Below are 57,671 nucleotides of genomic sequence, written 5' to 3'. Positions count from 1 at the left end.
CTCTGCGCGGGTGGTGATCGTGTCCGGGTCGAGCAGCGTCACACCGGCCTTCGTAAGCCGAGCGACGCTGTCCGCGTACACAGGATGCCGACGAAGAACGGGCTTGACACACGGGGCCGCGACGATGGGGGCTTCATCGCCGAGTATCTCGTTAAGCACCCCCAACGCGAACGTATCGCTGATACCCGCTGCCCATTTGTTCATCGAGTTAAAGGTCAGTGGCGCGACCAGAACAGCGTCGGCCGGCGGAAGTGACTTCTCCTTCTGGCGGGGCGGCCGCGAGTGTACCCGTGTCACGCATCCCGTGGCTGCCGAGCCGCAGCACTGGCGGCGCAGCCGAGGTCACCAGGTAAAGACAACGCGGTTCTGGGCTCACACCGCGACTCCGGCTCGCAATGCGAGACCACGCAAGGCTGGCCCCTGTTGGCGGCGCTCGCGGGCCAGTAAATCCGCGATCAGCGATCGTGCGTTTGGGTTGCTTCGGACCAGCTCGGGAGCCACACGCTCGGTCTCTAGCAGGTGGATCACTGCCTGTGAGTCCTCTGCGAGCTGCGTATGCGCCCACGCGCTGTCCAAATGGAACTGAGCCTGGCGGCCGTTCAGACCAGCCGATAGTGCACTGATGTCCAGTTGCTCTGCCGTCGCGAGCGTGCCACGGGGGTCGTTCAGAGTGACCGCCACCGACGTGCGATGGATCAGCACGTTCGACGGACCGAACGCAGTCCACCCGATATTTCCGTCAACGCCGAGCCACTGCGCGAGTTCATCAGCGTGGTCGAGCCGTTCACTCGCTTCGGCATCGTCAGCGCGGCGCGCGGCAATGACTGAAGCAATCAGGGTCAAGGCGCCCCGCCACGTCACGCTCTGCGGGTCCTGACCTCGCAGGGCGGTGGCGGCGGAGACCGCTACCTCTTCGGCGTCCTTAGTCTGCGCGGAATCCTTCTCGCTGCTCGTGCGCAGCAGAGCGCAAGCCCGTTGATACGCCGCCGCGGCGAGACCGAAGGTGTCCTCAGCTTTCTCTGCCGCTACGCGCGCCAGCTCAGCTGCGGCAAAGCCATGGTCCATTTGATACCGCAGCGGTTCCTCACTACGGGTGTCTAGGACATGGCCGACGGCGATCCCGCCGGTAGCAAGGGCTGCGTCCACCATGACCTCGCGCCGCGTCGCCGAGGGTGGCCTGGCGACAGGCTTTGCCTCTGCTGGGTTCAGGAGGACATCAAGTTCGACGAGAGTTACCTGAAGCAACTCAGCTATGCGAGGACGTCTCCAGGGGTGCGGCGTCAGTGTTCCGCGCTCCCAGCGCCCGACCGTTGAGAGTTCTACCTTGAGCGGCCGGGCGAAGGTTTCCTGGGTGAAGCCGAGGGCCTCGCGCCGAGCCGCAAAGGCTGTTCGCTGGATACCCATGTTCGTCACCTTGCCTTATCGGTCGCCTGCAACGATAACCGGCTGCGAGTCAAGGCCGATCACCCGCTCGACAAGCTACATCCATTCGGACCACCACCTTCGAGAAGAATCCGCGCAGGTCAAGGGGCGGCGTCGCATCGCCGCCGCGTATACGCACCAGTTCCACCGCACCGTATGTCGTGGCGGGAGCGCAGTGGCCGGCTGTTCCCGCAGCTACTGCTGACCGATTTCACCCACCGGACCGTATTTCGCGCCCGACCCGGTGAACCCCGTGCCTTCGGCTGGCCCCATGGCGCCACGCCCATTCCCTGGTCAGGGCGGACGACGCCTCATGTACGCCCCATTAACGACGTACTCACGCTCTGGATCACGCTGATCACCCGGCGTTGACTGAGCCGTGGTGTGCGGCGGAAGGCATCTCCTGCCCCTCGACCTTCTGCCGCAGACCACACCTATTGCCCCTCTGGAGAGACGCGCGCGGCCCGCGTTCGCGGTGAAAGGACTTTGGCACTCGCGATGTACGACACGGAGATAGGCGGACAGACCACCAGCCACTCGGCGAACCGCACGATGGCCGATTCCGCGCCGGCAAGTCACCAGATCTGTATCGAGCACACCTTCGAAACCGCGCACCGGCTACCGCATTTGCAAGGCAAGTGCACCAGCTTGCATGGGCATTCCTGGCGGGTCACGGTGTCCGTGGTCGCTCCCGCCTTGAGTACCGACGGGACCGTTGTGGAGTTCGGCGTCCTCAAAACCGGAGTCCGGCGGTGGATCGACGCCCACCTCGATCATGGCACCATGCTCGGCGTCCGGGATCCGCTCGCTGTGCACCTTTACACCGCGGGGTCCAAAGTCTTCCGCTTCGGCGCACATAGCTGTGAGACGGTCGACGATGCGGAACTGCTGGCCACTGATTTGCCTTGGCCGACCGTCGAAGCGGTCGCGGTGTTGCTGCGACGAGTGAGCCAGTCCGTGCTCATCGCGCTGCCGTGCGCTCCCGAAGCCCGTGTCGGCCGGGTGTTCGTCCGTGAAACGCACCTCAACACCGCGACCTACGGCCCGGCGGCCGCGTCGTGAAGCCACCCACTGTGTCCGATGTAGACCGCGATCTCGTGGTCAACGAAACGTTCGGCCCGACCTTTCAAGGCGAGGGCCCCAGCACAGGCCGGTACGCACACTTCATCCGCCTGTTCGGCTGTCACCTGTCCTGTACCTGGTGCGATACGCCGCAAACCCATGACCCAGCCCGGTATGACCTCGCCGCCGAGCAGCGAATTCTCTCGACCGACGACATCCTGTCCTGGCTTGCCTCTACTCCGGCCGATCTGCTGGTGATCACGGGCGGCGAACCGTTGCTGCAACTGTGTGCCCTGGAGCGGCTGCTGTGCGCGATCCGAGAGCGCGAGCTCGTCACCAATGTCGAGATCGAGACTTCCGGCACTATCGCGCCTACGGACGTGCTCACCTCGGCGGTGACACGGTTTAACGTCTCGCCGAAGCTGGCCCATTCGGGGCTGCGTCGCCATCAACGCATCCGTCCCGCGGTGCTGCGCGACCTCGCCGGCTCGGGGAAGGCCGTGTGGAAGTTCGTCGTCCAGCAGGTCGACGACTTGGACGAGGTCCAGGAACTGGTCGGCACCTACGACCTTCATCCGGTCTGGATCATGCCGGAGGGCACGGACAGCTCCACTGTCCTGGAGCGGATGCGGCTGCTGGCCGATCCGGTGCTGGCGCGCCGGTGGAACCTATCTACCCGGCTGCACACTCTGTTGTGGGAGAACAGTCGTGGCCGCTGATCTCACCACCTCCGGGCTCACTGATCCGGACTTCGCGCACGACACCGCGCATCACCCCCTGCCATCGTTCCAACGACAGGGGGCTCCGGTGAGCCAACCCAGCAGCCTGTCTGTCGGCCCGCAGCGACCTGGCCATACGTCCGCACTCGCCGCGGCCCACGCCGCGATGGATCTCGCAGTGGAGCATGTCCTTCGTCATCCTCCACGCCAGATCCGCTACAAGGGCGACCGCGACCCTGTGTCCGAGGTCGACGACACCGTCGAACAACTCATACGTCAGTGCTTGACCAGCGGAGACGGTACCGAGATCGGGTTTCTCGGCGAGGAGACAGGTGCGATCGGAAACCGTGACACTTACTGGGTCCTCGATCCCATCGACGGCACGATTAACCACCAGCACGGCAACCCGCTCTGCGCGATCGCTCTCGGCCTCGTCCACCACGAGCAACCAGTGCTCGGGGTCACCGCTTTACCGTTCCTCGGGCACCGATACTCGGCAACCGAAGGCCATGGAGCATTCCGTGACGACGAACCGATCACCGCCTCGAGCACCGACCGGCTCGACACAGCCCTGATCGGGTTCAATGACTACGGCAGCGGCGATGACGCGGGCTTGCGTGACGTCCTGTGCGCGTCCCTGGACCACGCCATTACCGCACGTGCACAGGGACTTCGCCGGTTTGGTTCCTCCGCGCTCGACTTGGTATGGGTGGCCGACGGAACCCTCGACGCCTGCGTCCTGCTCGGCAACCGCACCTGGGACACCGCAGCCGGAGCCGTGCTCGCCCGTGAGGCCGGAGCCCTCGTTCTCGACTCCGACACCAGCCCACATTCCGTGCGTTCCCGTTGCGCCATCGCCACCAGCCCAGGACTACGCGATGACCTCATGCCCCTCCTGCAACCTCTATGGGGCACCCGGTTCTGGCCCGGCCGCGACCAGACCAGCCGCGACAGTGTCCCGGACGCGCCACCGGACGGCACCGGCTCCACCTCCAGGGGCGACGCGCCAAATTCCAGCCCTGCCATCACGTAGAGACGCCCACCGCGGAACACAACACGCGGCGGTGGCCCTCCCGGCCCGTTGTCAAGAACACTGAGGTAATCCTTTGTTGCAAGCCACGTCACTACCCTCCGCGCTACTCGCAGAGTTACGCATCTTCCGGCGGCACAGTCCGAGCATGCTGGACGACGACCTGCCGGGCCTTCGGCTTCGCCGACTGGCCGGAGGCCGCCAGAATCGGACCTTTGCCTGGGACGGCCCGGACGGTGAGATCTGCCTCAAGCTGTACTCCTCCGGCAACCGTGAGCGAGCCATCCGCGAGTATCGGGCTCTGCTCCATCTCGCTGACTCAGGAATCACGGCGGCACCACAACCGCTGTGGCATGACCCCAACCCGGAACTCCCGGCGGTCGCCACGACCATGCTGCCCGGTCAGAAGATGCCCGAACTCGACGAACCGGTCAGCGCACTGCGCGCAGTGGTCGGTGTTCTCGCCGAACTGCGCAGACTCCCGGTGGGGCCGTTCACAGACACCCCACGAGTTGGTGCTGCGAAGGACATCGTGCATCAGCTCATGGGCACGTGGTCCGGCCAACTCGACGATCACGCCGACGACCCGCACACCTACGACATGCGCCTGCTGCTGGACGCGTGGAGTGAGTGCGGTGCCGCCGCGACACTCCTCGACCCGGCACCAAGAACCTTCTCCCGAGGCGACCCCAACCTGTGGAATTGGCTCTGGGACGGAACCAGAGCCCGAGTAGCCGACTGGGAGTTCGCCGGCTACAGCGAAGCCGCCTACGACGCCGCGGACATCATCGAGCATCCCAGCGCCCGTGCCATCGATGACGCCCGGTGGATCTCCTTGCTGCCAGACCTCCGCGTCCATGACGAGGACAGCCGCCGACGGTTTCTTGCCGCCCAGCGCACCGTCGCACTCCGCTGGCTCAGCGTGCTGTGGCAGCGCCGCATCGCCCGACCCGACAAGTTCCAGGCCCAACGCGCACGGGTGCGGAACCTTCTGAACCACGACTTCCTGTGAGGAAGAACGTTGCCTCAAATCCCTTGTCTCGTATTGGAAGCCCACGTGGGCAACGCCGCGAAGACCGGGTGCACCGCCCAGCACTGTGGCCCTGGCACCTCTCAGACCGCCCCAGGACGAGACCTCGAACATCACGGACCCGACAAACGGACGAGCGCCTGATGGCCCACAGCAGCCGACCCGGCGATGAACCCGACCTTGCTCGTCGGCCTCGGCGCTGTCCTGCTGTTGACTGGCACAGTGCTCGTCGTGCGAGCCCGCGCTCACCGGCGACGTCGGCGTTGGCGAGCCCGCCCGGACTCGGTAGCGAGTATCACCGCCCGCGTGGCCACCGAGCGCCAGCAACCCCGCCCGGCCTGGCCCGTGCACGACCGCGACGGCCAACCCGCTACCACAAATCGCGACCAGCCGACGCTGCGACTGCCCCGCGTTCTCACGCCGCATGCGCGACAAAGGCCAAGCCCTCGGTCTCGACCGTATATACACCGCGCTGCTGATCCTGACGCGTCGAACGACGCGAATACCACTGCCATCGATTCAGGCCCGCACGCACAGCGGTAGGCGACCAGACCCCGGACCTGTCGCCGCCGACCTCGGGTCCCCTCCGGGGAAAGGACCTCAACGACATGTTCCAGTTCCGTGCCACTGCCCGCAGTCGCATCCGACGCATCGTCGGGAACGGCCGACATGAACAACCGGAGTCCGACGACGGGACTATGGATCCGTTGCTTTCCTTCTTCCGTCGGCGCGGCTGGACGATCCTCGACCGCGGCTCGGACACCAGCGCCAACCTCTTCTACCCCGCGAGTTTCCAAGGCGCGCTCGACACCGACAACCGTCGTCTCACCCCGCTGGATGCCAACCTGATCGAGCTCGAATGCGAGCTCGCCCACGACGGCACCTACTGGATCGCCACGTTCCACTCGTGTGGCACGGTGATCGGCTGCGGCCAGCATCGCAGTGCGCAGGTCGTGATCGGTGTGCACAGCGGCGTCTTTCCCGCTGTGCTTGATCAGCTGGAGCACCAGGCACGCGTCCTCGACCCGGAGGAGATTGCCACCTGTGTGGTCTTCGGGTCGTGCGGCAGCGATAGCAATCCCGACGTCCCGTGCCGACTGGCCCGCTGGCGCCGGCCACGCCTTCCACGCTGCGTGTTGTCTCCGCGCGGCAGGCGGCCAGCTAGGTGAGCCTTCCGCCGAGGCACGTCGCCCACCCCGGACGCGGGCCGCCCGTGCTCCGTTGTTGGTGGCTCCTTGTAGACAGTTCAGCCCACTTTTCTCAGACGGGAAAGACAACTTCGTGAACAGAAAGACCTTGTCGTTCACAGCAGCGGTAGTGGTAAGCATCGCCGCCGCACTGACCGCCCCCACGGCGACAGCCGTAGGGGCCACACCACCGCCGCCGGTCGAACCGATGATCATCGGCGGTCACCCGGCCCCGACCACACCGCCGGGGATCACCTCACTGCAGTACGACGCGCCCGAGCACGGCGAGCAGTACATCGACTACCACACCTGCGGCGCGGCGCTGGTGTTCCGAGGCTGGGTGGTCACCGCCGCGCACTGCGTCACTGACCCACCCGCGAGTTCGGCCAGGTCGTCGCTGATCGGGCGATTCAACGCTGACCCCGCGCCGATCCCGACCGCGGACAAGCAGTTCCACATCCGAACCGGCAGCCTCGACCGGCTCTTCGGCGGAGAGACCGCGACCGTGAACAAGGTCGTGGTCCACCCCGGCTGGAAATGGGGAGACGGCGCGCCGAAGAGCAAGGTGTACGACGCCGCCATGCTCAAGCTCGACCACCTGCTCCAGCAGCCGACCGTGCAGCTCGCGCGCACCACCGCCCGCCGAGGCGACAGCGTCACCGTGTACGGCTGGGGCGTGACCGAGCCCGACAGCACGCGCTCCGGCCTGCCGAGGCGTCTGCAGCAGCTCGAGACCCGGATCGCCTCGCCGTCGCGGTGCGCCGACGCCGGGCTGTCCGCCGGTGAGGTCTGCGCCGGCAACCCGTCGGGGACCGACGGCAGCTGCTACGGCGACTCCGGCACAGCCGCCCTGGCCACCATCGACGGCGTGCCCCAGCTCATCGGCAACGCCAGCCGCTCCGCCGACCCCCAGTTCTGCGGGACCACGCCCGACGTCTACACCAGCTCACCGGATCTCCGGGACTGGATCTACCACGTCGCCCGCACCGGCAACGCCACCTAACCCCAAGCCTGGAGGCGCCGCGCCCTTCCACCCGTGGGCGCGGTACCCCCAGGGCCCGGCGCGACATTCACCTTCCGGGACACCAAAACCCATGAACGACGCCACCAGAACACCACCAGCCACCGGCCTACGGTGGCCGATACGGGACTTCCCTCACATCGAGGTACCCAGCGCGGCTCAGAGGCTCGTCCGGCGCAGCTGGGCAACGGGCTCCGACGCTGTCCCGGGCCGCCCGCACGATCCCTTCGTTCATGTCGCCGCCGCGCGCGTCCCTACCGCCCACGATCGGTAATGGGCAGCCGGACCGCCACCACACGACCACCGCGCAGGCGGCTTCCCCCGCCAGGGCTGACCGTCCGCTACCAGGCGGGCGCCTCCCTGCAAGGCCTCGCGGGCAGCTATCGCCTGTCCGTCCGGACTGTCCGTGCCCTCTTGGTCGCCGATGGAGTGCAGATCCGTCCCCCCGGGCGCAGAAAGCAAACAGGGTCCGGCACCACAGTGGCCGCGAGCCGCCATCCGGCGCGAGCCGGAACACCCCGGCTGGCGACCGTGCACCCGCTGCGCCCACCGCCTTCCAGGCCACGTGAATCCGTTCTTGATGTGGCTCCGGCGTTCTGTCCACCGTTAGACCAAGACCTGCCACCCGTACCAGGCGGCATGCCACATCTAGCGGAAGCCGTACCAGGCCAGCCGTGCGCCGGCCTCACGTCGCCGCATCTCGTGCACAAAATCGATGAGAAGCCCCTGCCGACCTGGTCCGGCGAGTACACCGCCGTCATGACCCGATGCGTACGCGTCGGCCTCGTCGACGCACCCATCCCGCCGCACGCTCAGCTCTGCCCCGAATGCCATCACCATGACTAGACCTCCACCAGAGACCTGACCGCGAGGCCGACGCCCCGACCACGGCCAAGGACGGGTCGACACTCCGCACCACGCCAAAACCTGCCGCGTCCCGCAGAAACTCACCTCATCCGAGTACTTGAACCCGCTACCCCTGAGAGCTCCCATGTCGAAACCTCTTCCCTACGGCCCGACCGATGACAAAGCCGCCCTGAGCTACATCCGCGAAGCGTTAAGCCTGTCCCAACGAGGCAATTGGGAAGCCCTGCTGGCCGACGATCGCGTCTTGCAGACCTATCGCGCGCTCAAGGCCTTCGACGCCAAGGCGGGCGAGAGGTCCGTCCGGGAACGCGACGCGATCAAGCTCGCTGAACACCAGCGCTACGCCGGGCTCATCACCGCTGCCGAGTACGCCGATCACTATCGCCAGTTCACGACCTGGCGTAAACGCGCGAGCCGGTTCAACACCGTCTTGCACCAATACCTTGACCTGAGACCGCCGACCGCCTCCGCCAAGTCCACCACGACAGCGTCGCGGACTCGTTGCGGTCCGCGCTGCTGGCCCTGGCGATCGCCGTCGACGACCACCGCCAGGCTCACACCGGAGAGGAATCCCTGGCCGACACCGCCCTCTGGGCTCGCCTGAGGCTGCTCCCCTGGCCCACCGCGGACGACGCCGGCTACCGGCTCGTAGACGCGGTGGCCGCCGAACGAGGCCGCCGAACAGCCGCCCGGCACCTCAAGAACAGCTTCATCCAGTACCAAGGCTCACACGTCACCGGCGAAAACGTCGACGTCGCCGACCTGCGACCGCAGCCAGCTCGTCGAACTGTGGAACCCACGAACCCCGGACCTGCTGAAATCAGCCGCCGCGAAGGCCGCAGCGAGCAGGCAGAAGGGCTCCTACGCCACCTATCGACTCCGCAGATCACTCACCTTCATGGAATCACAAGGGATGATCGACCGGAATCCGGAAAGCGGCAACACCGAAGTCACGGTGATCAACCGGAGCGCCCTGCTCTCACTACGCCGACAATGGGACCAAATCCAATTCCCACTCGACGACGCCGAGCTGTGAAGCGGTCTCGTTCACCCCGAGTCGAACGAACCCGTTTGACACCGTGACGGCGCGGGGCCCCTTCTGGCTGAGGGTGTGGCCGACACGGGCCGTGCTCGTGGAGGCGTTCACGCCGACGCAGATCGCCGGTCCGCCACAAGCCCACGTAAACCGGAGGGACCAGGGAAGTCTTCAATGGCCCGACAGCGAAAGGGAGAGGCTGCCGGGGCACTACCTAGATCGCAGCACGCTCGACCGGCGCTACCAGAGTCTCGCGCGCCGTCCGCGCCTCGCTGAGCCCCACACTCACCGCGGGGTAGTGCCAGCGTCTGACTCCACGCCTACGGACCTGCTCGTCCCAACGGCGCAGATCCCAGACGAGGTGGGCCTGTCCACGGTGCGGGTCCGTAGAGCGAAGTGGGAGATGTCCGGGAGCGTGCCCATGTTCTGATCGCGAAGGTCGGTGATCAGGTCGCGAGCGGCGGCGCGGGTGAGGACTTGCCCGGGTGCGCGGCAGTGGACTTCGCGGAGGGTGGCGTAGGCGGATTCGGGGTTGCCGAGTGCGTGGTGGGCAAGGGCGACGCCGAGAGGAACCGTCACTGGCGCTCGGCGTCCGGGAACGCGGCAGGCGAAACAGTAGGAGGCGGGTGATGTCGAGGCTCGGCTCGGTCGGCAACCACAGCGCGGCCGCCGATTCGGCTCCCTGCGCCAGGCCGGTGTGGTCGGTGCTGTGGTGCGGCTCGGCCGGGTGCGTCGCGCCGTGCGCGGCTCGCGCGATCGCGGCCAGGTCGTCGCGTTCGGCGGCGGTGGCCACGACCCACGTCCCCGGGACCAGCGGGATCGGTGGCTGCCTGGACGCGGCGGCGAGCTCGTCCAGCCACGCCGGATACCGTGCGAAGGCCTTCAGCCGCTGGCCGACTTCCAACTCAACCCGCGCCTCGGGCTGGCTCGCGTCGACTTCGGAGAACGGAGACAACATCGCTCCCGCCGGCGCACTCCCCTGCCCCGCCGCCCCGGCAGGGCGCGGACCGAGCACGGTGACCGTGAGACCACGGGCGAGCAGGGCGTGCGCGGCTGCCAGCCCGACGACCCCGGTACCGATCACCGCGACGTCGGCCACGTCCCGCCCGGTCACGCCGCGCTCCGCGAGCGCAGTACCTGCTGAACCGGGGCGGCCGCGTCGAACCGCGCCATGCCCTGGGACCACCACCGCGCTGATGGCACGGCGCCGTCCTGGCCGCCGGTGCGGTGCGGGAGTGCGCGACCCGGCGCTGATCGGCGATCAGCAGGTCCCCGCGCCGCACACTCACCCGCCGCGCGGTGAGCCCCAGCAGCGAGGCGAAGCGTTCGAGTGCCGGGCGGTGCCCCGCGTTGCGGTCGTCGGCAACGTCCCGCTCCACCGGATCCAGGACATCCCGGGCGGGCCGTCCTCGAGGACAGGGAACGGCAACATCGGGCCGCCGACCCCGCGAACGTGTCCGGAGCGGTCCTTGCCGAACACCGGACGGCGCAGGACGTCGCGATCCTCGTTGGCGAGCAGGACCGCGGCCGACCGCAGATCAGCGACGACCACCTGCCCGCCACCCGCTGGGCCGGGGCCGAGCCGCAGCAGACTGGCGTAGTCCGGCGGCGCCGTCACGTCCGGCAACTCGATACCCAGATCGCGCGTCGGTCCGTCGTCGAGACCGGTCTGTCCGGTGCCGTCGAGCCACAGCGCGCGCCCGCCACCGATCGGGCAGAACGGCGTCCCGGCAGCGGCCACGACTCCGGCGGCCGCGCGGTGCAGCAGGTCGTCGGACAGTTCCGACGGAAGCGCCGCGACGACGCAGCCATCGAGCGCGAGCCGGTCGGCGAGCCGGTGCACCAGCGCGGCGCCGGCCGCACGGAGGACCTTCCGGACACGGGTCACCTCGGGTTCGGCCCAGGTGTGACCGTCCATGACGAGGTCGTACTCGGCCAGGGTGCTGGCCAGGCTCGGAGCGACGGGAACACGGAATGTCGACGGGAACATCGCGGCAGGCCTCCTCGATACGGATCACCAAGTCCCCTTCACCCAATCGCTGTCGTGCCGCGACCAGCAGAGAATGTTCCGCTCCCGCACCCGGTGTGCAGAGTCTGCACATTCGGTTGACGGCCCCGAAAATTGGTTACGGTGGGACGGCTGAGCCGGACACATCCCGGGGGGGCCGATGGCTTCGACCGCGCGCCGCGAGGTCGTCGTAGCTCTGATGGCCCAGCACCACACCCCCGGCGAGATCGTGCGGATCGCCCGGACCGCCGCCGGGTGGGATCAGGCCGAACTCGCCCGGCGCTGCGGCTGCTCCCGCAGCCAGATCTCCCGCTGGGAAACCGGCAGCACCACGCTGCGCGACGTCGACACCCTGCACACCCTGGCCCAGGAACTGTTCCTTCCCCCGGAAGTGTTCGGGCTGACTCCCGTTCACCGCGCCGGGGTGTCCGCCCGGCCCGCGAGCCCGCCACGCCCTAGGGTGAGCGGCGACCCGATCCCGGTGCGGGAGGAGTACGACCCGATGCGTCGCCGCACCCTACTCGCCGGGATGAGCGCCCTCGCGGGCAGCGCGATCCTCGGCACCCCGCGAACCCGGCCGCCGCCGCGACAGCCGACCCGATCTCCGCGTTGGAACGCACGCTGCTGTCCCCGCCGCTGACCACAGGCACTCCTGTCGAGGTGGCGCGGCTCCGGCAGGCGGTGGCCGTCGCCCGGGGTGTGTTCGCCCGCGGCCGGTACGCCGAAGTCGCCACCGCGCTCCCCGCCCTGATCTCCGCCGCGTCCGCGACGCGCATCGACCCCCGCCCCGGCGACGACGCCACCGCCGCCCAGGCTCAGCTCGCCGAGCTCTACACCCTGACCACCGATCTCGCGATCAAAACAGGACGCGACCGGCTCGCCTGGACCGTCGCCGACCGCGCCACCCAGGCCGCCGACGCCAGCGGTGACCTGCTCACCCAAGCCACCGCACGCCGGGTCTGGGCGATCGTGCTGCGCCGCGCCGGGTACACCGACACCGCCCGGCACATGGTGATCGACACCGCCCGCGCCCTCCAGCCCATGCTGCGCACCCCCGACCAGCTGTCGGTGTACGGCTCGCTGATGGAGACCGCCGCCTACACCGCCGCGGTCGACGGCGACCGCGACACCGCCCACACCTACATCGCCGAAGCCGTCGACGCCGCCACCCGCCTCGGTACCGACGGGAACCACCGCTACACCAGCTTCGGGCCGACCGGCGTCGGGCTCTACCAACTCAGCATCGCCCGCGTCATGGGCGACGCCGGCGCAGCGATCGACCACGCCCGCCGCATCAACCCCACCGGCAACCCCAGCGCCGAACGCCGCGCCCGCTACTGGGTCGACGTCGCCCGCACCTTTCACCAACTGGGCAAACCCGAACAGTGCTACCGCGCGCTGCTCGCCGCCGAACACGCCTCCTCCGACGAAGTCCGCTACCGCAAACCGACCGCCGCGATGACGTCCACCCTGCTGCGGCACCCCAGCGCGAACCGGCTCGACGGCCTCCACGAGTTCGCCCGGCGAACCAGCCCAGGGGTTGAACTCCACCATGGATGACATGCGTTCGGACCACGACGAAACTCCGGCGGGCACAGTGCCCATCGCCTGCATCCACGCGCAGACAGCACACCAGCGCGCACGGGAATTGCTGGACGCCAGCGGCGCCGAACAGTTTTGGGTGGAGTCCGCGCTGTCGCTGGTGCGCTGCTATCTCATGGCCGCCGCCATTCGCGGCGCGGAGGTGGCAATCGCGGTTTCCTCAAGCACCGTCCCAGACCACGCAGAGCCCCTGCGGTCACGTCCGGACGTGGTCCCGGACGGGTGGCTCACCAGCTGACCGGCCCGGTCGAGTACCCGATCGACGACATGAACCGGCCGCGGTGTGACAAGGCTGCCGCGCTGCGGATCACGCCGACCGCTGTCGAGATGGACGGCCTGTTCGCCCGGTGGCCACGCCTCAGCCGATCACCAAGGTGCTTCACAGTGACCGATGTAAGCGCAACCGCGCACGCACGCTGGCTGGCACGAACTAGGTCAGCCCCGGGCGAATCTTCACCGAGATAATAAACCCGGCGGCGTACTACCACATCGAACATCGAGAGGGAGCACCTTTCATTCGCAGTTGCCCATTGCCCAGATGCACATCGGAAATGTTGCGCGGCAAGGTTCTGGTTGATCGTCACAGTCCGGCTACAGATGTCCACTCGCGACGGTCACGATTGACGTCTCACGTCTTCCTTCTTATGGACGCAATGTTTACGGTACACGGGCTAGCGAACACGAGTGACTCGAACACGCACAACAAAGTGAACGTCCGTCTGCCGCACAGCGACCAGCGTGCCACGCAGTGCGACACCTCGACATGGTTTCCGGCCGTGGCCCGCGTCCGATCGACTGGTGCACCTGCCCTGTCCGACTCGAGCGTGATTAAGCCGCGCAGCCGTTCAATGCCTCGCATCCGGTACGCGCTTAATGAACACAAGGAGCAGAGTCATGAATCAATCCCGTCCGTCCCGGCCTCGTCACGCACGTACCGCGCGGGTCGGTTCCGTATCCGCAGCCCTATTAATGAGCACGGCCGTTGTGGTCGTCTCTGCCCCCGCGGCCACGGCGGCGACCGCCAGCACTTGCACGATCGCACCCCTGTCCGCCCCGACCCAGACCACCTCGGTCACCAGTACCAGGATCACGGGCACTGACGGCCCAGACATCATCCTGTGCCCGCTGGGCGTCTACAAAGGCACCACCGTCGAGGGCCTGGGCGGTAACGACACCATCACCGTCACCAGCAACCCCCTCAGCAGGTTTTCCGATCTGCCAGCCGCCAACGCAGGAACACTCGACGGAGGACCTGGCGACGACATCATCACCGCCGAAGATGTCAGAATTGTCAGCGGTGCCACGGGCAACGGCGATCAATCCACCATGTTGGGAGGGCCCGGCAACGACACAATCACCGCCGCCGCCCATACCGCCTCCGGCATCGGCAACAACGGAACGATGGTCGGTGACGACGGCAACGACATCCTCGCAGCCATCGGCGGCGATACCGGCACTCTCACCCGCATGGATGGAGGAGCGGGCAACGACAGCATCACCGCCGACGGCGGTGACCTCGGCACCCAGGGGATCATCACGGCCGGGCCAGGCAACGACCTGGTGCTCGCCGTGAGTGCCACGGGTAGAGCCGTCAACCTCGTGGACATCGACGGCGGAGACGGCGACGACATCATCACCGCCGACGGTTTCACCTCCGGCGTTTTCGCCGGCAAACTCATCGGCCAAGGCGGCAACGACAGTCTCTCCGCCATCGCACACGGCCCCGGTAGTTACGGCAACAACGGTGGTCAACTGCTCGGCGGCACTGGCAACGACTTCCTCAACGCCGTAGGCGTCCCCTACGGCAGTGGCCGTGGAGGCATCCTCGACGGCGGAGCCGACACCGACACTTGCACCGTCCTTGTCATCAACCGCGGCACCGTGCGCAGCTGCGAACTGCCCTGACGGACACGAACGGACCCGACAGTCCGTCACCGCACCGCGCTGACCATTTACATAGAACCAGCGGATCGTGGGATGCCCACACTTCTACACGCGGGCATCCCACGACCAAAACCGTCCCTCGCCTGGTACCCCGCCTGCGTCATCCGTGACGCTGCCCCGGCCGGAACTCGGTGTCGACGGGCGCATCGGCGTCACTAGGAGTCTGCTGGCGTTCATGTACCGCAGTTACTTCGCGGCGAAGGTGTTCAACGCCGATCTCGACTCGGGTAACATTCTTTGTCTGCAGGCCAAAGAGTCCGCCTCAGCCAGTGGGGCACAGTCGGCCATATCGATTGCAGCACCAGCCTCGGTGTCCTGCGAGTCCTCGCCAACGTCGCCCGCGCCTGGATGGCCAGGGGCGCACCGCCACAGCTTTCCCTTACCCCGGCCGTGTAACCGCTTCGACGCGAGATCGACGTTGATGTACTGACGTTGCTACCAAATGCCAGACTCGCTCAACCCGTTCAGAAGGTGGCTTCGACAACGTTCCGAGGGAGCCCGCATCCCAGGTTTCGCGAACACTGCCTCACGATCGAGTGGTCCACGCTGTCGATGTGACACTTTGTATAGCTCCTTGGTCGTACGTATGGGTGTGCTCGCGCGGCAATCGAGTGCGATCCTCCGGAATGGCTGAATATCCTTGTCGGCAGAGCTTAAATTCGGCCGCCGACGGTTCCCCCTTAAGGAGATAGACATGTGGCGAAGACGTCGTAATTCGCGACCAGCTGCGATTGCCGCGTCACTCGTTCTCTTCACGATACCGCTTGGCACAGGGCCCGCCGCAGCCGCAGACAGCGACTGCCTCATGGGACAAGTCTGCGTGTGGAACCAGTATGATTTCACAGGCCAGAAGCATATCGTTCCCGGTCAGATCGGAATATGCCAACAAATGTCATTTCCGGTGTACTCGATGAAACACAACTCCACGGTACTCCCCCGGCCGGTCATCCTCGCGTCTGCAGTCGATGCCTGTGGCCAGCTACTTCCCACCGTCGTTCTGCCCGGTTCTCAACTCCCGCACATCGACCCACCCATCAGGTCGCTGATCGGAACCTAAAACACCGGCCAGATGGGTAACCACGCGATCATCGGACCAGGACACATCCGCGCCGGAGAGCCCACGACCGTTCGGACAGCGGCACCGATCACCTAAGGCCACCCCCCTTTACGACGTCCACCGACGGCAGCGGCGGGACGGTGGCACCTAATACTGCAACGGCAGTCAGGCGAGCGGGTAGCCGCGTCATGGCAGTGGACGCGACTGCAACACCCAACGGCATGTTCTGCAAGGGCGACGACACCGAGCTGGTCGTCGTCCAGTACGCCGACGACTTCAGCCACACTATGCCCGTGGACATTCCAGTCATAGTGGACGGCCATGCGGTCGTCGACGAGCTTGTCACCATCGCAGCGGGCGCCACCGCCGTGGCCGGGCCGTACGGACCCGAGTATCGGCAGGACGACGGCACTGTCAGCCATACCTTCGACTCCGCCAGATCCATGACTGTAGGCGTTCTCGCGACCTGAGTAATGCCCCGATCGCAGTCTCGACGCCATGTCTGACGGAGCACCTTCCCCACCGCCCGCACCGACCGATATCCGGAGGGCAGCCAACCTCCGGCGACCCAACCGGCGGCCAAGGGCAGGTCCCGGCCGAGAGGACGTTCACACAGGCGGACATAGACTGCACCGTCACCGACCGACTCGCCCGTGCCCAACAGTCCTGGGACAAGGAGTTCGGCGAGCAGAGCGCGAAGCGCATGGTGCTGTTCGGCGGCGATCCGGACGAGGTGGACCCGGTCAAGGCGTTGGAGGTATCGAAGAATGAGACCGCCGCGCCCCAGCAGAAACGCCGAGACCCGGAATTAGCTAGACAGTGTGTGGCACGTCGGAAATGTTGTGCCACAGAGTTTTGGCTGATCGTCACAGTCTGGATACAGATGTCCACTCGCGACGGTCACGATTGACATCTCATATCTTCCTTCTTTCGGACGCATATGTCTACGGTGAACGGGCTAGCGAACGAGAGTGACTCAGTACACGTACCACAAGATGAAGTCTCCGACTAGTCCTTCGTCTGCCATCGCACGGTGTCCAGCGTGCCGCGCAGTGCAACATTTCGACACGGCCTCCCGCCGTCGCCGGAGCCCGATCGACCGATGCGCTTGGCTCCATCCGAACCCGAACGGTGATAAGGCCGGGCAGGCGTCACGCCCTACATCCGGCATGCGCCCGGCGAGCACAAGGAGCAGATCTATGAATGATCCCCATCCGTCCTGGCTCCGTCACGCACGTACCGTGTGGACCGGTTCCGCATCCGCAGCCCTGTTGGTAAGCGCGTTCGCGATGATCGTCGCTGCCCCCGCAGCCGGCGCCGCGACCGCCAGCACTTGCACGATCGCACCCCTGTCCGCCCCGACCCAGACCACCTCGGTCACCAGTACCAGGATCACGGGCACTGACGGCCCAGACATCATCCTGTGCCCGCTGGGCGTCTACGAAGGCACCACCGTCGAGGGCCTGGGCGGTAACGACACCATCACCGTCACCAGCAACATCCTCAGCAGATACCGCGACCTGGCAGCCGCCAACTCAGGAACCATCGACGGAGGGCCCGGCGACGACCTTGTCACCGCTGAGGACGTCAGAATCACAAGCGGTGCCACGGGCAACGGCGATCAATCCACCATGTTGGGAGGGCCCGGCAACGACACAATCACCGCCTCCGCCCATACCGCCTCTGGCATCGGCAACAAGGGGACGATGGCCGGTGACGATGGCAACGACACTCTCACCGCCATCGGCGGCAATACCGGCAACAGGGCCCGCATGCACGGAGGAGCGGGCCACGACAGCATCACCGCCGACGGCACACGCATCGGCACCAAGGGGACCATCACGGGCGGACCAGGCAACGACCACGTACTCGCTGTGAGCGCGGCGGGCAAAGGCGTTGAGGGCCTCAACAGTGGCGGAATCGACGGCGGAGACGGCGACGACATCATCACCGCCGACGGTTTCACCGCGGGCAGCGACGGCGCCGTGCTTGACGGCGAAGCCGGCAACGACAACGTCTCCGCCTCCGCGCACGGCCCGGGTGGTGTTGGCATCTCCGTCGGTCGACTCGACGGCGGCGATGGCAACGATGTCCTCACCGCCGTGGGCGTGCCTGACGGCACCAGCGCTTCAGGCACGCTCGACGGTGACACCGGCACCGACACTTGCACCGTCCTTATAGACAACAGCGGCACCGTGCGCAACTGCGAACTGCCCTGACGGACACGAACGAACCCGGCCGTCCGTCACCGCACCGCTCTGACCATCTACATGAAACCAGCGACGGTCACGGATCGCTCGCACGGTCCAGGCGCGACTCGGGCCGCGTGCGCCAGAACCGGTCGCTAATGCACTGCTCCAGCAAGGTCACGAGAATCATTCGGCTGGCAATCGTCTCCCGATGCGGGCGGCGATCACCGCGGACCCTGACACACCCCATAGTTATGATCAGTCGAAAGGATAACGTCATGATTAGTTCCACACTCCGCCGAATCGCAGTCGTCGTTGCCGGAGCTCTTCTGGGTCTCGGAGCGGCTACAATGACCGCGTTCGCCGAGTCTCCTACTGCGCCAGATACGGAGGCCGCCACCTCCAATTCTCCAGTCAGCACGATGATCAAGTTGGGCGGAGTGGTGGTCCGAGAAGGCAGCGAGGAAGTCGGTGAGGCGGCTCGAGAGATCGCAAAACGCGTCTCCCAGTCTGTCAATCAGCTTCTTCGCTGACTTCTCCTGGACACATCGACCAGTTCTGATAGGATTGGCCCGACTCGACAGACAAGACGATATGTAGCCAGGCTACCGTGCGATAGGCACCGGATTGGTAGTTGATTCGTAGGGCTTCGGCTCGATAGGCGTGGAGTGCCAGGTGCGCGCGATGCGGGAGTTCGTCCGCTGCGTCTGCTCGTCGGCTTCCCAACCCGAGCCGCCATCGGCCTCTCAAGCTTCGCCGGTCTGACGCGGACCGGCGACCCGCACGCGCCGTCGTGGCCGAATGCCCTATGGGCGGCGTCACACGGCGCGTGCCCACCGTCGACACCCGCCTGAGGTCGTCGACGACGTCGCTCATATACGGCACGATTCCACTGCGGCCTCCGGACCTAGCACTCATCGCTGTCTCCTCCGCTGTTCCGCCGTGGTCTCGTTTATCTCATCGGCGAGCCGCGTGGCCTCTTCGATCAGCGTCCCCACGATCTGGTGCTCGGGGAGCGTCTCGATGACCTTGCCCGTGACGAAGATCTGGCTTTGTCGTTGCCCGACGCGACACCCAGGTCCGCTTCGCCCGGCCCGTTCGCCACGCAGCACATCACGGCGACCCGTAGGGGCATCTCCATGCCCTCCAGGTCTGCCGTGGCCTGCTCCGCTGGAGCACTGTTTCACTGGTGGCGCGCACGGAGCGACGACGTGACCGGCACGTCACGTGCATATGTCGACACCGTACCAAACAAGTACATCTTCGGACCGAACGGACATGCTCATTGCGCAACACAAGGTCACAATTTAAGCTCTTGATGTTAGTCACGATGTGAAGTGCTCGGCCTGGACCACCGCACGACGCCTGACAGGTACGACGCGGCCAAGTGCCACGACGACGATTTTACCTGCCTGACCGATGGTTCGACCAGGGTAGCCTGCCATAAACAAACACGTTCATCGACATGGTTGCGATCAACCATATCTCTCGAGAGAACTCCAGGTATTTTCTCGGGTCGTACCCTGTGCAAGGAATGAATTATGCAAAAGACAAAGCTATCTGCCATCATGGTCGCACTTCTCGGCTTCATGGTAGTCTCATTTAACGCCGTTCCCGCAGCAGCGGCGACTGTCGCTTCTGTGACGGGAACGGCCAGCGTGCGCGAGAGCTACGCCAATGCTCCCACCACGCAGGTCACAGTCAACGCGGTCGGCGTGGACAGCATCACGCAAGCAGCAACTGGCACCATGACGATCCTAAGGCGGGGACAGACAGAGATTGTGGCCGTGCAGTGCCTGAACGTGTTCTCTGCGAACATTATCTCAGGTTCCGGACACGCTGTTATCGGCGGTACAGTAATTCTGAGCACATCGGGCAGGCAGGGCAAGACGGTCTACTATAGAATTGAGCAAGATGGTGACGGCGTGCTCGTGCGAGCCGACCTGCGGTACACCTCCTTCACGGTGTCCTGCGAACTAGCGGGTGGCCCCACCGGCGCGGAGCAAAACAACCGTGGAAACTACGTTATTATCGGCGCAGCCGTTTGAGATACAATCGATCAACGCATCTACAATGGACTTTTCAGTCCATTGTAGATGCGTGATATGAACGGCATATGAGTGGCGGTTGCAGTTATCGGTCGCTGGCGGGTCGCGGTGCCGATACGTCCTTTGACACGTCGCTGGTGAAGTGGAACTGCACGTGCTGGTTTTGGCGGGTTTTGCGCCGTTCAGACAACACGGGAGGCGGTCCCACAGTAGAGCCGCTTTCCGGGGCGGTGTCAGAACCGACTTGTCAAGCAGAATGAAAACCTATTTCACTACAGTGATGGGTTGTCAAATGATCGACCAGCGTGTTTCGTAGGTTCACTTTTGGGACTTTTTCCTGGATTCATCGGGGCATACCAGCGTGTCAAGATGGTGATCGTGGGCCGTGACAGATTGCGGATTCGTGTAGCGCCCCGCAAATCGCTTGGCTGTGCCCGGCGCCGGATGAGTAGAGAGCGCAGGTATCTGCCCATCGATGCAGGCCTCCTCGCTGACGTTCGGTGAGCTCGAGTTCTTGTGCCAAGGTCGGCAACAGCGTGGTGAGGGTGACGAACTCGTCCGCCAATTTGGTGATGTGACCCTTGACCAGCTTAATACTTTGCTGCAAAGTGTTCCCATCCGCTTCCCACGCCAGCAGGATGTTGTCGTCGCATCCTGAGGCGATCTCGTGGTCCAGCGAGCACATATCGTTCTGGTAGAAAGTCATGTCGACAACGATCTGGCGCATGCGTTGGATCTCGTCCATGGCATAGAGGGCGAGTGGCAGCTCGAACCCGCAAGCTACTTCAAGCAGGTCGCTTAGCCCGTCCATACCAACGGTCTTGCGACGGATACGGCGACGTTGTTCAACGGCTGCGGTGTCGGGTCGGGTGCGATGAATGATCGCCTGGGCCACTCCCATCCACCACAACGTGATGTGATGACGGTGGCGTCGCATCCAGACCGGTGACATGACAGCAGCGAGGTCGCTCAGCAAGTCCACCATAGCCACTTCGAACGGATGCAGTCGGTCTGAGACTGACCGCGGTTCCTCGATCGCGGCGTTCATGTGGTTGAGGACCGCAGCGGCCGGACCGGGTTTGCGTCCCAGCGGTGCGCTATCGAACTGGTCGTCCAACAGGATGCCCAAGGAGATCCACTTATCAGCCAGGATCAACCGCTCTAGCGGGGCGTCTGGGGAAGCACCACTCCGCGAAGGTGGATAGATCCGCCTTCGCCAGTCATTGAATGGCGTACTCGGTAGCAGCTACGCCAGTGGAGACCAACCACTCGGTGGTCACCCTGCGACATTCGACTGCCTGCGGGTGGGCACGCAGCGGAAACGGTAGCACGACTTCGTGCAGAGTGTGCGACACGATTGTTGTGTCATCTTGGAGCATAGTATCCTCCTGGCTTTGGTTGATATGCCGGATGGGTTGGAGATCCCGTCAGATCTTGTGCGGCCGCACGGCAACGACCGCTCCCACGACCCGATCCGATTGAACGGCCTCCCGCAACATCGGATCCGGCACGCCCCGCAACCGCCGCATGGTCGGCACAGAACTCTGTGAAACAGTGGACACCACAAGAACCTTTCACGTCACGGACATGGTCACGCGCCGGACAGAGACATCCGTCGCCCCGTGCGAGGAGGCATGGATGGAAGATCTTCTTCTCCATTTCGAGGACGGAACCGAACGTACCTTTTTGGCCGTACTTCGGTCGCATCGTCGCGGCTCGCTCATTTTCTACCCCGGGGCGACATTGTTGCGCTCCAGATGTGTGTGTGCGCGCATGAGTTCGCCGGGGTTGGTTTGAGCGGCGAGAAGTGAGAGTTCACCGCAGAGGACGGTCGCTGCCGCGATCACGGCGAGTCGGCGCGCGTTGTGGCCGGGTTCGCGGTCGGCTTGGCAGCCCAGTCGAGCCAGGTTGTTCTCGACGAAATCGAGGTTCTTGCCGTTGCCGACTGTTCCCACGATCAGGTTAGGCAGGGTGCAGGAAAAGTAGAGGTCGCCGTCGCGGTCGTCGGCCACGGTAACGCCTTGTGAACCTTCGACGATGTTGGCCGCATCTTGACCGGTTGCCAGATAAAAGGCGAGCAGCATGTTCGCGTAATGGGCGTTCGCGGAGCGGATACCGCCGGCCAGCAGCGTCCCGATCATATTCTTGCGGATGTTGAGTTGAGCTATTCGGGCGGCGGTGGTGTGTAGCACGTTGTCAACGACCGCGCGCGGGACGAGCAACTCGGTGACGACGTTCTTCCCGCGGCCGAGGATGCCGTTGATCGCGGTTGCTTTTTTGTCGGTGCAGTAGTTTCCCGAGATCGAACTGTAGGAGAGGCCGGGAATGGACCGCAGAATGTGGGTGAGCAACGCGTCGGCGGCCAGGGTGACCATGTTGTGCCCGGCGGCGTCGCCGGTGGTGAATTCGAAGCGCAGGAATAGCAGGTTGGCGGTGATCTCGTGCCGAAAGCCGATCAGATCGGCAAATTTGCTGTCCGCGCGCACTACCTCGCGTAGCTGATCGAATTGCGCGGTGAGACAGGTTACGGCGTCGTGCGCGGTCTGTGCGTCACGGGCTTCGACGAGGACCGAGCGTGTCATCCGTTCGTCGAGGAAGGTGGCCACGATACCGTGCGGCGCCAGCATGGAGACTTTCGCGCCACGCGCCACCGATGGCCACAACGGCGACTCGTAGGTGGCCAGCGGGACGGTGGTTTGCGTGGCGACGATGTTCCCTGAAACCCTTAGCGGTCCCACCCATTTCATGGGGATCTCGGCGACCGGGTCCTGGTGATGGCACGAGTGAGGGGCCGAGGTGTTCATCGCGGATGTCCAATCGTTGTGCCGGTACCGGTGCGGCAGCGAGAGGTCGCCGGCAGGATTCCGGCGCCGTAAGCGTGCAAGCAGGTAGGCCGGAGTGGGCTGCCCCAGTGTCGTCCGGAAGGCGTGGTCGGCACGCTCGCGGCGACTTTTCTCGACCGGGGTGGAGGGCGTGCCGCCCCGGCCACCGACATTGGCCACCCGCGCCGACCTCCTTCATGAGCACAGGCACCTCGGCTTCCGCTGCAATCCGCTCGATGGCCGATGGCGTAGGAGCGGTCCCTTCCGGACATCACGGCTTCCTCAATTGTGTTCAGGTGGATGCGCCGGGCGTCACCCGACATCAGGCCGACCGCACTTAGCGCGCTGGCGAGCGTTGACGTCGCGTTGCTGTTGGCCAGGATGAGCTCCTCGGATTCTCGCGGTACACGACGCTGAACCTGCCGCCCGCCGCGTTGCTGAAGTTGGCGCTCATCGAACCGGCCGTGATCGGGCACCTGTTGTGGTGCTATCCCGGTCATCGCGTTGAGGAAGAGCGGAACCAGAGGCTGGACACCGGCGAACCGGGTGGTCGGCGACTCCTCCGCCCGGTCGCTCCTGGCCAGGAGTTGAGGCAGGAAGGACGCCGCGTCGAACCGGTTCGCTCCTGGGGATTGGCGCCGCTGTTGGGCGGTGAGCCGGATGTGGTCGTCCTTGGGTGCCGCGGTCATGTTGGCTGCTCCGGTGGGTCGTCCGGCTCGAGCGGTGGCACATGAATGCCCAATGGCCTCACTCCGAGCGCGGTCCACTGGGTCTGAAGGTGTGCGATGTCCGCGGGCGTGGGGGAATCGAGCAGGGCGATACCACAGTCGCCGCCTCCGGCGCCGGAAGGTTTGGCGGCCGCGCCGGCCGCTTCCGCGGCGTCACACAGGGCGGTCAGCTGTGGAGTGAAGATACCCAGCCGGGCCTCGGCGTCCACCTGTGCCAGTAGGTGGCGGCCGGTGCGGATTTCGTGCAGCAGCCTTGTTCGGTCACCGAGGGCGAAGGCGCGCATCGCGGCGCGTACGCACCAGCTCATGTGGTCCAGAAAGGACCGGTGTGCTCTGCTTCTCTGCCAGGTGCGCAGGTTGTGGCTCTCGGTCTGTGCTGTGGTGGAGGCCGGTGTGCCGGTCCAGCCCACTTGCAGGGCGAGTCCGTCGGGTGGGGGCAGTCGCCGTAGCCCGAAATCCGGCCACGACGCGCGGAGGGTCTCCTGGATGCCCCGTCGCCGTGTCAGCTTCAAGATCTCGGTCCGGTCGGGCGCGTAGTAGGCCAGCCAGCCGCCCCAGACGCTGGCCGCGAGGTCGCCGCCGGAGGAGTGTGGAGTGATCCTCGCTGTCGCGATGAGCGCGAGCCGGAATCGGGCGTGGTTGGATAGGCGTATAGCACAGAAGTTCGCCACGGCCGTCACCGTGGCGACCGTCACCGCTCCACTGGAGCCAAGGCCCAGTTTGGTTCCAGCCTCATGCAACTGACTGGTGATCGAGATGCGCATCGCTGGTGTGGGCAGCCCGCGTTCAGCCAGCAGATCATCCATCACCTCGACCGCCGAGATGATGTGGATCAGGGTGGTGTGTGCGCGCCGGTCGTCGTGCGCGGTGTCCCCTGCCAGCCGGCCATCGCGCCACCGTAGCTGGGTTTCTGGCTGGCACAAGTCGGAGGCGATGACCACGTCGGGCGCCGTCGACGTCGTCGGGGAGGTGGATGCCGGGCTGGACACGGCGACGGTGACGTGGCGATTGATCGCGGCCAGGATCGCCGCGTGGCCAGGCTCCAGTACCGCGTATTCACCGAGAAGGAACAACTTACCCGGCGCACGCCGGACAACCGTCCGCTGCGTGGTCATCGTCCGGCCTGCGCGTCCTGATCGGCGCGCAGGCTCGCGCCTGGCCCAGGACCGGCGATGACGACAGGGCACGCGGTGTGATTCGTGTCGTGTGCGGCCGCCGCGCGCACGGCCGTTGCCACCTGAGCTGCGTCGGCGCGGCGGCACAATACCTTGACGTTGGGGCCGGCGTCGATGGTCGCGTATGCCGGAACACCGTCGCGCCGGAGCTGTGTCACCCCGTCGAGCACGGCGAGCGTGGCTGGGGCGAGGTAGCGCACCGCGGGACGTGCCGCCAGCATGGTGGCGTGCATGCCCAGCGCGTTGCGCTCCGCGACTTCACCCACCGTGTGCAGATCCCCGCCGGCCAAAGCCGTGCGCATCTCGATCAGGTCATGCTTGCTGGACATGGCCCACGCCTCATACAGGGGCGAGGTCTTCACGGTGTGGCGCATCGCCGCACGACTCGATATCGCCTTCGGAGCGGTGTTCAGCAGTGCGATCACCAGGACAGGATCCAGCTCCGGGGCAAGCGCCGGTAGCGGCTCGGCGTAGGAGCTGAGATCCGCCGCGGTCGTCCCGGTGCCCTTGCCGGCGTGCCAGATCGCGAAGCCTCCGAAGATTGACCGTGCGGCCGACCCGGATCCGCGCCGGGCCAGGCGTGACAGCGCGGTGGCGTCCAGATCGAGGCCGTACGCGGTGGCACTGGCGAGGGCCAGTGCGGCGAACCCGCTCGCCGAGGACGCCAAGCCCGCCCCTGTGGGAACCGTGTTGCGAGTCTCCACAACAGCTGCGTCCGCGCGCCCGGCCATGCCCCGCACCAGATCCAGGAAAGCTACGACACGTCGCCGAACCTCACCCGCCGCCCCCACTCCACCGATCATGACCGTATCCGCCTCCGCTTCGGGGTTCAACCGGATGGTGGTGGTCGTCGGGAACACATCCAGCGTCATCGACACACTGTCGCCACAAGGAAGCACAAGATGTTCGTCCCGTTTACCCCAGTACTTGATCAACGCGATGTTCGGGCACGCGCTGGCGGTCACAGAGGCAGGTATGTCCGCGATGACGGCAGAGTCGCGCGGCCGGCCCGGTGAGCCGGTCCGATCCGGTCGATAGTCATCAGGCATGACCGGCCGACCTCCTCATCGGTACCGTCCATGTCCCGGCAGCACCGGCCTTCCGCAGCTCTCGTGCCACAGTCTGTGCCTGAGGCATCCCCTCGGCCAACGCGATCATGCAACCGCCCAGCCCACCACCCGTGATCTTCGCGCCGAGGCCACCAGCGGCCAGCGCGGTACCGACCAGCGCATCGATGCGATCCGTGCTCACACCAACGTCACGCAGCACCTCGTGACAACAAGTCAGGCGTACACCGAGATCATCCAAGCGGCCGTCGGCCAAGTCGAGGACAGCCGAGCGGACCAGCTCCGACACCCGTTCGGTGAAGCCCACTCGCGCCTGCGCCTTCGACCGGAACGCTCGGCTCAGCGATTCCACCGCGTCCTTCGTCCTCGCCGTGACACCACTATCGGCAATAACGATCACGCCGTCAGCGCCAACAGATAGTTCCTCCACCACGCCGGCCGAAAACAGGAGCGGCCCTGCCGCGCCGGTGGCCCACGTGTCGACCCCGCTCGCCCTGCCGTGCGTCACGTTCTCCGCGATCTGCACCCAATCGAACACCTCTGTGACAGCCAGCCGACGACCAAGCAAATCAGCCAGCGCCAGAATCACAGCCCTCGCACACGCCGCACTGCTACCGAGTCCACGTCCCGAAGGGATATCGCAGTCGATGAACAGCTCCACGGGTGAGTCGGTGCCTATCCCGCACGCAGTCAGGAACGTCGACACCACGCGTCGCAGGCCATCTTGGGCAGGCCCCTCCACGGGCACCTCGATCGGAGCGCTCATCCCGATCGACACCCCGCCGGGGCTCACTCCGAGGGGCCCGCGGTGCGAGGCCTTCGCCGTGACCGTCAACTGCGGAACCGGAACAGCGAGCGCCGGCACGCCATACAGCACCGCGTGCTCTCCCAGCAGAATCACTTTTCCATGGGCTTTCCCAACGCCCGGTACGTCGCCACGATCGCAGCTCGGGACAGCCCAATCGCGAGGCTCCACGGCGTGTCCGCGTTCGTCGGCAGTCATCACCACCTCCTTCGATGAGCAGGGTCCCACGGGAGTTCATTTGCGGTGGTGATGGTCGCGGCGGTAGAGGACCCACATCGCGCAGACGGTCACGAAGGTGAGCACAGTCGGAATGCTTGATCCTCTGGTCAGACTCATAAGCAGGAGACCCAGTGTCGCGAGCGCGAAGACTGGATGCAGGGACATGTCACGGAGTGCCGGGACTTCGGTTGGAGATTTGTGCGGTGCTGCTCCTTTTCCTCCACCAGTACCACGTCACAGCAGCACCCAGGATGAACTTGCGTTTTATGCCCGATGACATGATGCGAGGGAGCTGATTGACCTGCATCTTGAGTTGCCCGTTGCTCAGATCACGCAAGATGCTGTGCAGCCGTTGCGGAACGCCGTTGATCGCGGAGATCAACTCCAGGAGGGTGCGGGCGAACTGTGGTTCGGACAGCGTGTCCTCGATCAGATCAATCATGACGTCGGACAACTCGTCGTGGAAGATATCGATGATGGACAGTTCGGGAGCCAGGTAACGGATGGAACCCTCGAGGTTGGCGAAGGACTTACCCAAGGTCGCGACAGCGGGATTGGTGTAGATGCCGTTTCTGGTGGCACTGGCCAGAATCGTGGTGAGGGTGACGCCGAAGTTCAGGTCCTCCAGTGAGGCGCCAGTCACGCGGGGGACAAAGGCCTCCATATCGTTCTGGAACGCGGAGACGTCGGCGCGGATGGTGGAGCGCCCGAGATCGAGCCAAGCCTGGGCCAGGCCGGCGCCGTCGTTAAGCGCGATGTTGGTCAAAACCTGCAGGATTCCGCGGCTGACGTTGCGGTCGATGCTGCCGACCATGCCCCAGTCGAGAAGGTGCGCTTTCTCCCCGGGGTGCACGAAAATGTTGCCGGGGTGCGGGTCGGCATGAAATACCCTGGTGGTGAAGTAGCTGCGATACATGAACGCCAGCAGGTCACGACCGATACCCAAGCGTTCACCCGCGGTGAATTCGGCGGGGTCGGCGTCTCGGATCGAGCGTCCTGGCGCCCTGCTTTGGATCATGACCCGAGGGGTGACGAGCAGGACCTCGGGGATGTCGAGGTGCTTGAAGTCGGCGATCTCCCCGCGGGCGCGGTTCATGTGCCGCGCCTCGGCGGTGAAATCCAATTCGGAACGCATGGCCTCGAACAGGCTGCCCAACATGGCGTGGACATCGATCACCTCGGTGAATCCTGGGGCGGCCCGGGACAGCAACCACGCGGCCCTGCGCAGCAGTGCCATGTCCTTCCCGATGAGGGACGCGATACCGGGTCGTTGGATCTTGGCAACGGCCGGTCGCCCGTCAGGAAGGGTGCAGGCATGCACCTGAGCCAGCGAGGCGGCTGCCAGTGCGTGATCGGTGTCAAATTCACCAAATCTGTTACGCCACCGGTCACCGAGTTCGCAGCGCAGGACGGGTTCGAATACCGAGAACGGCTGGATTGAGACAGTGTCGTGCAGTTTCCGCAGTTCCGCGATCGTCGTCTCGGACACTATGTCAGGCCGGGTGGACAACATCTGCCCGACCTTGATGTAAAAGGGCCCGAGACGTTCCAACGTCAGGCGAACCTCGCGGGCCCTGCGCTGCGCGGGAGACCCACGCTCGGAGCTGAAATTACGATCTCGGCTAATGTTATAGCGAACCTGCGAGCCCAGCAAGGACACCAGCGCCGTGACCACAGCGCGCAAGCGATGTTCGGCCATGAACGTGTCTCCCTCGCCAGTGACGGACCCCAGTCACTTCGAGGCTGATGCCGGATTCTTGTGTTCCGCCGGCTGTTCCAGCTGCTGTTGCTGCAACGACACCAGCTCATCTAACCTCTTGGCCAGGCTGGCCATTGTGCCCTGCAGAACCTTGAGGTCAGCGAGACTACCCTCGTCGTGATCACGATCGCGGTCACGGTAACGACCACGGTTATAGTCGTCGCGATATCGGTCGCGGTTACCGCCTCTCTCGTCGTTGTCGTAATCGAGGCTGCTGCGGGCGGTGTAGCGCAGGTCCTCCTCCACGTCGCGGGCTGTGTCGAGGTAGTCGTCGAGCAAGTCCTTACTATCCTCGACGATGTTGCTGATGAACCTCACGATTCCACGATTTCTGGAACGGCTTGGCATGGCTCGTACCTCCATCTTCAGTACTGGCGATCGCGGCCGCGTCTTTGGGGCGACGACGTTACTGGGCGAGCCCGTTCTTCGGCGATGGCATGCTCGGTACTATTCGGTAGATTTCTACTGCACGTAGCAACCATCTGTACGTGGCAACCATCGAAGTCTTGTCCGATGCAAGTCCGAATTCCAGCCTACTGCAGTGTTCGATAGCGAACATATCTTGACACTGGCGAGGTGCGCGGACTGAAGCAGGCAACCAAGCTCGCAAGCGCACTGTCCACAATGCATCAGCCTGAGCGCCGGAAGTCGGACATCAAAAGAAGATCAATTTCCGCAAATGATCTCCGCCTTTCGAACAAGGTCCATGTTCGGCTGACAACAGGAAACCGTACGCGACAAGCGAAGTGTCGTCAACGGCACGGATGGCGCCAGGCGTACGTGCAAACATGACGAACTCAGGGCTCGTCACCGACTTGGACGCAGGTGTTGCATCAGCGTAAGCGAAGCGTGGCCGGTTAGCACATGGCGAAATACGAATCGTCCGTCCGAGTGTAGATCGAACGGCACCCAATCGGGTCATCCCGTATCCAAGGCGACCAGATAATGTCACCTATTGCGTTGCGACCGGCCTACAGCGAAGGATGTCATTAGCCGATGACTTTATTCTCCTAAAGACCTGCATACGTACCGCATAGTGACTCATTCGCCGGAATTCGGATGAGGTTCCTCCGCAGAGGGCGTTTTGATGAGCGAGCCGCGCCGATGCGAGCGAAGTACGGTCAGAAAGGTACGTTCAGTTACGCCTCCGAATGGGAAAGACGATCTTCCTTCCATGCCTCCTCGGGCGGGGCGGTGGATGTCTCTGGCCAGTGCATACCCATGTCTGTGACGTGAGGGGTTTGTTGTGGTGTCCACTGTTTCACAGAGTTTTGTGCCGGTCATGCGGCGGTTGCGGGGCGTGTTGGACCCAGTGTTGCGGGAGGCTGTCGGGCGTCTGCCGGAGCCGGTGGGGATCGCGGCGGGGTATCAGTTCGGGTGGTGTGATGAGCGTGGTGCGCCGGTCGTGGGTGCGGGAGGTAAAGGTATCCGTCCGGTGCTGGCGTTGTTGTGTGCCGAGGCGGTCGGTGGGCGGGCCGAGTCCGCGGCGCGGGCGGCGGCCGCAGTGGAGCTGGTGCACAACTTCTCGTTGATGCACGACGACATTATCGATGGGGATACGACCCGTCGGCATCGCGCGACGGCGTGGGCGGCGTTCGGGATCGGGACGGCGACGTTGTCCGGTGACGCGCTGCTGGCGTTGGCGGTGGATGTGCTGGCGGCCTCCTCTGAGGGTGATGTGGCGGGGGCGGTGCGGTTGCTCGGCCGGGCGTTGGTGGACTTGGCGGACGGTCAGGCCGCGGATGTGGCGTTCGAGACCCGACGGGACGTGGGCTGCGAGGAGTATTTGTCGATGGCGGCGGGCAAGACGGCGGCGTTGATCAGCTGCGCGTGCGCGCTGGGGGCGTTGTTCGGCGGCGGCGAGCCGGGCGTGGTGGACCGGCTGGCGGAGTTCGGGCGGCAGCTGGGGCTGGCGTTTCAGATGGTCGACGACGTACTGGGAATCTGGGGTGATCCGGCAGTGACCGGTAAACCGGCGTTCTCCGATCTGCGGTCACGTAAGAAAACCTATCCGGTGGTGCTGGCACTGGCGTCGGGCTCGGAACCGGCCCTGCAGTTCGCCGCGCTCTACCGGAGGCCGGAGCCGCTGGGCGAGAGCGAGATCGGCGACGCGGTGCGCTACTTGGACCAGGCGGGGTGCCGCGAGCACACCGAGCAGGAGGCCCGCAGGCGCCTGGAACTGGCCGTGGCGTCGCTGGCAGCGGCAGCTCCCGTGCAGCACGCCGCCAAAGACCTCATCAGCCTGGCCAGGCTGGTGATCGACCGCCATCACTGACGACGCTGTAAGGAATCTGGAAAGGGGGACGATGCCCGTGTTTTCCGCGAGGGTACCGGTGATATCGGATCGGGCCGTGGACGCGGTCGTTGCCGTGCGGCCGCGGGGATCTGACGGGCAGGTGGCGGACTGTCCGGCTGCGCCCGTACTGGCTACTTCGCTGCGTCGGCGCGGTCTGCGGGTCGACACGGCGCCGCTGGAACGGGAGTTCTCACCTGGGATCGAGGGAAGCGGCGTGGTGTGGGCGGTGATCGTGGACAAGAGGCGTACCGGGTTCGCTACCGCGACAGAGAAACCGGCACTGGAGGACGTGGTGCGGTCGGTGGTGCTGGCCGAGCCACGGTCGCTCTACGCCGGAGTGGAGCGGGCGATCGAGGTGGTGCAGCACCTGCTGAAGTCGGCCGGGCCACCGGTGTACGTGCGTAAGCAGGTTGTGCACAACACCCATGTCGTACGGGATCTGAAGCAGCGTGGCGCGGTATTCGTCGACCAACTCGACAAGGTGCATGAAAGGGCCACGGTCGTGTTCTCCGCGCGCGGGCATCCTCCCGCGGTGCGTGCCCAGGCCGCCGCACGGGGCCTGGACGTGGTCGACGCGACCTGCCCGCTGGTGACGAAGATGCACCACGAGGCCAGCGAATTCACCAGCCGCAGCGACATCGTGGCGCTGGTCGGTCATGCCGGACGCGAGGAGACCGAGGGAACACTGGGCCAGGCGCCGGACCGTCGGGACCAATTCATGCCCTTGAGCTTCTCCTCTCTGTTGGCAACGGCGCATACGATATGGAAACCACAACGTGTTGGAGATGTGACACAACCGACCCATTTTCCACTTTATTCAGGTAAGGGTTCGCATGACAGGCAAGCATATTTCTACTGTCGTCAGTCAACCTTCATCCAAGTCGATCCCGGAAGTCGACATCACTCTACCTCCCATGTATCTTCCGATCCCTCACCGGCAGCATCCGGAACTCCCAAAGCTGAAAAGCCACGGCTTGGAGTTCATGCGGCGCCACAAATTCTGGCACACCGACGCCGACGAGGCGAAAGTGACGAACACGGAAAGCGCCACGTTCTTCGCCAACCTGTGCCCCGACGCCGACACTGAACGCCTGCAGATGGCCGTGGACTGGACTTACCTCACCTTCCGATTCGACGACATGCAGTGCGAACAGGAATCAGACAATTCCCTCAGCCGGTTTGTCGACGTGGCCGTCAGATTCGTGCGGACTCTGGAAGAACCCGATGCCGGAGTCTTCGATCAGAGATCCCCGTTCTACGCACCGCTGCGAGACTTGGCTCGCCGCCTGCAGGAACTGTCCACCCCCGTCCGGATCCGCCGGCTGGTCGATGCTCACCGGGCCTGGTTCTCCGGTGTCTCCTGGCAGCTGGCCTATCAAGCTGACCTGAACAAGGTCGGACTGAATGACTACGTCTTCACCCGACTGTTGCACAGCGCCGCGTTCCCCACCTTGACATGGATCGAAATCAGCGAAAAATGCGAGATTCCCACCCCAGTCCGCGCCGCACCGGCTGTACACGCATTGACCGAAATGGCCGGCGCTGTGGCCGCTATCGACAACGACCTACTGTCCTACGGCAAGGAACTCTGGCTGTCCCAGCAAGACAACGAGAACCATGACCCGCTGGGCGGCAACATCGTCCACATCATCGCCCTCACCGAGAGATGTGGACAACAAGACGCGCTGCAGGCCGCCGTAGCACTTCGCGATCGAATCCTCGTTCGCTTCCTCGAGGTTCATGATTCGATACTGCACGTCGCAGACGAACCACTGCGCCGTTATCTGGACAACCTGACCAGTCTCATTCGCGGCAATTACGAATTCCACCTCGTCGCCGATCGGTACCGTAATCCAGACGGCGTGCACCCTCACGCCGTGAGCGTGCACGCCACCAGAAGCGACAATCCCTCCGCCTCTGGGCCGCCCGCTGGCCTGTCGTCCATTGCCTGGTGGTGGCGTAAACTAGCAGTTCCGTCTCGCTGACGCCTGTCCAACCGCACCCGACTGCGAGTAGAGCACTACAAACAGCTCCGGGGCTGACGCCACGATCCTCACTTAAGGTGCAGAGGTTAGCACCGTTATCCCCCAGCCTGGTCGGCCTTCGCCTGCTCCTCCTGGTGCCACGGTTTTGTGGACGCAGGTTTAGGCCGCGATTTCGTCGATGGTTCTGTATCCTAGTTCGTACACATGTGGCACCATGCATCCGAATGTTGGGTGCCACCACTGGGCATTGCAGTAGCTTTCGATCCAGTCGGGTGCCTTCTCTTTTAGATATTTGACGGTTGGACCTGAATGAGTTCCTCTTATAAGCCACGAAGAACGACTCGGAGACCGCATTATCGTAGCCGATCTCGGTGCAGCTCAGGAATCAGCGGACTTCGTTGTTGGCGCAGCATTTTTCGAAGATTATCGAGGTGTACTGGGTCCTGTGGTTGCGGTCAAGGGCCACGCCAGCGGTGGTCGACGGTGTGCAAGTGCCATTAATGATGAACGCTACCCGCTTGCGCCTTGTGCTCCTCGGGAAACCGGCGGCGTATCGACGACATAATTGTTCCTTTAGGAACAATTGACACCCTGCCGCTATCAATTCTAAGTTCGGTGCTTTTGGTTGGCAAGGGCGGGCGAGCGTCCAGCGGACTCCGTGGTCACCTCGGCGTTGGGTAGCGCCTGAACAGCAGATCCAGGACGCCGAAGACGAGCAAAAGGCTCATCATGCCGAGCAGGCTTGACCATAGGATGGGCAGTTCCGTTCCTAGCGCGAAGGTGGTCGGCCAGGCGGTGGCGGCGTAGCAGGCCATGAAGGCGACAGATGCTGTGGGCAGCACGAACAGTTTGCGGTACCCGGTGGTCTGAGAGTGCACGAACCATGCGGCGACACCTGCGACCATGACTGCCCCCACGGTGAGAAATGGCCATACGAAGGGGACGCCGAGGATTCGGAATGGTTGGCTCCCGTAGTAAGTAAACAGACTCGCGTAGTTGAGCCATAGCCATTGGGCAGCAGTGTTCAGGATGACACAAGCGGCGTAAAGCGCCCACAGGCGCAGAGGGGACCATTTCCGCCGGAGCGTGTAGATCGCCGCGTATCCGTAGAGGCCCATCCAGCACGTCCAGGTGGATATCTGCAGAAAACCTATTGGTCGACCGAAGGTAGTGGCCAGAACTGTACTATCAGCGCTGAGGAAATATTGGAAGTTCGCCGTTACGGACCCACCTGGGTCGGCGAACGGGCATAAGAGCGCTGACACCAGGAACAGCGGCGGGAAGGAGAGAGGCAGGCGCCCTTTGGCTACGTCCCATCCCATCCACGCGACGGCCAGCAATGTGCCCGATACGGTGACAGTGATGGCGATGGCGTAGCCTGCCGGCGAGGCCAAGCCCGTCGGAATTGGGGGCATGGCTTCCTCTCCTCGCCTTGACTGGCGCCTATTTCGGTTGGGCAAGCCTGGTTGTTCGACGCAAGAGGAGCGCATAGACAGTTCGTTAAGGCTGCAAGCAGACGCAACTGCGTTTTAGTCACTCGTTCCGCGATCGAATCGACGCGTCGACTGTCGGCGTGATCATTTGTTCAACCGTTCGAACCGCTGGTCACCGATAAAGCTGGGAGTCGGATTCGGCAACCAGGATGCTACTCACGGGCGTGGATGCGGTCAACGGACGAGCGGAAAGGGACCGAAGTCACCCCCGATTACTCGCCGTTTTCCCCCAATTCGGCGGAAGATCGCGTGGCATCATCACGGGCTGTGAGCGTCTCATGTGTGGGAGCGCGTCTCTCTCCATAGCGGTTGCGAAGACGATCAATGATCTTTTGAGCTGTGCAACCCATATGGATGCTGCGACGGGCCGACGTTTCGTCCTACCCTGAGTGGTGCAGCCTCACACTGACCCAGATGATTATGGGCCGAACAACCGGAGTGGAAGCATTCCCCCTTTCAGCTCTGTTCGACGACAGAGTGAGGCGGGTACTCAGGCCGCGCTCAGGTTAATTGGATCACTACAGTAGCGGGCGGTGCAAGCGCGCACCCTGGGTCCCGGTGACCACTTCAAATCGCGGTTCTGCTGACTCAGGTGTGAAACCTGATGCCCCTTCCATACGGAGGTTCGGGATGGCAGTGCGGCACATGGCCGGGGCGACGGATCGGGTTGTCGTGGTCGGTGCGGGTCTGGCCGGTTTGTCGGCGGCTTTGCATCTGGTGGGTGCCGGTCGGGAGGTGGTGGTGTGCGAGGCGGAGGAGTCGGTGGGCGGTAAGGCGGGCGTGCTGCGCGACAGCGGCTACCAGTTCGACACCGGCCCCAGTGTGTTGACGATGCCGGAACTGATCGGCCGGGCGTTCGCGGCTGTGGGTGAGCGGGTGGAGGACTGGCTGGCGATCGACCGGATCGATCCTGCCTACCGGGTCCATTACCAGGATGGGTCCTTTGTGGATGTCATGGGTGACCCTGTGGCGATGGCGGAGGAGATCGAGCGGGTGTGCGGGTCGAGCGAAGCGGGTGCTTACCACCGCTATCGGGCGTTCCTGGAGCGAATGTACCGCTATGAGTTCCGCGACTTCATCGACCGCAACCTCGATGGTGTAACGAGCCTGTTCACGGTGAGCCTGGCCCGGTTGGTCGCGCTGGGTGGGTTGCGCAGTCTGGAGGGCAAGGTCGGCTCGTTTTTCAAGGATCAACGGATGCGGCAGTTGTTTTCCTTCCAGTCGCTGTATGCGGGGGTGTCACCACGCCAAGCGCGGGCCTTGTATGCGGTGATCGCCTACATGGACGTGGTAGCGGGGGTGTATTTCCCCCGCGGCGGTATGCACGCGCTGCCTGAAGCGATGGCCGCGGCCGCGGTCAAGCATGGGGTGCGCGTCGAGCTCGGTGAGAAGGTGGTGCGGCTGGAAACGTCGGCTTCCGGCCGGTGCCGGGCGGTGGTCACCCAGGACGGCACGCGCATGCCCGCGGACGCGGTGGTCGTGACCATGGACCCGTCGCTGGCCCTGCCCACGCTGCTGGGTCGTGCCTCTCGCCCGGTACGGCTGTCCCCGTCGTGTTTCCTTCTGCTGACCGGCGGACGCATTCAGGCCGAGGTTCACCACAACATCCACATCACGCGAACCTGGGCTGAGGGGTTTCGCGACATTATCGACCGTGGCACGCTGATGAACGATCCGTCGTTCCTGGTGAGCGTGCCGAGCCTGACCGACCCCGCGCTGGCCCCGCCCGGGCGGCACTGCGTCTCGGTACTGGTCCCCACCCCGAACCTGGCCACCGGCCGGCTGGACTGGGAACGAATCAGCGGGCGCTACCACGACCACGTGCTGGACGTTTTACGGCGTAACGGTTACGGCGAATTGTACGAGAGCAGGGAGACCGAGCACGTCCTGGCCCCGCACCACTGGGCACAGCGAGGATGTCCACAAGGGACGCCGTTCAGCGCCGCCCACCTGTTGCGCCAGACCGGCCCGTTCCGGACCCGCAACCTCGTCGGCGACAACATCGTCCTGGCCGGCGCGGGAACACATCCCGGTGTCGGCATTCCCATGGCGCTGATCAGCGGTCGGCTCGCGGCTGAGCGGATCACCGGGAGCGATGTGGGGGTGGACGCATGACGATGATCGATGCCCGCATTCTGGACGCCGCAGGAATCGCCGATCCGTGGTTGCGAGAGTGCTACGCCCGCTGTCGTGTGCTGCACGCCCGGCACGGCCGCACCTACTATCTGGCCACCCGCCTGCTCCCGCCTTGGAAACGCCCCTACGTGCACGCCCTGTACGGGTTCGCCCGCCACGCCGATGAGATCGTGGACAACTGCGACCCCGGCCAGCGGGCACAGCTGTTCGACCAGTGGAGCGCCACCGCGGTCGGAGTGCTTGCCGCAGGCCCCGGACCGGGCACGGACCGGGTGTCCTGCGCGCTGGCGCACACCTTGCGAACCTGGGACATCCCCGTGACGCATGTGGAGGCGTTTCTATCCTCGATGAGAATGGACCTCGTCCGGGACACCTATCCGACTTACACGGATCTCTCCAAGTACATGTACGGGTCGGCAGCGGTCATCGGCTTGCAGATGACCCCGATCCTGCAGCCGCTCACCGACGAGGCCTATCCTCGGGCCGAGGCACTGGGTGTGGCGTTCCAGCTGACCAACTTCATCCGCGACATCGGCGAGGATCTGCGCCGCGGCCGAGTCTACCTCCCCCAGGAAGATCTCGACCGGTGCGGTGTCAGCCGGTCGGACCTCGCCGCCGAGCGGTGCACCCCCGGAGTGCACGACCTGATCGGGTTTGAGATCGCACGCACCCGAGCCATCTATGCCTACGCCATTCCTGGCATCGAAATGCTGCATCCATCGAGCAGGCCATGCATCGACACCGCCGCGCGACTGTACGCGGGCATTCTCGACGCGGTCGAAAACGCAGACCATGAAGTACTCCAGCACAGGGTACGCGTCGGTATCCCGAGACGAATCGCGGTCGCCCTGCCCGCATACCTGCGAAGCCGCCGACGGGCCGCCCGCCCTGCTGGTATCACGGCGGACCGTCCGAGTGAGCCGCGATGACCTACTTCGCTTTCCTGACCTGCTTTGTACTTCCACCTCTGGTGCTCGTCGGGCGGTTGGTGGCCGTCGCGTCCCATCCATCGCGCGCCACACGGCATGGGCGGACGGAAGCGGTGGCGTTGATCGTGATGCTGGGTCTGGCGCTGGCGTGGACGACTCCGTGGGACAGCTGGATCATCGCCCGAGGAGTGTGGTCTTATCCCGACGGTGCGGTCGTCGCCACGTGGCACGGGATTCCGGTGGAAGAGTATCTGTTCATGGCGGGCCAAACCCTGCTGGTGGGACTGTGGACTCTGCGGCTGGTGGCCACGAGCGGGACACCGGCACCGGCCGTGCCGGAGCGCTTTCGGCGGGCCGCCACGGCCATGGCCTGGATGACCGCGGCGGGTGTGGGCGCGGCGCTGGCCGCCACTCAACCGTCCACTCTGTACCTGGGAAGCATGCTGGCCTGGTATGGCCCGTTGTTCGCGCTGCAACGTGCCGTCGGCGCTGACATCCTGCGCGCGTGGTCACCGATGCGGTGGCGTGCGCTGGTGCCGGTCGCCTACCTGTGGTGTGTCGACCGGGTGGCGATCGGCGCCGGCACGTGGAGTATCTCCGAGCAGCACACCTCCGGGTTGCGTGTAGGGGGGTTGCCCGTCGAGGAGATGGTGTTCTTCCTGCTCACCAGCATGCTCGTGGTCGACGGGCTGCTGCTTGCCTTGCATCCGGCGACCGCCGTCCGGCTGCACCGGTCCGGGCTCGTGCCCCGAACGCATAGGGAGACCTGAGATGGCCACCAGTCCTTTCCTACTCGGGCCGTACGCTCCCATTTACGGCGAGCGGTCGATCCACCAGTTGGAGGTCAGCGGCACGCTGCCCGAGCAGTTGAGCGGGTTGTTCACCCAGATCGGGCCGAACCCGATCCGGCCGCCGCGACGGCGGGACGTCCAGCGCTACTCCTGGTTCTCCCAAGACGGGCTCGTGTGTGGGGTGCGGCTGCGCCACGGGCGGGCCGAGTGGTTCCGCAATCGCTGGATCCGCTCCCGGACAGTGAGCCGGGCCCTGGGTGAGCGCCGTCCACCCGGGCCCCGTCACTTTCCCAATGACACTGTGCACACCAACATCATCTGCAGCGGGCAGATGCTTCTGGCGCTCGTGGAAACCGGCTGTGTGCCCGTACGGCTGGACACCGCTCTGAACACGGTGGAATACACCGACCTGAACGGAGCGCTGCCGCGGGGATTCAGCGCGCACCCCAAACTCGATCCGGTCAGCGGGCAACTGCTCACCGTCGCGTACTCCCCGCTGCGTACCTGGGCGGAGTACCTGGTGCTGAACCCGGACGGAAGCCACACCCGCGACCGCATTCCGTTGGGCGGCCGCCCGATGCTGCACGACATCGCCATCACCACAGGCCACGTCCTGATCTTCGACTTGCCGGTTCGGTTCACGTTCCCTACCGCACTGCGCGGCAAGTTCCCCTACCGCTGGGATGAACGGCACACGGCCAGGATCGGTGTGCTGCCCCGTGAAGGTGGCGCACCGCGCTGGTTCGAAGTCCTGCCTGGCTTCATCTTCCACACTATTTCCGCTCACGAGCAGGACGGACACATCCACGTCCAGGCCATCCGCTATGAACGACTGTTCGCCGACGACACCGAAGACCCGTTCTCCCAGGCGGGACATCTCTGGGAGTGGGACATCGACCTCGCCGGCGGCCGGGTGACCGAACGGCAACTCGACGACCGCGCCCAGGAGTTACCCCGTATCGACCCACGCCGGATCGGACAGCCGGCCCGGTACTACTACGCCATCAGCGCGGAAGGTGAACAAGCCCTGACTTCGCACCAACCCGACGCCCTGGTCAAACAGGACCTCACCACCGGCGAAGCCTTGATACGCCGCCATGACCGGTACGCGGTGCCCGCGGAAGCGGTGTTCGTGCCCCGGGGCGTGGCGGAGGACGACGGCTGGGTTCTGCACTGGCTCTACGACGCCCGGCGCGACGCGAGCGATCTGGTCGTTCTGAACGCGACCGACTTCACTGGTGACCCGGTCGCCGTGGTGCACCTGCCCGTGCGAGTTCCTATTGGCTTTCACAGCAGTTGGTTCTCCGAAGCCGAACTTCTCGCCGTGGAGGCAGGCCTGCCATGACCCGACAGTTGCGTGGGAATCAGTACCCCTACCGGACAGCATTGGTCACCGGGGCATCCAGTGGTATCGGCGTGAGTGTGGCCAGACTGCTCGCGGCCCGCCGGGTGCGGCTGTGTCTCGTGGCCCGCCGGACCGAGCGGCTCGAAGCCTTCGCCCACGAACTGCGCACGGACTTCGCTACCAGCGTCGAGATATGTGCTGCCGATCTGACCGACGCCGGACACCTCGCTCGGGTGGAGGACCGGCTCCGGGTGGGGCAACCCGCTGTCGAGTTGCTGGTGAACAACGCCGGTATGAGCACCGCGGGCCGTTACACCGACAACCCCGTCGACTCGGAGGTGCACAAGGTGCTGCTCAACGTCATCGCGATGATGCGGCTTACCCATGCGGCGCTGCCCAGAATGCTGGCGGCGCGGCACGGTGGCGTGCTTACGATCTCTTCGCTGATGAGTTGGATGCCCAGTCCCGGCAACGCCACCTATGCATCTACGAAGGCATTCATCACCTCGCTGAGCCGAAGTGTGCACGACGAGACTCGCGCGGCGGGTGTGCATGTGACCGTGTCGGAACCGGGACCGGTGCGGACAGAGTTCTTCGACACCAGTGGGTTGCGCCTTCGCTTCGTGCCCCAGGGCCTATGGCTGGCTCCGGAACAAGTCGCTGAGGACGGACTGGCCGCAGTGGCGGCCGGACGCAGCGTCACCGTTCCCGACGTGCGGCACCGAGCGATGGCAGCGGTCACCAAACGACTCCCTGAACCTCTGCTGCAGGTGATCGGCCGTCGACTGTGGGATGCGCCATGAACGATGAGCGCCAGACCAGTGATCATCCGCCGGCACCGTGGCATCTACGCGGCGACATGTACGGCGCCGTCCTGCGAATCGCGACACGCCATATCCCGGCCCAACTGCTGCCCGCCTCGCACATCGTGGGCAGACGCCGCCGCACACGACTCATCGTGACGGCGTGGGTGGACTACCGGGACGGCGGCGTCCTGGCCTACCGCGAACTCATGGTCGCCATCATCACCCGCCTTCGCCCGCCCATCCGAGGAACCCTGGTGAAGGTCTGGGTAAACAGTCCGCCGGCCATGATCGGCGGCCGGCAGCTGTGGCGTATCCCGAAGGAGCTTGGCGAGTTCGACCTCGCCCACGACGGCGAGCAGTTCACCGCCTCGCTGCTCGTCAACACTGTTCCTCAGGCGACCTATCGATTCCGGTCCCGCCGTACCCTGCCGGTCCGCTGGTCGTCGGGGTTGCAGGTCGTCCAGGCTCACGGGACAGGCACCCGCAGCAGCCTCGGCCGGATCACCGGCACGATCGAGTACGGCACCGGGACGCTGACCGTCGAGCCCGGCGGAGCACTGGCGTTCCTCCGCCACGGGACACCGGTCACCCACCTGGCGGTGCGGGACTTTCGCATGGTGGCCGGCCGCCGCACCACCGATCGGTTCTGACGATGGGCGAACGACGGATCCAGCGTCTGGCAGGCACACTCGGACACCTGCTCGCCGATGAAGCCAGGCGCACGCTCGGCCCCGACGGGAACGAATTACGGCAGCGGCAGCGCGCTCGCGCGGTCCGTGAGGCCTTCGAAGGGCTCGGGCCGTTCTACATCAAGGTGGGACAGATCCTGGCGACCCGCCCGGACCTCGTCTCCGCGGCGACCGTCGACGAACTCGCCGCCCTGCACGACCGGGTCCCCGCCACGCGCTTCTCGGACTTCGAGAGCGTGCTGCGAGCCGAACTCGGTGACCGGTGGAACCGGCGATTCCGCCACATCGACATCGACCGACCGCTCGGCTCGGCCTCGCTGGCTCAGGTCTACGCCGTCACCCTGTCCGACGGACGACACGCGGCGCTGAAGGTGCAGCGACCCGGTATCCGCCCCACCGTCCATGCCGATATGGCGGTGCTCCGCCGCGCCGCGCTCATCCTGGCCAAAGCACGGCCGCGGTTGAACGCGGTGGTCGACGTGCACGCCATGCTCGAAGTGGTCTTCGACGCCATGACGGCCGAACTCGACTTCACCGCCGAGGCCGGCAACATGGAAGACGGCGCCCACGCCGCCAGGCGCTTCGACCGGATCGCCGTGCCGCAGGTGCTGCTGGCCACCCCGCGGGTGCTGATCCAAACCGTGGCACCGGGACGATCCATTCGCGACGCGCTATGCGACGAGTTCCCCATCCAGGAACGCATCGCCGTCGCCCGAGACCTCTTCGCCTTCATGCTGCGGTCCTACTACGTCCACCGCACCTTCCACGCCGACCCTCACCCCGGCAACATTTTCGTCCAACCCGGTGGATCGGCGTTCTTGCTCGACTGGGGAATGGTCGGCCGGATAGACCGGCCCACCAGCCTCAAGGTCCTGCTCACGATGGCCAACATGGCCCAGAACAATGGCGACGGCGCGGCCAAGGCCTGGGTGGAACTGGGCTCGACTACCCCGTGGGCCGACGTCGAAGGTTTCAGCAGCGACGTGACAGCGCTGGTGCCGCGGCTGGCGACGGCCACACTGGCCGAACTCGACCTCGGCGTCACGCTGTCCACCGTTCTACGCCACTCCACCCGACGGGGAATCAAGATTCATCCGGCTGTCACCATGCTGGGCAAGTCGTTCGCCAACATCGAGGGCTCCATCCGCCACCTGGCACCGGAACTGTCCGCCTCTCAAGTCCTGCGGGCCGAACTGGTCCCGATCCTGGTGAACGTGGTCTGTGAGACGTTCTCCCGCGGCCACCTCGTGCGCAACGCACTGGAACTCGTCCTCGCCGCCGACGGCGGGCTCGACCAGACCCGGCGAATCGTGCGCGACCTCGCCAACCACCAACTCCACCTGCAGGTGGACACCCCCACCCTGAACACAGCCCAGCAGACAAAAGGCTTACGGGCGGTGCTGTCCCAGGCACTGCTGGGCGCGGGTGCCACCTCAGTGTTGCGCCATCTCAGCAGACACGACACACGATGAACCAGCGTGAAGGTGAAACGATGAACCAGACACCGTACGAGCACCTGCGCCCCACACAGGCATGGGACCGGCCTCTCGCCCTGAGCGCGATGGACACGATGTTCTGGCGAACCGATCCGCAACCCGGAATGCGCTTCAACCTGCTCGCCGTCGAACTACTGGATCACGCGCCCGACTGGCACCGACTAGTGGCGCGCCACGAACAGCTCAGCCACACGGTCGCCCGGCTACGTCTACGGATCAACGAGCCTCCACTGCGACTGGGCCGCTACCGGCTCGGCGTCGATTCCTCGTTCGACATCCACCGGCACCTGCGGCGCATCCAGCTACCCGCCCCCGGCACGGTGCGGCAACTCCTGGACTTCGCACAGTCGTGGGTCACCAGCCCCTTCGACCCCCACCGACCGCTGTGGGAAGCCATGGTGGTCGAAGGGCTGCACGACAACCAGGCCGCCTACCTGTTCAAGGTGCACCACAGCATCGTCGACGGCCTGGGCGCGGCGCAGATCATGTTCACCCTGCACGACACCACCGCAGAGCCCGGACCGATCACACCCCCACCCCCGGCCACGGCGCCGGACCACGGCCCACCGTTCGCGCGCCTGTACGGCTGGTTGCGCCAGCGCCGCAACCGCATCCCCCGTTCCGAAACGACTGCCCCTCCCCGTCACCGCGCCCCATCGTGGCGGGCGATCGCCACCGGCCTGCGAGCCGTGGCACGCGCCACCGTGCTCCCCGCAGCAACCAGCTCATCCTTGCTGGCCCACCGTGACGGCTATCCACGCATGGAACTGTTTGAGATCCCCCTCAACCGCCTCAAAAAAGCAGGTCGCGCGGCAGACGGCTCCCTCAACGACATCTACCTGGCAATCCTGGCGGGCGCGTTCGACCGATACCATCAAACCCACGGCCAGTCCCTACGGTCGGTTCCCGCCATGGTGCCCATCAGCACCCGCCGACCCGATTCCGCACCCGGGGGCAACCACGTCACCATCGCCAAACTCGCTCTGCCCGCCGCCGGACACGGTCCCGCAGAACGGGTCGCGATCATCCGCCGAACCGTTACCGACCTGCGAGCTGGACCCACCACCCGTGCCGAAGACCTGCTCGCCCGCGTCCTGACCCTCTTGCCGGTCAGCGTGACCCGTTGTGCCGCAACGCTGATCTTCCGCGGCAACGACCTGACTGCGAGCAACTTCCCAGGCAGCCCCACGGAGGTGTACCTGGCAGGGACCAAAGTGATCGCCTTCCACCCCTTCCTCCCTCTACTGCGCTCGGCCGTGACCACTGTCATGACGTCCTATCAGGACAAACTGCAAGTCGGCATCAACCTCGACACGGCAGCGATCCCACAACCCGAAGTCTTCATGAAATGCCTGCGAGACAGCCTCAGCGAGGCACTCGACCTCCGTCCAACGCACCTCACACCCACTACACAATCCCCAGACGACACAGCCCACGAGTAGCGCCGCAGGGAAGCTCGCCCGAACTCCCCTCCGCGACGGCAACCCGGCCGGTCGCTTCCGGCACTCGCAAGTACGGGAACTCAACGCACTCAACGTTGAACTCTCGATCCTCGACATCGCCGACGCCTAGATCGGCGGTTGCCCATACCGTCAGTGCGGGACAACAACCCCCGGATGTGTGGAACCCGGGTGCGCAGATCGATCACGGTCGGCCAGGTATAGCCATTTTTCCTGCGTGGGGAGAAAGGTGATGTCGCCGACGAATCGTTCACCGGGCGCGTCGGAGGTGAAGTCCCGGCCGATCAGATCCGGTGCGGGCGCGACCGATGGTGTCCTGTTTGGTCAGCGATCGGCGACTCCGGCGCGCGATACCGGCAATTCGACGCTGGCGCATGTCTGTTCGACGCGTTTGTGGTTGACCACCCGGCCACGGCGGCGCCGCTCGACGGTGACCCGCGGGCAGCCATAGCGCCCACGGTGCTCGGTATGGACCTGCGCCGCGATCCCGGTGGCCAATCGCTCCTCGGCCGCGACGTACGCGGCTCTGGCCGGTGCACTGGCGAGCCACTCGCAGAACCAGGGGCGGGCGCACACCCCAGGAATCTGCACAACAGCGCGACGCCGACAGGCGCGTTCCGCTCCCGTATATCGGTCATGACTTTCGACGAGCCCTGACCACCACCATCGAAGTTCTTGCCGACACCCCGGCCAAGGCTCTGCAAACCACCGCGAACCGGGCCGACTGCACCCGGCACCTGGACCAACTCGGAGTCGACTCCCTCATGGCCTCCGAACTCAGCGCCGCACCGCGCCGCAGCCTGGACTGCTTCGTCACAGCCATCGAGATCCCCAACGCGGCTCACCTCACTGACCTGGCCGACCCCGTACTGACTCTTCTCGCCTCAGACGAACCGGCATAGGGCCGACCGACGGGGCCGAGGTCAAGAACATCCTCGCGCGGCAAGATGTTCGCGTATGCGCGACGTAACTGAGCGCACGGTCAGCCGGACCGGTGGGAGTTCGCGCAGGAATTTTGTTCCTTCGCCGCGAGGGCGGTGTCGTAGGCTGCGCGGCCGCCAAATAGCAGGAAGCCGCGCGCTGGCGCGAGGTCGCGGCGCAGAAGCGAGGCGCCGCGCAGCAGCAGGAACAGATCGCCGCCGTTATCGATCGACCGCGACGAAGAGGAGAACAACGCCTACCGGGAGCGGGAAGAAGCCGAGCACTCCGGCGATTCACTGACTCGGCGGAGAAGAAACCGAGGGGTGCGGCGTAGCAGGCATGCACCGAGGCGAACATCGCGCGAGACGCCGCGCAGGCGGGCAGCCAGCACGGCAATGACCCCGGTGCGGCCGCGATGAGGTCCGTAATGCGGCGAACGAGGCACAGGTCGCCGCCACGCGTCTCTACCGCACACGCACTCTCAACGTGATGATCGATGTCACCTATCGCATGCTATAACCAGCGTCTCCAACGCGGATGGCGACGCGAACCCTGCCCATGCCACTTCTCGAACAGCCTTCCGTCCTATCCCGGGCCGTTGGACCGCTTCGAAGCGAGGCCGAACGTCGAGGGAACGGACCTTGCCGACGAATGCCAGGCCCGCTCGCCCGTTCAGAAGAGTGACTTCGAGGCAGGCCCCGACGAAACCCCGCTTCGCAGACTTTATGAACGCTGCGTCCTCACGATCGAGTGATCTACCTTGACGATATGACACATTCCGTAGCTTCCTCGACCGTACGTATGGGTGTGCTCGCGCGGCAATCGAGTGTGGTCCTCCGGAATGGGTGCATAGCGTTATCGGCCGAGCGTAGATTCGAGCACAGACACTTTCCACCTTCAAGGAGATAGACATGTGGCAAAGAAGTCAGAACTCGCGAAAAGCGGCGATCGCCGCGTCACTCGTTCTTTTCACGATGTCGATCGGCGCGGCGCCCGCCTCAGCTGCGGACAGCGACTGCCTCATGGGACAGGTCTGCGTGTGGAGCCAGTATGATTTCGCAGGCCAAAAGCATATTATTCCCGGCCAGATCGGAATCTGCCAGGGAATGCCATTTCCGGTGTACTCGATGAAACACAACTCCACAGTACTCCCCCGACCGGTCATCCTCGCGTCTGCAGTCGATGCCTGCGGCCAGCTACTTCCCACCGTCATCCTGCCCGGTTCTCAACTCCCGCACATCGACCCACCCATCAGGTCACTGATCGGAACCTGAGTCGCCTTCCGGGTGGGCAATCTCGATCACCGGACCAGATACTCATTCGCGTCCGTGCACCCACGACCGCACTCTTCCGGCCAGCGACAGCCAATCATGCGAGGCCGCCCCTTCGAGATTAACCGGCGGCGGCCGGGCGGGCGGCGGCGCCGAGTTCTTCGAGGGCGGCCTCCCGCTCGTCGCCTGCTCGGTTTCGGCGTGCCCGGCGACACGCGGATAGCGTGGGCGGAGCTGAAACCTACGCGTCAGCTTGACCCACGCGAACGACAAACTCGCCTACCTCAAGCAACGCGGCCGCCGTGCCGCCACTGTCAATCTCGGCATTCCGGCCTTCAACGAGATCGTGGGTCGAATCGCCACGCTGCCAGCCCGGCCTCACACGGGCGTCCAGGCCGCCAGCGCGGTGTTCTCGACTGGCCTGGCGAAGCGCTAAGAGAGTGTCTCGTATGGGATTGTGCGCAGGGCGGCCTCGGCAACAATAATCGCGGTAACCACGATGGAATTCAAGAGGATAGAGGCGCCATCAAACCGCCGTCGTGACGCTCCTCCTCCAAATCCCCCGTGACATCGCCAGGTAAGTTTGCGAACTCCGTTGCTCATATCAGTCGTCTGCCGCTTCAAGGTCCCGGGGACGATCCACGACGATACCGACAGGCCGAGCGTCAGCTGGAGAATGTGCTGCGAGGACGACGTTGATGAACCGCGTTGCTGCCGCAAGTTTCGGAGTGAGCGTTGAAAGGGCACCAACAGCATCGCTGGGCAAGGTCGGGTTTGGTTGTGAAGTCGACCGCATCACCGATTCCGGCTTCTTCGCAACGTTTCCGATCGTCGGTCCAGGACTTGGGAAGGTAGAGCTCGCGGTCGATCAACGCCCGCCCCCGAGGGGAGACGTAGGTCAAGAACACACCGAGCTGACAGTTCTCGATCCGCCCCGCGGTGCCCGAGTATTGCCGCTGCACCCCAGCGGACCTGGTGCCCTTCTTGAGAAACCCGGTCCCGTCGGCCACCACCACACCACGAGGATCACCGAGATGCCGCAGCGCATAGGAGCGAACGTCGTCTCGCGCGGCGTCGGCGTCCCACCGGTAGAAGTTCAGCAGACGCTGCATCCCGTCCGGTGTCAGGTCACCGGCCTGCTCCGCGAGCGTCCAGGAGTTCTTCCGCTCCGCCCCAGACAACAGCCCCAGCACATACATCCGGGCCCGCCGCCGCGAGTCCGCCTGCGCGAAACGCCCTGCGACCAGCGCGAACACATCATCAAACCCCGCCCGCCAACGAGCAAGACGATCATCAGCTACAGTCCACGACACGGCCACCGCGTCCTCTTCGACATCCAACACACCTTGAAGTCGATCACGCGGTGGCCGTCTTCATGACCACAACACGCCACCAGATCACACACTGCGGCTGCCGTATTAGACAGTCCGGAATAAGGGTCGTCCACTCCTTCTTCCACATAACGCTGGCACCGATACTCCAGTCAGGCTGGCTGGTCTTCATGCTCGCGTCGAGCGGGTGTCCTTCGCGGCAGGCTGCGGGCGTGCTCCATGTCCGCAGGCCGGAGTTCCATTTCGCTTCGCTGTCCATCGCTCGTCGTGGCGTTCACCGCCTTCCATCCTTCGAACCGAGTTCGACAACGTGCGGCCTCAATGGTCCAGCTACAAGGCAACTCGCCCGTGACGACAAACTGGCTAGCATCTACCGCGTCGAATCAGGAAGGACCCGCGCGAGACGTTGTCTATCGACTGGTGGCCTCGACTGGTATCGGCAAGTTCTCCAGTGTTTCCGCGAGGACTTGATTGAGCATGTCTACCACTCCCGCCAGGAGGCAGTTGAGAACTCCTCCTAAGGAATTGGGGTTATCGCACGCGCCCTGGCTCGCTTGCGCGGCGGCGATACCAGAAGTGGGATGCTGCGTCGCGGCAGCGGCGGGACTGGCTGCGCTCGTCGATATGAGCACAGCGACGAGGACCGATGCTGCGACGGCGGAAAAGCGGGTTCGCTTCATGGTTTTGCCCTTCCCTGCTGACGAACGACGTGAACTCGGGTGATGAAGATTACACTCTAAACGCCTTAGACTGGACGGAGCACGACGAGCACCCGTTCGGCCTAGCGCTCCACTCGTAGTTCGTGATGGTCATGGTTCGCGGATTGATTGCGCTGGCAGTGGCTTTGTTGGCGCGGTATTGGTGGCGTCTGCGCCATGTCGAGCAGCGGATCGGTGTGCGATATCGAGTATCGGGTGGCTGATGAGTGTGATGAACAGGTGGTGGATTTCGTTGCAGGCCACCGAGTCCCATTCCGTAGTTGCCGGTTCGGGATTTCGTTCGGTGGACGCGACGACGGCGAGGAAGGCCTGGGCGAGCATCGCCAGGCCCGTCCAGCGGTGCCACGAGGTCCAGCGCCGGGCCTGGTGTTGTCCGCGCTCGATCAGGCCGGGTGGTGCTCTACCGGCGCACGCCCCTCGGCGACGCACTGGCCGGCCAGGACGACGGCGTGCTCGGCTGAACGCTCGTGGAGCGGCTGCCTAGCCTTGCCGCCGACACCGGTCGTGCTGGCAGAACCTGCTATCACAGCCGCGGTGTGGCACCGCTTCTTCAGGTCAGGGTCTCCGTGTCTCCTACCTTTGGGTGGTGGTGCTCGCAGTCCGGCTTCGGGCATTCAGCGGCATGCCGGGCGTTCCAGGCAGCCCTCATCGAGTCGGATCTCCGGGTGAACTCAGCGTCCCGCCGTGCGCTCCACACCGAGGGCGCCACCCTGCGGGTGACCACGAGTTCGTGAGGTGCGTAGTCGTTGTCGGTGCCGGACACCTCCATCCCGGCGGCCGTCAAGATGGTTCGCATGGCCGCGGACATCGCCTCGCCGATCGTGGACATCAGCCGCGCGAACGCGGCGGCTTCCTCGCCCTCGCGATGCGGGTCCTCGGCCCAGGCTCGCTGCCCCGCGTCGAGAAGGACATCGTGCTCTCGCCAGTCGACCAACACACCATGCAGATCCGGCACGTCGACCGTCACCTCCGCTCCAGCGGTACCTGTCGGATGACCACCAGGGACCACCGGCAATCCGGCCGCAGCCAGTTCGGCCTGCACAAGATCACGCAGAACCTCCAGTTGAAACTTTCGCTCCGACCCAACCGCAGGTGTGTCTGTCATACCGGCATCCAACCGCACACCCACTCGTCGTATGCCGCTGCCGATCATCACCCACTGCGTCCAGCGTGCATGAACGGGCACGGCCGTCTGTTCGGGCTGACGACTGCACCAAGGACGGCTCAAGTCAGGTACGGGCAGAGGAAAGCTTAGCCCGTCACGCAGGCGACCAGTGACTCTGGTACCGCTGGCACGCACGCCGAGCCCGATCACGAGATGCCGTTCGGGTAAGTCGCGCAACGCTTGCCTCATACTTCCGCGCGGCGCAGCTGGCCGGGTAGTACTGGCGACCGTCGAGGCATCGAATTCGAATTCCTAGTGCAGGCCTCGCTGACCCGCCCGAACTCGCGACAGGGCACTACGCGAGGATGCCGGTCGAGCATCAGAGGTAGTCCTGCACACCACTGCCACTGTCGTGTGCATGGACGAACGACCTCGTCGCGGTATGACAGGACGTTTGGGCACGCGAACGTCGTACAGTCCCCGCATGGCAGGAACTCACGTTGCGCGGTTTGATCTCCCGACCGCGTGGCCGGGGTCGGTCTCCGAGGGTGCGGCCGTCGAGCAGGCCGTCGACAACGAGTGCCCAGACGCCGGCGTCGGTGATGCCGTGCCTTTCCGGCAGCGCAGATCAGAGACGCTCTTGACCCAGCCCGTGCGGCTACTGCAACCACACCCGCTCGTTCAACACAGTTCAGCGCTGCCGGCCATGCAGTAGTTGTCCTGGCGGTAGGTAGCTTTGGGCGGCAACCCGTAGCGCACCATATTGTCTCTGCCGATCTTCGCCATGACATTGACCTTGTGCACGCCGCGGTCCAGCGGGCGGTCGGGTCGGCGAGCCGCATGGCTACGCGCGTCGTGCGCGATTCGGAACCAGCGCAGTTGTCCACCGGGTACCCGACCGGAGTCGTCGCGCTCACCGTCTTGCCATTCCGTTTCTTCTGTTCGAAACGTCACCGCGACCGACCGACCGAACCCCGCTTGACGGCGGTTCGGCTACCGGCTGTCGGTCGTCAGTCTCCACCCACGCGTGCAACCCGCACGGGATCGGCCGCCGCGCCGTGGCACCACGTCATCGTTGGCGCGACGGAGTCATCCGCCGGGCTCTTCAGAATGGCGACACCGTCACCCGCGACGAGGTCTACGAGATCGGCAAGTACAACCAGGCTCGGACGCTGCGCGGGATCACCCGCCCGGTTACCCGCATCGTCAGCCGGATGCGCGCCAAGGGAGTCGTCCCGGCCTCGGCGGTCGACCTGCTCAAGCCCATCTATGAGGGCGTCCAGGCGATCGGCTTCAGCGTTCCGACTGAACTGGTGAACCTCGCCGGATAGAACTGATGCCTTTTGGGGTCGTCGCACTCGTCGATGACCCCAGAAGGCATCAGGCATTCCGCTCGGAACAGCAGCCGCGCCAACCTCACTGCCGTGACGGTCGAGGTTTCGCACAAATGACCAGTTGTGACAGTTCTGCGAACCGCCCGATCCGTGTGAATGTTCGAACCTGCGTGCACGGATGAGCTGGGCTTCTGTCCGCGCGTGCAGAGGGCTTCGAGTTCTCGTGATGTTCCGGAGTCCCCTGCACTACGGTCGCTTTCGACTCGTACTCGTGTGCACGACAGTGATGGGGTTGTTGGATGGTTGAGGGCCCTGCGGTCGAGCGTGTAAGAGATATCCCGTGAGTTGCGGCTCTTAAGTCACGTGTGTCCGGATCATCGCCGCTCGCCGCGGCGAGGTGATGCAGGCTGGATCACTGCTGAAGGGACCAGCGGTAGCCGCTATCGGGAGCGTCGAGCCAGATGTACTGCCTCCCGATGGTGTTGAGGGCGGTCACACCGAATCGCGAGGCCTCGGGCCGCCCGAGCGCGTCGAAGGCTGTGACGGCGTGCTCCAGGGTGTCCCATAGGCGGTAGGGGCCGTGCTGCCGAACAGCCCAGGCACCGGTCCCGAGCGGCTTCAGATCGACTTCGGCGCGCGCCGTTCCGCGTTCGGCGACAACGACGCCGTGAGCCGGGCTTCCCGCAAGCTGAAGCCCCGGGGCGTGCAGCCATAGGAACAGCGCGAGTTCGCCGCGGGAGAGCACGGTGGCGGGGTCGAGGGTGGTGGTGCCGTGGTGCGGGCTGCCCGTACTCGACGGCGGACGGTCTTCCCCTGTGCCAAAAGGCAGGTCGAGCGGTCGCGCATCGGCGTGAACAGCACGGGGTAGGGGTCGATGATCCCGCTGACCTCGCCGTCTGTCGTCTTGTCGAGCACGAGCAAGGGCCCGGCCTTGGCGGCGTCGAGGGGCGCGACGATACGACCAGCGGGCGCGAGCTGGTCGATCCACGCCGGCGGGATGGCGCTGACGGCGCAGGCGGCGATGATCCGGTCGAAGGTGGCGTTTCCCGGCCAGCCCGCGGCGCCGTCACCGGCCGTGAGATGGGGATGGAACCCGATGCCGTCGAGACGGTCGCGGGCAGCGTCGACAAGGCCGGGGTCCAGGTCGAGCGAGTAGACGGCGTGGTCGCCGAGCCGGTGAGCGAGCAGGGCGGCGTTGTAGCCGGTCCCGGTGCCGATCTCCAGCAAGAGCTGCCCACGGCGGGCATCGAGCCGTTCCAGATGCTCCCTATCTCGCTGGGCTGATCCCGGAACCTGTCGAACACAGTCTCATCGACCATGATCTCCACGCTCCGGAAATCTTCGGAGAACTGCGGGACAACCCCAACCTTCGCTCTGACATCCACGTCCTGGTGACCCCAGATGGGCGAAGGCTCGAGATAGCGAATGTCAACGCCACCTCCGTCGAAGGCCGACTCGGCACTGATCTCATCTACTACCACGAGCACACGCGCAGTTTTATCCTGGTTCAGTACAAACGTATTAGCCTCACCGACAAAACCATTACTGTCGACGACCGCTTACGCCGACAGCTTGGCAGGCTGGAAGCCGTGGCAAGCCTGAGTCAGGCTCCGAGGCAGCCACACGACTGGCGTATGGGCGCTGACGCGTGCTTCCTAAAGCTTGCCAAGCGGCCAGCAAAGGGGCAGTTGTCTCAGGAGCTTGCCAACGGCATGTACCTCCCGTTGTCCTACGTTCGCCTACTCCTGGAGGATGACTGCACCCTCGGTCCTCGTGGCGGTCGCGTCCTGGGCTATGGCACCGTCGAGCGCCATGCGACCGGGGCCCAGTTAGTCCAGCTCATCCAGCATGGACTTGCCGGAACCGTCGGTACGACCGTCGAGCAACTGAAGCGATTCAGCATCCAGCGAGCTGAGAAGGACCGGACCGGCGCCGTCATAGCCGCTGAGCGTAGTTCGGAAACCGTGAGACAGCGGCAGCAACGCGTCAACAGCCGCAGTCCGAAGAAACGAGCGCGAACACGTTCTCGCTGACGATCACCCTCCTTGGCGCACCTTGTCCACTGAGGCAGCGCCGATGGTCGCGACCTGCCACCACCCCGCTGAACCGCCGTAGGGTCGCAATACAACTCTCACACCAATTTTCCTGGAGCAGATCTGGAGCACAGCGCCGGTTACAACAGCGCCCAACAACGATGAACCGCGTTGAACGGAGCACAACCGCACCAGCCGACCAGCAGACTCTCGATAACCGCAGGTCAGCGACCTGCCGGAACCTGACTGGCAGTGAGGGGGTCAGGGGTTCGAGTCCCCTTAGCTCCACAGTGACGAAACACCGCCCACCTGGCAGGTTTGCTGAGGTAGGGCGGTTTTTTTCGGGATGGCTCACTTTGAGAATTGGCGTGACGAACTTCAGGTACTGTTCAGTAACTGGGGCAAACCTGGAGCACACCGTCCCGATCCCGCCAAATGGGGTCACATCCTCTGCTCCAGCTACGTAACCCGACCGGGTGGTCCTGTCCCTGACCCCAAACCCGTGCGAACCCGTCCATACCGATGAACTGCAGATTCCCTCAAATTAAAAGTTTGCGGCTACCCGGTGTCCGAGTGTCGCTCAGTGTCACTCCGCACCGCTAGTGCAGGTTGACGCGAGAGCCGTTCATCTTCGAGTGCCGTGTAGTGGCGGCCAGTGTCGGGCAATGGTTCGGCACAGGAGCACCCGGGGAGCACCATGGCGGGTGCGCATTCGCCTGCTGAGGTTTGCCAAGCTCGTCGAGGTGCCGACCCCCTCGTCCACGAATACGCCGGCATCTCACTGTCGCCTGCCACGGCGATAGCACCATCATGTTGCTAGCGATGGGGACCACACCTACGGCTGCGTCGTGCCGATGAACATGTTCTCGTTGGATGACTCCCGCCGACGGGCCGTCGGCGTAGGTGTTCCCGGCGGCGTCAACGGATGGGCCCTACTCCGCCAGCACCCACCAGAACGTCGATTTCATGCTGGGAACGTCCTCAACTGCCGATGAGGGTGTACCTGAACTATTGACGGAACGTGGTGTCGCCGAATCCCATGTCGCGCATCTGCTCGGGCGAGAAGACGACCATGATCTCGTCACCTCCGACGAACACGCGCTGCCAGTCCGGCGGCTCCGGCATGGCGGCGACGAACCACACCGCTCCCGCGGTGAAGTCGAGACGCAGAGCCATCGGCACGTCCACGGTGCTCGCGGGCTCGACGACGGTGCCATCGGCTCGCCGGCTCGGCCCCAGTTCCAGTCGCTCCCAATGAGCGGCGGTCTCGCGAATCGGTGTCCGCAGGTATCGGTCCCACGGGCTCTTGGAACCGACGTCGGGCCCGATGCGCTCCGGGCCCTCGTCGCCCGAGCTGAGGTGGTCTTCGATCCGGCCGTCGAGGACTTCGACCCCGTAGCTGTAGAAGGTGTCAGTCCAGGTGATCGTCGCCGGCCCCGCGTCAGTGCTGAGTCCGACGCCCATGACTGCGTGATGCCAGTTGCCGTAGTCCCATCGCGCGGGTTCGGAGGCGAAGTTGTGGACATCCCAGTAGTCCACTGCCAAGAGCCGGCGGCCCCGAAGGCCGCTCAGCCTTGCCTCGAAACGCGCGCGCAGATCGTCAACCTCGTCCGTCGGTTTCACGCGATGACCCTCCCTGCTCAGCCTTGATCACCTGGCCGGCCAGATCGTCGGTCATACCCGCTCCTGTTCAATCGTTCAGTCCTGGTCGGCGACATACGCGCCCTACAGCCAGGTCAGAAGGCGGAGGGGTGGTCGCTCGCTGACGCCATCTGTTCCGGTGCCGAGCCCCTTGAGCAAGGCTGTCGGCTACCCGCTTTCATCATGCAGGCAATCCGGAAGCAGCCGCGTCAGCGCACCTGGATCTCACCTCGGGCGGTGGCGATCCCCACGGCCGCAAGGCGTGGTTCACCGCCAACCAAGCGCAGCGGCACATCAACCTCGCCCACCCACCGCCGCACATTAAACTCATCGCCGCCGACCTCCAGATACGTCACCCGGCCAGGTGCACAGTCATGCGCTGCCTCCGCATAAGCGCGTTGCCATCCCGCTACGCGACCGGCGCGGGCGACGTCGTATTCGATGAAGAACGGCCGACTCTGTTCAACCTCGCCAAGCGAACGCCACCGCCCGGTATCTCCGCCGCCGCTCAGCGGCTCGACGTCCAAACCTGCCACACGGGCATCGAGATCGTCCGGCTCAACCGCCCAGGTGAACAGGCGATCTCCTGCCGCGGTGACGGCCGCCAAACGCGCCGCAGCCTCACTCGCACCGGCGTCCGTGGCAGTGACGAGTTCCAGATACACCGGCGGGGCGAGAGGAACAACCGCATTGGCGGCACCCGGAACCGGTGATCCGCCAGGCACAGTTCCCAGACGCCACTTGCGACGAAACCGGTCCGCCGCCGCCTCGAGATCGCGCACTCCCAGCAGAACATGATCACGAAGGTTCATCCAGAGAACAGTAGCCAGCCGGCCAAGGACGTCACCACGCGCGCAGTGGGCGACGTCACACAGGTTGGCCGAAATCCGGCATCCCCGATCGAGGCAGACACAAAACTCCCTCGCGCGGCACGCCTGTTGGTGAACATCGGTTCATGCCGCGATGAGGACCTTCGGGCATGCGGCTGGACCAGCCCGCACCTCCTCGTCGCAGCGGCCGTCAGGCTGACCCTGCCGAGGAAATGCCCCCGCCGCCTTGATGCTCCGTCCCGATCATGCGCATGCCGCGTGGCGGAACTCGGCGTGCCCGGGAGAACTGGCTTCTGAATTCGCGTGCGAGAAGATTGACCTTTGACAGTTTCGCAGTAATGGACCTGCTATTGGGCCTTTCTACCTAATGGCGAGATCGCCATCTTGGTCACTCGCATGGCGGATTTCGAGCGACTGGAACGCGGCGCTACTGTTTCTCCTGTCAAGTCGATCAGGCAGGGGGGAGAAGTCGCGCCGATTAGCAAAGGTTCCGCATTGCCTACTACGGTTTCTCACGTAGGCGCATAGCGGCACCGCTGGGGCTTCAATAATACTCGCTGCTTGTATTTCATTCCCGATGGTTCATGAATGGGGACACGGTGAAATATCATTACTCAGGTCGTTCGCTGGTGCTTCGTGCAACGGTGGCCGCGGTCGCGGCCGTGGCAGTGATGGCGGGGATCACTGGAACGAGTGGAGCCGCAACGTCGACCGGAGAGGCGGATGCCCCGCCGGTCGGCAAGGTTGTCGAAGTGGTCATGAACGCTGTTGGGTACAATCCGGACGTGGCGACGGCGAACGGTTACGAGGTTCGGACCAGACCCGACGGCACCCAGTATTCGGTGAAAAGAGGAACCCCGGCCGAGGTGATCCCCATGGACGTCGTTCCGGGGAACTGTGGGCGTTCCTGGATGTGGCTCGATGGTATCGGCGGCAGGTCTGTGCGCATCAACACCGGTTTCCATGTCCGGGATGCGGTATCCACCTTCTCTTGGACCGCGACGTTGTCCGACACCGGCGGAACAACCAAACACGACTTTCCTGGCTTTTATGACGCGGACGGTTATGTGGACCTCAACAGAATCGTTGGTGGCCTTTCGGTCGGTTATGCGAGGGCGACGATCTACGGTTTCCCGTTCCAGAATTTCGCAGTTCTTGTCGATGGAACGGTTTGTTATTCCGGCGGCCCGTCGGACGACGCCTACATCACGTGAGTGTTCTACACTGAACCCGGCGAGAGGTGACTGTCATGGAACAGCAAGACGGAGCGGAGATTCCTGGAGGGCGGATGCCGCGCCCCGTGGACAGGTTGGCCCGGTTTCCAAGGCCGATCGCGATCGTTCATGGTGACGGCTCGCTGGGACCGGTCGCCTCCTTGGACGGTGATGCCGTCGATGACGAGCCATGGGCCATCGAGGCGACGTATCAGAAGTCGGGCAGGCCGTGTCTTGTGATTCGGACGGTACGCTCGTCACGGGACATGAATCCTCGTGGGCTGCCGGTCGAGGACGCGAGCATCCAGATGGTCAACTTCCTTGCCCGAGCTGACCGTCCGCTGGGACACGGGCTGACCGCGCCGTCGAGGGCGTCGTCGAGGACGGGGTTCGATCAGGTCCGTGTCGCCGTGAACGGGGCCGCTGTCCAGGAGGTCGAGGTGGCGATCGATGGTGAGGGGGTGCGTGGCACCCGGATGGACGCGCTCGACGCCGCGGTCGTCGAACTGGCCTGGCACGGTCAGGCTGTGTTCGTCACCGGCTGGCCGGACGCCCTGCAGACCCTCGCGCTCCGCGCCGCGACCCCGGCCGACGTCGCTCACCTCTAGAACTCACCGGGCCTGAAGTTGCCGGGGCTCAGTCCGAATCGGGGAAGGTGGCCCCGCGCTCGCCGCTCAGTCGGTGGAGCGCGGAGCCATCTGATCCGCAGAGCGTTGAAGACAGGCGCGCCGCAGCGTCGCCGCGAACGACGATCGCCGCGTCCTGATCAGCAGATCCAGCAACGAGGTCGACACCCGTGCAGCCACCTCGTTGATCGAGCACATCACCAACGCGTACCGGAACTCCAAGCCAACAGCTGCCGACGGCTCGCCGCGTTCGGCCGCGTTCGAGCCCGCTGCAGTCGAGGCCCTCCGCGCGAGGGTCACATCCGCCAAGTACTCATCCACTAGATGATTGATTCCGTGAAGTTGGTGTTAGTGATCGAAGGCGGTCAGTGATCGTTTGCTGGTCATGTCGGTGTGCCAGTTGTGCCAGATGGCGGCGGCCAT

At 64.8% G+C, this 57,671-nt stretch carries 55 protein-coding genes and 4 pseudogenes (1 of these 59 running past the window's edge); 34 read left to right on the top strand and 25 right to left on the bottom strand.

What is annotated here, in order from left to right; genetic code table 11:
• From AB0M65_RS02990 to AB0M65_RS02980, 3 genes and pseudogenes are all read right to left on the bottom strand, one after another.
• On the bottom strand, positions 1-42 hold the beginning of the coding sequence (locus tag AB0M65_RS02990) for a hypothetical protein (RefSeq protein ID WP_364020656.1). It extends 93 nt beyond the left edge of the window; the window shows 42 of its 135 coding nt (coding positions 1-42); it begins with the start codon at positions 40-42; the stop codon falls past the left edge of the window.
• Between the two features lie 72 nt (positions 43-114).
• Positions 115-204, bottom strand: a pseudogene (locus AB0M65_RS02985) (flavoprotein); the annotation flags it as partial.
• A 168-nt stretch (positions 205-372) separates the two neighbouring features.
• Positions 373-1,404: a helix-turn-helix transcriptional regulator gene (locus AB0M65_RS02980; RefSeq protein WP_364020507.1), complete on the bottom strand. Its 1,032-nt coding sequence runs from the start codon at positions 1,402-1,404 to the stop codon at positions 373-375.
• Between the two features lie 516 nt (positions 1,405-1,920).
• On the opposite strand from AB0M65_RS02980, the gene AB0M65_RS02975 reads away from it, so the two are divergent.
• The 9 genes from AB0M65_RS02975 (at position 1,921) to AB0M65_RS02935 (ending at position 9,374) form a co-directional block, all read left to right on the top strand.
• Positions 1,921-2,484: a 6-carboxytetrahydropterin synthase gene (locus AB0M65_RS02975; RefSeq protein WP_364020504.1), complete on the top strand. Its 564-nt coding sequence runs from the start codon at positions 1,921-1,923 to the stop codon at positions 2,482-2,484.
• Between the two features lie 35 nt (positions 2,485-2,519).
• A complete protein-coding gene (locus AB0M65_RS02970; protein WP_364020501.1) occupies positions 2,520-3,203 on the top strand; it encodes a 7-carboxy-7-deazaguanine synthase QueE in 684 nt (227 codons plus the stop codon).
• Positions 3,193-4,236: an inositol monophosphatase family protein gene (locus AB0M65_RS02965; RefSeq protein WP_364020498.1), complete on the top strand. Its 1,044-nt coding sequence runs from the start codon at positions 3,193-3,195 to the stop codon at positions 4,234-4,236. Before AB0M65_RS02970 ends, AB0M65_RS02965 begins: the two co-directional genes overlap by 11 nt.
• A gap of 145 nt (positions 4,237-4,381) precedes the next feature.
• Positions 4,382-5,245, top strand: a complete 864-nt coding sequence (locus AB0M65_RS02960; protein WP_364020495.1) for an aminoglycoside phosphotransferase family protein — start codon at positions 4,382-4,384, stop codon at positions 5,243-5,245.
• Between the two features lie 626 nt (positions 5,246-5,871).
• A complete protein-coding gene (locus tag AB0M65_RS02955) occupies positions 5,872-6,432 on the top strand; it encodes a hypothetical protein (protein WP_364020493.1) in 561 nt (186 codons plus the stop codon).
• Between the two features lie 148 nt (positions 6,433-6,580).
• Positions 6,581-7,453, top strand: coding sequence for a serine protease (locus tag AB0M65_RS02950; protein ID WP_364020490.1), 873 nt, complete (start codon positions 6,581-6,583; stop codon positions 7,451-7,453).
• A gap of 720 nt (positions 7,454-8,173) precedes the next feature.
• Positions 8,174-8,317, top strand: coding sequence for a hypothetical protein (locus AB0M65_RS02945; RefSeq protein WP_364020487.1), 144 nt, complete (start codon positions 8,174-8,176; stop codon positions 8,315-8,317).
• 145 nt (positions 8,318-8,462) lie between these two features.
• On the top strand, positions 8,463-8,942 hold the full coding sequence (locus tag AB0M65_RS02940; protein ID WP_364020484.1) for a hypothetical protein: 480 nt from the start codon (positions 8,463-8,465) through the stop codon (positions 8,940-8,942).
• Between the two features lie 294 nt (positions 8,943-9,236).
• Positions 9,237-9,374: a hypothetical protein gene (locus tag AB0M65_RS02935; protein ID WP_364020481.1), complete on the top strand. Its 138-nt coding sequence runs from the start codon at positions 9,237-9,239 to the stop codon at positions 9,372-9,374.
• Positions 9,375-9,588: 214 nt separating this feature from the next.
• Here AB0M65_RS02935 and AB0M65_RS02930 read toward each other — a convergent pair whose 3' ends face one another.
• Together AB0M65_RS02930 and AB0M65_RS02925 are read right to left on the bottom strand one after the other, a co-directional pair.
• Positions 9,589-10,458, bottom strand: coding sequence for an FAD-dependent oxidoreductase (locus tag AB0M65_RS02930; protein WP_364020651.1), 870 nt, complete (start codon positions 10,456-10,458; stop codon positions 9,589-9,591).
• A gap of 201 nt (positions 10,459-10,659) precedes the next feature.
• Entirely contained in the window at positions 10,660-11,364 is a 705-nt protein-coding gene (locus AB0M65_RS02925; protein WP_364020478.1) for a hypothetical protein, read from the bottom strand.
• Positions 11,365-11,542: 178 nt separating this feature from the next.
• Between AB0M65_RS02925 and AB0M65_RS02920 the strand changes: the two genes are divergently transcribed.
• From AB0M65_RS02920 to AB0M65_RS02890, 7 genes are all read left to right on the top strand, one after another.
• The gene (locus tag AB0M65_RS02920) at positions 11,543-12,022 is read left to right on the top strand and encodes a helix-turn-helix transcriptional regulator (protein WP_364020475.1); all 480 of its coding nucleotides are present in this window, start codon (positions 11,543-11,545) and stop codon (positions 12,020-12,022) included.
• Positions 11,992-12,942, top strand: a complete 951-nt coding sequence (locus AB0M65_RS02915) for a hypothetical protein (RefSeq protein ID WP_364020473.1) — start codon at positions 11,992-11,994, stop codon at positions 12,940-12,942. The genes AB0M65_RS02920 and AB0M65_RS02915 overlap by 31 nt, the downstream gene beginning before the upstream one ends.
• A 1-nt stretch (position 12,943) precedes the next feature.
• A complete protein-coding gene (locus AB0M65_RS02910; protein WP_364020470.1) occupies positions 12,944-13,222 on the top strand; it encodes a hypothetical protein in 279 nt (92 codons plus the stop codon).
• A 656-nt stretch (positions 13,223-13,878) separates the two neighbouring features.
• Complete coding sequence (locus AB0M65_RS02905; RefSeq protein WP_364020468.1) at positions 13,879-14,889, top strand: hypothetical protein; 1,011 nt, start codon at positions 13,879-13,881, stop codon at positions 14,887-14,889.
• Positions 14,890-15,622: 733 nt separating this feature from the next.
• Positions 15,623-15,985, top strand: a complete 363-nt coding sequence (locus tag AB0M65_RS02900; protein ID WP_364020465.1) for a peptidase inhibitor family I36 protein — start codon at positions 15,623-15,625, stop codon at positions 15,983-15,985.
• Positions 15,986-16,173: 188 nt separating this feature from the next.
• A complete protein-coding gene (locus AB0M65_RS02895; protein WP_364020463.1) occupies positions 16,174-16,455 on the top strand; it encodes a hypothetical protein in 282 nt (93 codons plus the stop codon).
• A 729-nt stretch (positions 16,456-17,184) separates the two neighbouring features.
• Positions 17,185-18,204 (top strand): hypothetical protein, encoded by a 1,020-nt coding sequence (locus AB0M65_RS02890; RefSeq protein WP_364020460.1) that lies wholly within the window; start codon positions 17,185-17,187, stop codon positions 18,202-18,204.
• 884 nt (positions 18,205-19,088) lie between these two features.
• Here the strand turns inward: AB0M65_RS02890 and AB0M65_RS02885 are convergent.
• Positions 19,089-19,345: pseudogene (locus AB0M65_RS02885) on the bottom strand (flavodoxin-dependent (E)-4-hydroxy-3-methylbut-2-enyl-diphosphate synthase); the annotation flags it as partial.
• Between the two features lie 370 nt (positions 19,346-19,715).
• On the opposite strand from AB0M65_RS02885, the gene AB0M65_RS02880 reads away from it, so the two are divergent.
• Positions 19,716-20,222, top strand: a complete 507-nt coding sequence (locus tag AB0M65_RS02880) for a hypothetical protein (RefSeq protein ID WP_364020457.1) — start codon at positions 19,716-19,718, stop codon at positions 20,220-20,222.
• Positions 20,223-20,586: 364 nt separating this feature from the next.
• Here the strand turns inward: AB0M65_RS02880 and AB0M65_RS02875 are convergent, their stop codons facing one another.
• From AB0M65_RS02875 to AB0M65_RS02845, 7 genes are all read right to left on the bottom strand, one after another.
• Positions 20,587-21,378, bottom strand: coding sequence for a terpene synthase family protein (locus AB0M65_RS02875; protein WP_364020455.1), 792 nt, complete (start codon positions 21,376-21,378; stop codon positions 20,587-20,589).
• A gap of 571 nt (positions 21,379-21,949) precedes the next feature.
• On the bottom strand, positions 21,950-23,224 hold the full coding sequence (locus AB0M65_RS02870; RefSeq protein ID WP_364020452.1) for a hypothetical protein: 1,275 nt from the start codon (positions 23,222-23,224) through the stop codon (positions 21,950-21,952).
• Between the two features lie 505 nt (positions 23,225-23,729).
• The gene (locus AB0M65_RS02865; RefSeq protein ID WP_364020450.1) at positions 23,730-24,887 is read right to left on the bottom strand and encodes a phosphomevalonate kinase; all 1,158 of its coding nucleotides are present in this window, start codon (positions 24,885-24,887) and stop codon (positions 23,730-23,732) included.
• On the bottom strand, positions 24,884-25,912 hold the full coding sequence (mvaD, locus tag AB0M65_RS02860) for a diphosphomevalonate decarboxylase (RefSeq protein WP_364020447.1): 1,029 nt from the start codon (positions 25,910-25,912) through the stop codon (positions 24,884-24,886). Before mvaD ends, AB0M65_RS02865 begins: the two co-directional genes overlap by 4 nt.
• A gap of 76 nt (positions 25,913-25,988) precedes the next feature.
• Entirely contained in the window at positions 25,989-27,017 is a 1,029-nt protein-coding gene (gene mvk / locus AB0M65_RS02855; protein WP_364020445.1) for a mevalonate kinase, read from the bottom strand.
• 187 nt (positions 27,018-27,204) lie between these two features.
• Positions 27,205-28,737, bottom strand: a complete 1,533-nt coding sequence (locus tag AB0M65_RS02850; RefSeq protein WP_364020442.1) for an AarF/UbiB family protein — start codon at positions 28,735-28,737, stop codon at positions 27,205-27,207.
• Between the two features lie 33 nt (positions 28,738-28,770).
• Positions 28,771-29,115 (bottom strand): hypothetical protein, encoded by a 345-nt coding sequence (locus AB0M65_RS02845; RefSeq protein WP_364020439.1) that lies wholly within the window; start codon positions 29,113-29,115, stop codon positions 28,771-28,773.
• A 964-nt stretch (positions 29,116-30,079) separates the two neighbouring features.
• Between AB0M65_RS02845 and AB0M65_RS02840 the strand changes: the two genes are divergently transcribed.
• From AB0M65_RS02840 to AB0M65_RS02830, 3 genes are all read left to right on the top strand, one after another.
• Complete coding sequence (locus AB0M65_RS02840) at positions 30,080-31,072, top strand: polyprenyl synthetase family protein (RefSeq protein ID WP_364020436.1); 993 nt, start codon at positions 30,080-30,082, stop codon at positions 31,070-31,072.
• 76 nt (positions 31,073-31,148) lie between these two features.
• Entirely contained in the window at positions 31,149-32,180 is a 1,032-nt protein-coding gene (locus AB0M65_RS02835) for a hypothetical protein (RefSeq protein WP_364020433.1), read from the top strand.
• Positions 32,122-33,078, top strand: a complete 957-nt coding sequence (locus AB0M65_RS02830) for a hypothetical protein (RefSeq protein WP_364020431.1) — start codon at positions 32,122-32,124, stop codon at positions 33,076-33,078. The genes AB0M65_RS02835 and AB0M65_RS02830 overlap by 59 nt, the downstream gene beginning before the upstream one ends.
• 662 nt (positions 33,079-33,740) lie before the next feature.
• On the opposite strand, the gene AB0M65_RS02825 is transcribed toward AB0M65_RS02830, so the two are convergent.
• Positions 33,741-34,493: a hypothetical protein gene (locus AB0M65_RS02825; RefSeq protein ID WP_364020429.1), complete on the bottom strand. Its 753-nt coding sequence runs from the start codon at positions 34,491-34,493 to the stop codon at positions 33,741-33,743.
• A 708-nt stretch (positions 34,494-35,201) separates the two neighbouring features.
• Here AB0M65_RS02825 and crtI point away from each other — a divergent pair.
• Genes crtI through AB0M65_RS02785 form a run of 8 tightly spaced genes read left to right on the top strand, consistent with a single transcriptional unit; the run spans position 35,202 to position 44,205 of the window.
• The gene (gene crtI, locus AB0M65_RS02820) at positions 35,202-36,686 is read left to right on the top strand and encodes a phytoene desaturase family protein (RefSeq protein ID WP_364020426.1); all 1,485 of its coding nucleotides are present in this window, start codon (positions 35,202-35,204) and stop codon (positions 36,684-36,686) included.
• Positions 36,683-37,636 carry a phytoene/squalene synthase family protein gene (locus tag AB0M65_RS02815; protein ID WP_364020423.1) on the top strand — a complete coding sequence of 318 codons (954 nt, stop codon included), beginning with the start codon at positions 36,683-36,685 and terminating at the stop codon, positions 37,634-37,636. Before crtI ends, AB0M65_RS02815 begins: the two co-directional genes overlap by 4 nt.
• A complete protein-coding gene (locus AB0M65_RS02810) occupies positions 37,633-38,406 on the top strand; it encodes a lycopene cyclase domain-containing protein (protein ID WP_364020420.1) in 774 nt (257 codons plus the stop codon). The genes AB0M65_RS02815 and AB0M65_RS02810 overlap by 4 nt, the downstream gene beginning before the upstream one ends.
• Position 38,407: 1 nt before the next feature.
• A complete protein-coding gene (locus AB0M65_RS02805; protein ID WP_364020418.1) occupies positions 38,408-39,772 on the top strand; it encodes a carotenoid oxygenase family protein in 1,365 nt (454 codons plus the stop codon).
• Positions 39,769-40,575 (top strand): SDR family oxidoreductase, encoded by an 807-nt coding sequence (locus AB0M65_RS02800; protein ID WP_364020415.1) that lies wholly within the window; start codon positions 39,769-39,771, stop codon positions 40,573-40,575. The genes AB0M65_RS02805 and AB0M65_RS02800 overlap by 4 nt, the downstream gene beginning before the upstream one ends.
• On the top strand, positions 40,572-41,228 hold the full coding sequence (locus AB0M65_RS02795) for an acetoacetate decarboxylase family protein (RefSeq protein ID WP_364020413.1): 657 nt from the start codon (positions 40,572-40,574) through the stop codon (positions 41,226-41,228). The genes AB0M65_RS02800 and AB0M65_RS02795 overlap by 4 nt, the downstream gene beginning before the upstream one ends.
• Before the next feature lie 2 nt (positions 41,229-41,230).
• Entirely contained in the window at positions 41,231-42,739 is a 1,509-nt protein-coding gene (locus AB0M65_RS02790; protein WP_364020410.1) for an AarF/UbiB family protein, read from the top strand.
• A gap of 20 nt (positions 42,740-42,759) precedes the next feature.
• A complete protein-coding gene (locus AB0M65_RS02785) occupies positions 42,760-44,205 on the top strand; it encodes a wax ester/triacylglycerol synthase domain-containing protein (RefSeq protein WP_364020408.1) in 1,446 nt (481 codons plus the stop codon).
• Between the two features lie 194 nt (positions 44,206-44,399).
• On the opposite strand, the pseudogene AB0M65_RS02780 reads toward AB0M65_RS02785, so the two are convergent.
• The 3 genes and pseudogenes from AB0M65_RS02780 to AB0M65_RS02770 all read right to left on the bottom strand — a co-directional run.
• Positions 44,400-44,517, bottom strand: a pseudogene (locus AB0M65_RS02780) (IS3 family transposase); the annotation flags it as partial.
• 30 nt (positions 44,518-44,547) lie between these two features.
• On the bottom strand, positions 44,548-44,721 hold the full coding sequence (locus AB0M65_RS02775) for an IS3 family transposase (protein ID WP_364020405.1): 174 nt from the start codon (positions 44,719-44,721) through the stop codon (positions 44,548-44,550).
• 484 nt (positions 44,722-45,205) lie between these two features.
• Positions 45,206-45,397 carry a hypothetical protein gene (locus tag AB0M65_RS02770; RefSeq protein WP_364020402.1) on the bottom strand — a complete coding sequence of 64 codons (192 nt, stop codon included), beginning with the start codon at positions 45,395-45,397 and terminating at the stop codon, positions 45,206-45,208.
• A gap of 658 nt (positions 45,398-46,055) precedes the next feature.
• Between AB0M65_RS02770 and AB0M65_RS02765 the strand changes: the two genes are divergently transcribed.
• Together AB0M65_RS02765 and AB0M65_RS02760 are read left to right on the top strand one after the other, a co-directional pair.
• Positions 46,056-46,418, top strand: a complete 363-nt coding sequence (locus AB0M65_RS02765) for a peptidase inhibitor family I36 protein (protein WP_364020399.1) — start codon at positions 46,056-46,058, stop codon at positions 46,416-46,418.
• A gap of 250 nt (positions 46,419-46,668) precedes the next feature.
• On the top strand, positions 46,669-46,851 hold the full coding sequence (locus AB0M65_RS02760) for a hypothetical protein (protein WP_364020396.1): 183 nt from the start codon (positions 46,669-46,671) through the stop codon (positions 46,849-46,851).
• Between the two features lie 322 nt (positions 46,852-47,173).
• Here the strand turns inward: AB0M65_RS02760 and AB0M65_RS02755 are convergent.
• From AB0M65_RS02755 to AB0M65_RS02740, 4 genes and pseudogenes are all read right to left on the bottom strand, one after another.
• Positions 47,174-47,671, bottom strand: a pseudogene (locus AB0M65_RS02755) (IS701 family transposase); the annotation flags it as partial.
• A 100-nt stretch (positions 47,672-47,771) separates the two neighbouring features.
• Positions 47,772-48,005 (bottom strand): hypothetical protein, encoded by a 234-nt coding sequence (locus AB0M65_RS02750; protein WP_364020393.1) that lies wholly within the window; start codon positions 48,003-48,005, stop codon positions 47,772-47,774.
• A 1,010-nt stretch (positions 48,006-49,015) separates the two neighbouring features.
• Positions 49,016-49,432: a hypothetical protein gene (locus tag AB0M65_RS02745; protein ID WP_364020390.1), complete on the bottom strand. Its 417-nt coding sequence runs from the start codon at positions 49,430-49,432 to the stop codon at positions 49,016-49,018.
• Between the two features lie 819 nt (positions 49,433-50,251).
• Positions 50,252-50,524, bottom strand: coding sequence for a hypothetical protein (locus tag AB0M65_RS02740; RefSeq protein ID WP_364020387.1), 273 nt, complete (start codon positions 50,522-50,524; stop codon positions 50,252-50,254).
• 104 nt (positions 50,525-50,628) lie between these two features.
• Between AB0M65_RS02740 and AB0M65_RS02735 the strand changes: the two genes are divergently transcribed.
• Positions 50,629-50,901 (top strand): hypothetical protein, encoded by a 273-nt coding sequence (locus tag AB0M65_RS02735; protein WP_364020384.1) that lies wholly within the window; start codon positions 50,629-50,631, stop codon positions 50,899-50,901.
• Positions 50,902-51,522: 621 nt separating this feature from the next.
• Here the strand turns inward: AB0M65_RS02735 and AB0M65_RS02730 are convergent.
• Positions 51,523-52,131, bottom strand: coding sequence for a methyltransferase domain-containing protein (locus tag AB0M65_RS02730; RefSeq protein WP_364020381.1), 609 nt, complete (start codon positions 52,129-52,131; stop codon positions 51,523-51,525).
• A 164-nt stretch (positions 52,132-52,295) separates the two neighbouring features.
• Here AB0M65_RS02730 and AB0M65_RS02725 point away from each other — a divergent pair, with 164 nt between their 5' ends.
• On the top strand, positions 52,296-52,937 hold the full coding sequence (locus tag AB0M65_RS02725; protein WP_364020379.1) for a hypothetical protein: 642 nt from the start codon (positions 52,296-52,298) through the stop codon (positions 52,935-52,937).
• A gap of 1,008 nt (positions 52,938-53,945) precedes the next feature.
• On the opposite strand, the gene AB0M65_RS02720 is transcribed toward AB0M65_RS02725, so the two are convergent.
• Both AB0M65_RS02720 and AB0M65_RS02715 read right to left on the bottom strand, forming a co-directional pair.
• The gene (locus AB0M65_RS02720) at positions 53,946-54,560 is read right to left on the bottom strand and encodes a hypothetical protein (RefSeq protein ID WP_364020376.1); all 615 of its coding nucleotides are present in this window, start codon (positions 54,558-54,560) and stop codon (positions 53,946-53,948) included.
• 227 nt (positions 54,561-54,787) lie between these two features.
• Positions 54,788-55,390: a VOC family protein gene (locus tag AB0M65_RS02715; RefSeq protein WP_364020373.1), complete on the bottom strand. Its 603-nt coding sequence runs from the start codon at positions 55,388-55,390 to the stop codon at positions 54,788-54,790.
• A gap of 617 nt (positions 55,391-56,007) precedes the next feature.
• Here AB0M65_RS02715 and AB0M65_RS02710 point away from each other — a divergent pair.
• Together AB0M65_RS02710 and AB0M65_RS02705 are read left to right on the top strand one after the other, a co-directional pair.
• Entirely contained in the window at positions 56,008-56,622 is a 615-nt protein-coding gene (locus AB0M65_RS02710; protein ID WP_364020371.1) for a hypothetical protein, read from the top strand.
• 266 nt (positions 56,623-56,888) lie between these two features.
• Positions 56,889-57,230, top strand: a complete 342-nt coding sequence (locus tag AB0M65_RS02705) for a hypothetical protein (RefSeq protein ID WP_364020369.1) — start codon at positions 56,889-56,891, stop codon at positions 57,228-57,230.
• A gap of 66 nt (positions 57,231-57,296) precedes the next feature.
• Here the strand turns inward: AB0M65_RS02705 and AB0M65_RS02700 are convergent, their stop codons facing one another.
• Positions 57,297-57,557, bottom strand: coding sequence for a hypothetical protein (locus tag AB0M65_RS02700; protein WP_364020366.1), 261 nt, complete (start codon positions 57,555-57,557; stop codon positions 57,297-57,299).
• Between the last annotated feature and the right edge of the window lie 114 nt (positions 57,558-57,671).

Origin of the sequence: Amycolatopsis sp. NPDC051071 (genome assembly GCF_040682875.1) — a bacterium.
Classification (GTDB): domain Bacteria; phylum Actinomycetota; class Actinomycetes; order Mycobacteriales; family Pseudonocardiaceae; genus Amycolatopsis.
Note: the sequence above shows the minus strand (reverse complement) of the source record. Positions and strands in the feature narration are given on the sequence as shown.

Bases quoted from the DNA above. Each gene is read 5' to 3' on its own strand.
- AB0M65_RS02975 (WP_364020504.1), top strand. From the start codon at position 1,921: ATGTACGACACGGAGATAGGCGGACAGACCACCAGCCACTCGGCGAAC.
- AB0M65_RS02980 (WP_364020507.1), bottom strand. From the start codon at position 1,404: ATGGGTATCCAGCGAACAGCCTTTGCGGCTCGGCGCGAGGCCCTCGGC.
- AB0M65_RS02805 (WP_364020418.1), top strand. From the start codon at position 38,408: ATGGCCACCAGTCCTTTCCTACTCGGGCCGTACGCTCCCATTTACGGC.
- AB0M65_RS02850 (WP_364020442.1), bottom strand. From the start codon at position 28,737: ATGGCCGAACATCGCTTGCGCGCTGTGGTCACGGCGCTGGTGTCCTTG.
- AB0M65_RS02810 (WP_364020420.1), top strand. From the start codon at position 37,633: ATGACCTACTTCGCTTTCCTGACCTGCTTTGTACTTCCACCTCTGGTG.
- AB0M65_RS02910 (WP_364020470.1), top strand. From the start codon at position 12,944: ATGCGTTCGGACCACGACGAAACTCCGGCGGGCACAGTGCCCATCGCC.
- AB0M65_RS02905 (WP_364020468.1), top strand. From the start codon at position 13,879: ATGAATCAATCCCGTCCGTCCCGGCCTCGTCACGCACGTACCGCGCGG.
- AB0M65_RS02790 (WP_364020410.1), top strand. From the start codon at position 41,231: ATGGGCGAACGACGGATCCAGCGTCTGGCAGGCACACTCGGACACCTG.
- AB0M65_RS02800 (WP_364020415.1), top strand. From the start codon at position 39,769: ATGACCCGACAGTTGCGTGGGAATCAGTACCCCTACCGGACAGCATTG.
- AB0M65_RS02825 (WP_364020429.1), bottom strand. From the start codon at position 34,493: ATGCCCCCAATTCCGACGGGCTTGGCCTCGCCGGCAGGCTACGCCATC.
- AB0M65_RS02900 (WP_364020465.1), top strand. From the start codon at position 15,623: ATGTGGCGAAGACGTCGTAATTCGCGACCAGCTGCGATTGCCGCGTCA.
- crtI (WP_364020426.1), top strand. From the start codon at position 35,202: ATGGCAGTGCGGCACATGGCCGGGGCGACGGATCGGGTTGTCGTGGTC.
- AB0M65_RS02920 (WP_364020475.1), top strand. From the start codon at position 11,543: ATGGCTTCGACCGCGCGCCGCGAGGTCGTCGTAGCTCTGATGGCCCAG.
- AB0M65_RS02955 (WP_364020493.1), top strand. From the start codon at position 5,872: ATGTTCCAGTTCCGTGCCACTGCCCGCAGTCGCATCCGACGCATCGTC.
- AB0M65_RS02765 (WP_364020399.1), top strand. From the start codon at position 46,056: ATGTGGCAAAGAAGTCAGAACTCGCGAAAAGCGGCGATCGCCGCGTCA.
- AB0M65_RS02750 (WP_364020393.1), bottom strand. From the start codon at position 48,005: ATGGACAGCGAAGCGAAATGGAACTCCGGCCTGCGGACATGGAGCACG.
- AB0M65_RS02880 (WP_364020457.1), top strand. From the start codon at position 19,716: ATGCAAAAGACAAAGCTATCTGCCATCATGGTCGCACTTCTCGGCTTC.
- AB0M65_RS02815 (WP_364020423.1), top strand. From the start codon at position 36,683: ATGACGATGATCGATGCCCGCATTCTGGACGCCGCAGGAATCGCCGAT.
- AB0M65_RS02715 (WP_364020373.1), bottom strand. From the start codon at position 55,390: ATGAACCTTCGTGATCATGTTCTGCTGGGAGTGCGCGATCTCGAGGCG.
- mvk (WP_364020445.1), bottom strand. From the start codon at position 27,017: ATGACTGCCGACGAACGCGGACACGCCGTGGAGCCTCGCGATTGGGCT.
- AB0M65_RS02795 (WP_364020413.1), top strand. From the start codon at position 40,572: ATGAACGATGAGCGCCAGACCAGTGATCATCCGCCGGCACCGTGGCAT.
- AB0M65_RS02705 (WP_364020369.1), top strand. From the start codon at position 56,889: ATGAATCCTCGTGGGCTGCCGGTCGAGGACGCGAGCATCCAGATGGTC.
- AB0M65_RS02895 (WP_364020463.1), top strand. From the start codon at position 16,174: ATGGCAGTGGACGCGACTGCAACACCCAACGGCATGTTCTGCAAGGGC.
- AB0M65_RS02940 (WP_364020484.1), top strand. From the start codon at position 8,463: ATGTCGAAACCTCTTCCCTACGGCCCGACCGATGACAAAGCCGCCCTG.
- AB0M65_RS02935 (WP_364020481.1), top strand. From the start codon at position 9,237: ATGGAATCACAAGGGATGATCGACCGGAATCCGGAAAGCGGCAACACC.
- AB0M65_RS02925 (WP_364020478.1), bottom strand. From the start codon at position 11,364: ATGTTCCCGTCGACATTCCGTGTTCCCGTCGCTCCGAGCCTGGCCAGC.
- AB0M65_RS02865 (WP_364020450.1), bottom strand. From the start codon at position 24,887: ATGACCACGCAGCGGACGGTTGTCCGGCGTGCGCCGGGTAAGTTGTTC.
- AB0M65_RS02960 (WP_364020495.1), top strand. From the start codon at position 4,382: ATGCTGGACGACGACCTGCCGGGCCTTCGGCTTCGCCGACTGGCCGGA.
- AB0M65_RS02890 (WP_364020460.1), top strand. From the start codon at position 17,185: ATGAATGATCCCCATCCGTCCTGGCTCCGTCACGCACGTACCGTGTGG.
- AB0M65_RS02785 (WP_364020408.1), top strand. From the start codon at position 42,760: ATGAACCAGACACCGTACGAGCACCTGCGCCCCACACAGGCATGGGAC.
- AB0M65_RS02840 (WP_364020436.1), top strand. From the start codon at position 30,080: ATGCGGCGGTTGCGGGGCGTGTTGGACCCAGTGTTGCGGGAGGCTGTC.